This is a genomic window from Mycoplasma paraquilae, assembly GCF_048284415.1.
Taxonomy (GTDB): domain Bacteria; phylum Bacillota_I; class Bacilli_A; order Mycoplasmatales; family Metamycoplasmataceae; genus Mycoplasmopsis.
On the sequence record NZ_JBLVZU010000005.1, the window covers coordinates 1 to 57671 of the forward strand.

Here is a 57671-nt window from a genome sequence, read left to right on the forward strand (position 1 = left end):
TTCCTGGAGTTGTTCCTGGAGTTGTTCCTGGAGTTGTTCCTGGAGTTGTTCCTGGAGTTGTTCCTGGTTGTGGTAAAGGGGTAGAAGGCTTTTTATCATTATTAAGTAAATTTTTAATGTTATTATTTAGCGCATCTTTTTGAGCATTGTAAAATTCACCTAACAATGTCTTATATTTTTGATTAAAGATGATATATCCAGGATATGTTGAAATATTTTGGGTTGCAGAATATTGGCTAACTAAGGCATTTAACTTGTTTAACTTATTTAAAAAAGTTTCATCATTAATTGAATTAACTAGTGAGGTAAAGGCATGTAGATTTGTTTTAAGTTCATTTCATAGTTGAACAACTGTTGCATTTTCTTTTGCTAGTTGTGATGTTATATTAGATGTAACTGCATCAATAGCTTGTGGATCGCTAGTTATAAATAAATCATTGTTGACATCATAAACTTTTGCAAATTGTGCTTGCATGTTTTTCAAATACTCTTGGTTTGCTAAAAATAATTCACTGCTATTATATAAAGATTGGTAAGTTTCAAAATCTGTATATCCATTAATTTTTAGTTGGTTAGCAAAATTATATTGTTGAAGTTGTTGCAACATAAAATAATTATTATTTATTTGATTAGTATCAAAATTATTTATTGATTGATTTAATGAAGTTAATAGTTTTAATAATGTGCTAGCATTAGCATTATTGCTGATTGCTGCAGATTGTTTATCTATTTCTTGTAAAATGGTTGGTGCTAATTTAGTTTTTAAAGTATTGTAATTTGTTTTGATATTTGCAAGCAATAGATTTCCACTCAAATTATTTACAGCTGTAGTTAAATTATTTAACTGAGTTTGAACTGAATCAATGCTAATTGATAAAGCTAAGTCCTTTGCAATTGAATTTATATAGGTTTTAGCATATAAATTCATTTTGTCAAAGTTTGCTTGTTCTTTCACTGTTGAAAATTGATATGCTTTTTTAATGTTATCACTAAGCGCTCTTTGTTGTTCTGTTAGTGTTGTGGAGTTATCAGGATTATTAAAATCATTAATTTTAATTAAATTATCTATTTGGTTTAAATTATTTACAATCACGAGTTGTACATCACGGAGTTGCAACATCGTGTTATATCAATTATCGAAGAAATATAGTTGAAGTGTGCTAAGCGCATTTGAACTGAGATCTCTAATTGCATTTGAATTTTGTAGTGCAGCATTTAAGCCAGCAATTTCACTAAATATTGCATTAGCTATTGGGGTTTGAATGTTCATCGCAATATCAGTAATAATTTCTTGAGCATTACTTAACAAAATAGGAACATATGTATTTTCATTATAAATTTTTAGATAATTTTGAACTTGTTTTAATATTGCGTTACATTGGTTTTCTAAATTATATTTCTCGATATATCCATCTTGTTTAAGTTTGCTAATAAAGATTGGTGCTTGATACATAACATATAATGAAATATATTTTTCCATTAGTAGTGATGTTTTATTGTATGCACTTAAAGCAGTTTTAATATCTGTAATTTTGTTAATTTCTTCAAAAGTGCTTTTCGCTTCTTCTGCTGTGAAATATTTTTTTGAGATTTTTGAATTCATTGAGTTTAATAATGCGGTTTTAAGTTGAGAAGCTCAACTATTCATTTGCTCAGAAATATTATTTTTCATTTCTACTAATTGCTCATAAGTGTAATTGGCTGAACTTGGCGTTCCATAAGATAATAAATTAAAAAAGTTAGATATTTGTTGTTGTCCTTGAGTTAATTGCATTCAAGCATTTGAATTTATAACATTTTCATCAAATGGTAATCTTTGACTTTGACGAACAGTTTGTGTCATTGAATTTGAATCAGTGTATAGGCTGTATATTTCAAATATTACTTTATACATTTTAACTAGTTCAGGAATTGAATGTATTTTATTAACTGTGGAAATGCATATTTGAGCAAATAGTTGAAGAAAATATTGTTCATTAAATTCAACCAGTTGTTTATATTGCTTATCAACATAATCTTTAGCTTTCTTTTTTAATGTGTCATATTGTTGTGTTAGTGCTGTCATGTTATTATTCAAATCATCGGTTTTTGCACTTGTAATATTATCTAATAATGAATTAACTTGATTTTGAACATCTGTGATTTGATTTTTTAAGGTTGCATCATCATCTGGCAAAATATTGTCTATATAACTTGCACTTATCTCATTTATTTTGCTTTGTTTTTGTATTAAAGCAATAATTGTATTTTTTAATGCATTTATTTGTTCTTGTGTTCCATTTGGGATAGCATTAATTGCTTTATTAATATTTTCTTTTTGTGGATCAGTTAAATTAGAATATTTTGCGATTTCTTTTTTAATTTCTTCCCTAGCAGCTAGCACATTTTGATCGGGGCTATCATTTGTAGTTGTTGCTGATAACGATATTAGTGTTGATGGCACGACAATTGCACTGCTGATTGCAGTACTAAGTAAAATGTTTTTTAGTTTCATAGTATTTACCTCATTCCACTTTTATTCTACCACTTATCTTTTTTTCATATTTTCTTAATTTATAGAAAAAAATCAGGCCAAATAGGCCTGAAATTAAAACTCATTAGTTAATTTGCTTTTTCTAATTTTCTTTTTAAAATCATATCAAAACTTAAATAAAAACCCAAATATCACAAAAGCAAGATAAGAAACTAAAGAAACAGTGTTTTTAATTCCTCAATCTTCGCCCAAGATTCAAGGCAGATAAAATAGTAATAATAGAAAGATGATAAATAATAAGTCTAAAATATAAATTATTTTTTCTCATACTGGAATTTTAGGAATACGTTTTTTTCGTTCTAAAACAAAAGCAACATTAAAAGTAATTATATCCTCTATAAACAAGGCTGTTGAACAAGCTATTATTGTTCCGTCGAAAAACTCTTGCTTATGTTTTTCATCTGTCATAAGTGAGGGAACGATTCATAAAATAACCATTGATATTAAAACGACAATAGTTGAAAAAACAATTGCATTTTTAAATTCATAATTTTTATTTCTTTTGGCTAGAAAATTAGGTAAGTAACCATCTTCTGCCAGTGGGACGATTCTACGTGCTGTTGAAGCACTTTGGAATAATTTATAACTTAAATCATTACACAAGAATCCTATAATAAACAAGACTACACCCGCTGTTCCTAAACCATAGGTATAAATGTTGGCAATGTTTGGTCCAGATGAACCAGTTTTTAAGTTTTCTGGTAAGAATAAGTAAAGGGTGAAAAAGATTAAATAAAAGGCAAATATTACTACGAATGAGATTATTAATATTTTTCTAAAATTTTTAAATTTGACATCCTTTACCATAGCGGAAACATCTTCAATACCTGCAAAAGCATACATGAATAGTAATGTATAAGAAATAATTAAACGAGGTTGAACAGTATTATTTATTTTAGAATTAGGTGCAACATTGATTTGAGGCAATGTTGGCTCTTTAGCAACTGCAACCATCATAATTATTATGGCAAGTAGCAAAATGAATCATTTAAAACTTGAAGCTATATAAATGATTTTCTTATTAGTTTTTAATCCAATAGTTGATAAAGCAATAATTGCAATAAATAAAACTATTGATGCTACCCGAGTAATTCATATAACTAAATCATAATGTTGGAAGCTTTCTTTTGAAGGTAAAACGATTTCAATTGCATCAACTAAAAATAATGGAGCTATTGCTGAAAGCAATGGAGTTTGTATAAACTGATTTCACCCAACAAAAAACACCAAGTTATCTAAAAATTTATTTTTAGGTCTTGTAGCATTCTTTTTTGCTACCTCATCATCAATGTGACGTGCAAAAGAGTATGAACCACCATAATGGTCATTGTAAGTATTGGCTAGTCTAGAATAGGCTAGTGCTATCCCAAAAACACAAAATCCTGCTAACAATAGAACTAAATAACCTCAATATGCTATTTTTAAAACAGTAGAAATAGTTGTGATAAAGCCAAGGCCTACGACAAAGTTTATAGTAAAAAATGTAAAGCTTTTTTCTGTAAATTGTTTTTCCATAACTTATTTTTTGCTAAAAGCAATAATTTCGTTAGGTTCTTTTCCTTCAAAAATTACTTGATAGATTTCTTCATAATTTTTTACAGGAATGTATTCTAATTTTTCTTTAATTTCAAGTGGAACATCTTTTAAGTTTTTAACATTTCCAGCTGGAATAAAGATACGTTTTAATCCTTTAGATGATGCTGCAAATGATTTTTCTTTTAATCCACCAATTTCAAGCACTTTCCCACGTAAAGTGATTTCTCCTGTCATACCAATTTCATTAGAAACTGCTCTTCGTGAAAGCGCTGAAATGATTGCGGTTGTAAATGTGACACCAGCAGAAGGACCATCTTTTGGAACAGCACCTTCAGGCACGTGAATATGAATTGTGTTTGATTCAAAATCAAATTTATCAACTCCAAAATGTTTAGCATTTGCTCTTACATAAGTTAAAGCAATTTGAGCAGATTCTTGCATAACTTCTTTTAAAGAACCAGTAAGTTTGATTTCTGATTTACCTTCATAAGTGGTTACTTCAATTGGTAATGTTGAACCACCAAATGAGGTGTAAGCTAATCCAGTTACAACACCTGGAAGATTATCTTCTTCTTTTTCTTCATCTTTATATTTAATAACACCAAGTAATTCTTCTAAATCACTTATTTCGATGTTATATGAAGTAATAGCTGGGTCATTAAGTTTTTTAAGCACGATTTTTCGAGCAATTTTATCTAGAGTACGTTTTAGTCCACGAACCCCTGCTTCCATTGTGTAGTGCTTAATAATAAATTCTAATGTTTCATCTGAAATTTTAAACATTCTTTTACCTAAACCTGATTGTTCAAGCACTTTAGGTACTAAGTATTTTTTAGCAATATTAACTTTTTCGCTTAGTGTATAAGCTGAAAGTTCGATAATTTCAACCCTATCTACAAGGGCAGGTGGAATGTTATCAAAATAGTTAGCTGTAGCAATGAAAATACATTTTGAAAGATCATATTCATGTTCAAGATAGTGATCTTGGAATTTTGTATTTTGCTCTGGGTCAAGTACTTCTAACATAGCACTAGCTGGATCGCCTTTAAAGTCTGAAGCCATTTTATCAATTTCGTCAAGTAAAATAACTGGATTTGATACACCGACTTTTGTGATTCCTTTAATAATTTTTCCAGGCATTGCACCTACATAAGTTCTTCTGTGCCCTCTGATTTCTGATTCATCATGTACCCCTCCAAGAGAGATTTTAAGGAATTTTCTTCCTAATGCTTCAGCAATGGCTTTTGATAGAGAAGTCTTACCTGTTCCTGGGGGACCAACTAAAGTTAAAATAGGAACATTGTTATATTTGTCTTGTAAGTTTTTACCATTTTCTTTAAATAAATCATGGTCAATTAAGTATTCATTGTCAATTACTGTATATTCATTATTATTTTTGTTTTGTTTCTTAGTATTAATTAATACAGCAAGATATTCAAGAATTCTTTCTTTAATTTCCTCTAATCCATAGTGATATTGGTCTAGAGTTTCTTTAACATGTTTAATGTCTAATAATTCACGTTGAACTTTTCTTCAAGGTAACTTTTTAAGAGTATTTGTGTAATTTTTAGAAATTGCAGCTTCAGGTGATGCTGGCATCATTTCTGAAGAACGTTTTTCTTCTTCTGAAATTAATTTAATAACTGATTCTGGATAAATTGATCTTAATTTTTCATCTTTAATAGTTTTAGTAAAATCATCTTCAACTACATCAGAACCCATTTCTTCAAGATAATCTTGTAATTGTTTAATTTTTTCTCTAACAATAAATTCTTGTTGTTGTTTTCCTAATTTTTGAGTAAGTTTACTGTTAATATCACTATTTACTTGCATTTGAGTAGTGATTAATTCTGTAATTTGAGCAATAATGAATTCAATTGGTCCTTGACGATCTTGGGTATAAATATCAAGTAGGTCAAATTTAACTTTGAAACAAAGTGGATCTAAGAAGTTAATAATAGTTGACATTTCTTCATAAATATATTGATCTGATGATTTAGGTATTTTAGGATCAATATTAGCTAGAAAAATATTTTCGACTTCGGCCATTGTATATCTTTTATTATCATAGCAGTGAGGTTTAAAAGTAACGAATTCACGATCAATAAGGCTTAATGGGTCTTCTTCTGTCATACCATTTGGGAATGGGTGCCCCGGAGTACTTAAATCTTTAATTGTTTGAATAAAAGTTTTAATAGTTTTTACATCTTGAGGTGTATTTGCAAACTCTCTTCATGGTAATAATGGAGGTAAGTCACGAACACCTTGTGCACCGTAAAGTGGTACTTCGAAGGTTTCACCATCAATTGTCACTTTATCTAATTCGATAGTTTGTAAAAGTGAAAAGTTTGAAAGTGGTTTGAATGTAAATCTATAAACAAGTTGTTTATCATCATATTCCATTTTTATAGGTTTGACATAAACACATGGGCTCATTTTAAATTCGTATTCAGTAAGGCCAGTTTCTTCACCTAAACGAAGCATATCGAAACAAATTACAATAGTGTTTTCACGGTTCTCAATATCTAAATGTTGGAAGAATTGATACAATCTTTCAAATTGTTTGTCATTAAATTTAGCTTCAATAACGCCAAAACCATCAACTCCAGTAATTTCTTTTGCAGACACAACTAAAGCAAAAGAGTTAGATGAACGTTCTAATATATGTTCATCTATTTGTGACTCTTCTTTTAGCATGTGATCAAATTTAGAAAAATAATTAATTCCTTCTAAAGCATCAATAAATTCCTCAGTTGATAGGTATTTATATTTTTTAATATTAGATTTTTTTTGCATTTCTTTTCCTCTTTTCTATTTAATTACTAAATTAACAATTTTGCCTGGCACAAAGATTTCTTTAATAATTTCTTTTCCTTCTAACCATTTTGCAACAATTAATTTGGCTTGAGCTTGTACTTCTTCTTTGCTTGCACTTTTTGAAATATGAAGTTCGCCTCTGACTTTACCATTAATTGTAATTCCATAAGTAACTTCATCAAGTTCTAAAGCTTTAGTATCTATAGTGAAGTCTTTTAAGTTAACAAGGTTAAAGTACTTGTCAGAAATTTCTCAAGCAAAGTGTGGAATGAATGGCTCAAGAATGTTTAATAAGACATAAAACATTTCAGTTATTAAGTCAGCTCGAGTAATTTGATCATATTCATTTAAAGTTTCCATAGTTCATGAAACTAAAGTATTAAAAGCGTAATTATTATTTCGATCTTCGAATGTAGCGATTTGCTTTTGCATACCTAAGTATAACTTGTATCTAGCTTTCTTTTCTTTACTTGTTAAACTTGTAACATCAATGTTTTTATAATTTGAATTTGTGTCAATTTCTTTTGAACGTTCAAATAAACGATTGATAAATTTAAAGCATCCTACCACACCTGAATCACTCCATTCAAGTTCTTTTTGTGGTGGAGCAGCAAACAAGATAAATAATCTAGAAGTATCAGCACCATAAGTTGCAATCATTTCACCTGGTTCAACTACATTGCCTTTAGATTTAGACATTTTAGCGCCATCTTTTAGCACCATTCCTTGTGTAATTAGATTGTTAAATGGCTCTCTGAAGTTTACAAGACTAACGTCAGCTAATGCTTTAGTAAAGAATCTAGCATAAAGCAAGTGCAAGATAGCATGTTCAATACCACCGATATATTCATCTACTGAATTTCAGTATGCTAAATGTTGTGGTTCAATTGCATAGTCTTCTCTTAAATAAGTTGGGGTTGTATAACGCAAGAAATATCAACTTGATTCAAAGAAAGTATCTAAAGTATCTGTTTCTCTTTGGGCGTATTCACCACATTTTGGACATTTAACTAAACGCCATTCTTCATTTGTATTAAGTGGGTTACCTTGACCGGTAAAAGTAACTTTTTCTGGTAAAAGCACAGGAAGTGAACTTAATGAAACAGGGTTAGTTCCACATTTGCTACAGTTAACAAGTGGAATTGGTGTTCCTCAATATCTTTGCCGTGAAATACCTCAGTCCCTTAAGTTATATTTAACTTCTGTTTCTAGACTTGAAGAATCAATAATTTGCTTATGGTCTAATTCATAAGCCAAATTATTAAAGTCCATAAAAGCTTTTTGAGTTTCATTTGTTGCAGAAACTAATGTAACTTCTTTATTAGGATTATTTGAAGCAAAGTCTGAAATAATAACAGGTATTTCATGTTTTGAAAATGGGTTTAAAGCTACAAAAGGAGTTTTTAGCATAATTTTTTTAGAAAAATCTTTTTTAACAAAGTTAAGGTTGATTTCTTCTAATGATGCTAATTCATTTTGATCAAAGTAGTTAGCTTGTTTTAAGTCTTCTACCAATGGGTGTTTATTAGAAATAGCAACATAATCAATATTTGAAATTGTAGTTAAGTTATTTTCATATGCTATTAGTTTAGTAGCGGAGCTAAATTTATTGCCTGTTAAATCGAAAGTAAGCTTGTAATCTTCAGTTCTTCCGATTCAATTCTTTTGCATTGTCAAAACTTGTTGAGGCCAATGTCCCTCAAGTTGTTGTAAGTCAGCTAATAATTCATCAGCATAAGCAGTGATTTTTAAATAGTAAGTATCCATTTCTTTTTGGACAACTTCACCATCACATCTTCAACATTTGTTATCTATAACTTGTTCATTGGCTAAAACAGTATTGTCATTTTCACATCAGTTTAATTGTGATTTCTTTTTGTAAATTAAGCCTTTTTCTCAAAGCTTAATAAATATGTATTGTTCTCATTTAGTGTAATCATAATCTGCTGTAATGCATTCATAATTTCATGCAAATGAAATACCTAGTTTTTGAACTTCTTTATCCATTGAATCAATGTTTTCATATGTTCACTTTCTTGGGTGAATTCCATGTTTGATAGCTGCATTTTCTGCTGGAAGTCCAAAAGCATCTCAACCAAATGGGTGTAGCACATTGTATCCTCTACGACGATAGTATCTTGCAATAGCGTCACCAATTGAATAGTTTCTAACATGACCCATATGTAATTTACCACTTGGATATGGGAACATGCTTAAAATGTATTTCTTTGGAAGCGTAAAGTCTTCTTTTGGTTCAAAATAATTGGATTCTTGTCAATTATCTTGTCATTTTTTATCGATAAATTTAAAATCAAACTTATCCATTTTCACTCCTTTTGTTTAATAAGTATTTTTAGAGCTAATTTTATAAATAAAATTAGTTTTATATTCTCATGTAATAAATATATAAATTATAATGCAATTTATTAATATGTTTGCTAAATTAAAAATAAAATATACTGTAAATGAGCCCATGTAGTAGTTAGGAATGCCTAGAAAGAAGTATTTAAAACTATTATCATAACTATTTGCTAATTCATTTAAGCTAAAACTCTTAATTAATGACAGCATGTAAAAGTAAATCAAGTTGAATAAAAAAGTATTTAATATAGGCATAATAATACTTACCGCAAGGGCTGAAAGTATCATAACAAGCAGTACCTTAATTAGAGGAGAGCTAATTTTGGCTCAATTAACTACTCTATATAATAAATAAAAAAATCCAAAAAAGAACAATTGCGAAACAAAAACAATGAAATTCCCTAAATATTCTATTCCGATCCCAGCATTCATTGTGATTGCAGAGCTAATTAAAGGTACGATCAAAAAACGAGAAAAACTTACAACGAGTGCAAAATTTAATCCTATATATGTAAAAACAATAAAAATGGGCACTAGAGATAAATTAAAACTTAAAAAGGAAGTAAATTTTAAAAATGTGCTTACTATTGATAGAATAATTGCAAGTGCTAACATAATTCCACTAAATGCAATTTTATAACTAGGTCTTAAAGCTCTATTCCAGCTAAATTTTAAGAAATTTTTCTTTGTATTATCGATGTTTTGAATTTTATTATCTGTCATATTTATTCCTTATTTTAAATTGATTCTTATTATATCTTTTATTGTAGAAATATGATAAAAAAACTAAAAAGTATATTTTTAGCTAAAAAAAATACATTTTTATCACTTTTTTATTTTAGCTAATTCCGAAATATTTAAATTACTAAAAAGTAATATAAAAGTCCTAAAATTATGGTATAAATTATTTGCAAGTATAAATGTAAAATTTAGTAAAATTTTAGATATTTTCAATATTAAAATATTAGAGGTTAGTATGAGTAAAATTACAAGATATGAAAATAACAAGCCTGTTTATGATAAGCAAGCTGCTCTAGAATATCTAGATGTTATTAATAATTTCTTACAAGATTACCTAGCAAAGTCAAAAGCTGAAGGCTTTATTGTTGGTATATCTGGAGGAATTGACTCAGCATTAGTTTATGCAATTGCAAAAAACTTAATGCCACAACGTACTTATGGTATTGTGATGCCAGTTGGTCAAATGCTAGAAAGCGATCTAAATGACATCGCTAAATTAGAAGCAACTTTTTATGACAAATTTGAAGTAGTAGATCTATCAAAGACGTTTAATGCAATTTACGATGCTGTAGCAATAAGTAACCCACTTGCAATTGCTAACATTAAACCAAGACTAAGAATGACAACATTATATGCAAAAGCACAAGACAAAAATGCTTTGGTGCTTGGAACAGATAACCTAGATGAAACTTATATTGGCTACTTTACAAAATATGGAGATGGTGGAGTTGATTTACTTCCAATCTCAAGATTAACCAAAGGTGAAGTTCGCTTCTTAGCTCAATTGCTTAATGTTCCGCAAGAAATTATTCAAAAAGCTCCTTCAGCCGGGCTTTGAGAAAATCAAACAGATGAAAATGAACTTGGCTTTTCATATTCGCAACTTGACTTTTACTTAGACAACATTGAAAATAAAGAATTAATATCTAAAGTTTTATCACAAGATATTATTGATAAAATTGAACACAAACACGCAATCTCTCAACATAAAAGAGATGCGATTTATAAACCATCAGAAATTAAATAAATATAAAGGAGAAATTATGGCAGGACACTCACACGCAGCCAACATTATGCACCGTAAAGGTGCCCAAGATGCAGCAAGAGGAAAAGTATTCCAAAAATTATCAAAAGAAATTTATGTAGCTGCACAAAAAGGACCAGATCCAGAATCAAACCCAGCTTTAAAACTAGCTATTGCAAAAGCCAAAGCAAAGAACATGCCAAAAGACAACATCGAAAGAGCTATTAAAAAAGCTGCTGGAGATAAAAACTCAAGTGCATTCGTTGAAACAGTATTTAACGCAACAGTTAGTGGTGGTGCAACATTTATTGTTGTTACACTTTCAGACAATTTAAATAGAGTTAAATCAAATATTCAAGCTTACTTTAACAAACAAAATGCAACACTGGGGAAAACTGGACAAATCCCATTTGCCTTTGACAAAAAAGGAATTATTGAAATTTCTAAACAATATGTATCAGAAGATGACATCATGATGGTCGCTCTTGAAAATGGAGCTGACGATGTTGAGGTTGCTGAAGAATCATTTGTTATTACTACAGCCCCTGAAAACTTCTCAGATCTAAAATCAGCTATTGAATCTTCATTAGGTGTTACTGAATATTTACAATGTGAAGTAACTTACTTACCAAACATGTATGTTGAATATGATGCTGAAAAAGAACAAAAACTTCTTGATTTTGTTGAAAAATTAAAAGATGATGATGATGTTCAAGATGTTTATCACAATATTGATGTTAAAGAAGAGTAATGTCTCTACAAGATTTATATCTTAGATTAACTGATTCTGTAGGAGGTAATCAATATTTAGCAACATTTATAGTAGTATTGGTAACATTACTAATTTTGCTATCAATCCCAACCTTGCTTTCATTCATTTTACCTTTATTCCACAGACTCAAAGATCGTAAATTTAAAAGTTTTACATTTTACTTATATGCATTTTCAACAGGTTTCTTTATTGCTTTAGCTTTATTTGGATTTTTACGCGAAAGTATTGAAACTTCAAGCCATGGTGTGCTTGATAATTATCCAGCTGCAGCTGAAAATAAAAATATTGTTTATGGATTTAATATTGCAACAGTAGTAACAGGGTTAATAGTTGGATTACTCTTTTCATTCACATTAAAATTTGTTATTACCTATCGAATCAATAAAGCTTTGAAAAAAGACAAGAACATGAGCATTTTCGTTCATGAACACGGAAGTCATGGACATAACCATGGTACTGGTCATGCATTCGTAATGAAAAATGTTGAAAACTCAAAAAAAGCAAATAAAAATAGTTTAACTATTTTTAAAGATAAAACAGTATACACGGGTGATAAATATATTCACCATCATGATCATGAAAATCACCATCATGATCATTCTCACCCCGACTATATTTTTGGACAAGAAGAAAATTTAGCTCAAGCAGAAGAAGCAATCATTTATAAAACTTCACCAAAAATGAAAGTTATTGCTTTACTTTTATTACTTACACATAGAATTCCTGAAGGAATCTTACTTGGATATAACTTATCTTTAGCTACAGAAGGAAAATTAAATAACCTTTCAACAGCTTACTTTATTTCATTAGTCCTTCATCTTTTCCCTGAAGAATCCATTTTTTACTTCAGATTAAGAGAAGCAGGATTTAGTAAAGTTAAATCACTATTGCTTTCCTTTTTAGGATTATCACTCTTCTTGCCATTTATGCTGATTGGAGCCTATGCAGGTGCAAAAATCAATGATTTATGATGACTAAAAGCTGGTATGTTTGCAGCAATTGCTGGAATTTTCTTATTTACTTCAATTGTTGAATTTATTCCAGAGTTCTATCACAACCATATTGAAAAGAAAAAATGATTTTTTATTCTTTTTTCATTATTCGTGGGAATCATTGTAGCAGTGTTTATTCTTTCTTTCCACTCTCACTAATGGAGTGGAATTTTTCTTTAACTTTTTCTACTGCAAGAAATTTTTTTCATTCGCTTGTATAAAAATTAGATATTTTTTTAATATGATATTTCTTTTTTATGAATGTTGTATTTTTATATTTTTTCTTGAAACAAATAAAATTAATTTAGATTAATCTAACATTTATACATTTATTTCTATTTTATTGGGCTATACATATTTTTATTTTTTTAAGGAAGTGAAATAATTAAATAGAGAAATAAAATATTGTTCAAAGTTAAATAATTGAACAGCTATCAAAAGGATGTAAATATGAAACGCAATAAGTTATTTATTTTATTATCATTAACTTCAATCTCAAGTGTTGCAACATTGCCGTTAGTAGCTGGATCTTGCAACCACAATAAAGTTAATGAAACAACCCCTGAAGTAAAACCAACTCCACAACCAGGAACAGACCCCGGAAATAAGGGTGGTGATAAAGAAGCTCCAGCACCTAGCACTATAGTAACAGATGGTAATATTTCATTTGATACTAAAAAACATGTTTTAACAATCAAAGATGTTAAAAAAATAACACCAGATTATTTATGAAATCTTTATCAAGATCAAGAAAAAAAGAAAAAACTAAAATTAGAATATGAAGATGGTATCTTAATTGGAGGTATTAAATTAGTTTGCCCAGATGCAACTGAATTGGTAACAGTTTCAAAAGATGTACCTGGTTTACCAATTAAAAGCATTGAATTTCCTAAATTGGAAAATGTTATAACGACATTGCCTAATGAAACTTCTGATATTGGATTATTCAATTTAATAAAAGAACTAGAAGGAGACAAAATTGTTCAAAATGGTATTTTATTAAAATGAAACAATGCATATGGCGATATTAGTGATGATACCATTACAACAATTATTAGAAACGCATTTGACGCAACTACTTATATAAGCAAGATTAATTTGCCAAATTTAAAATTTGTTCAACCTTATGGTTTTGGAACAATTGACAAAGAACCATTCCCGATGATTGAAGGGAAATTAATTATTAATAATATAGTTGTAAAATGACCTGGAGCAAATGGAAACATAATTGATTCAGACATAACAGAAATTTATAATGATGCCTTCAAAGATAATAATAGTCTATATACGGTAAATTTTGATAATGTAACAACAGTGTGTGATGGTGCTTTTGAAGGATCACAATCACTTGGATATATTAAATTCCCTAAAGTTAAAACCATAGGAAGCAGAGCTTTTGCAAACTGCTGACATTTAAATGAAGCTGATTTACAAGAGGTAGTCACAATTGGCGAAAGTGCTTTTGAGGATGATACTGAATTAAGTCAAATAACATGTCCAAATGTTAAAGAAATAGGAAAAAATGCATTCAATAACACTCCAAAATTAGAAACAAAGCCAACTGTAAAAACTGAATAAAAGAATAATAACAGCGCATTATTTTGCTTCAAATTAGCAAAACTATGCGCTGTTTTCTTATACAAAATGTGACTGGAAGTTGTTTAAAATTGAAGAATAAATATCTAAATTAACTTAAAGGAAGTTATCAAAAAGATTAAAGTAATTTGCCCCTTTAACAAGAATTAATTTATAATTTAAATATTACTGAAAGGAAGCGATGCGAAAAAAACAAAAAGTTTGAATTTATTCTGGATTAATAACATTATTTATAATAATGTTTATCCTTTTGATTTGAGCATTAGTTAACCTACATACAGATAAATTGACTGGTATTTTAGTAATACTAGGAATGTTTGTGGTTTTAGGAATTGTAATTATGCTGCTATATTTTGCAGTTTATAACTTTGCTAAGTCAAGAGAACTGATTAATAAGTCATTTAATGGTTTCTTGGAAAAGATTATGTCAAATAATAATATTGGTCTAATTATTTATGACATTGATCAAAACATAGTTTGAACCAGCAACTTTATTAAAAATAAATTTCACAAAGATTTTATTAATGTCTCAGTTAATGAGTTTTTCCAAAAGATAGATAATAATTACAAAAAAGAAGTTGATATGAACCAAACTAAAATTGAGTTTGATAACAATAAAAATATTTATGAAGCTCAGTTTTGACCTTTATCAAACACAATTGTAATTCGAGATATTACCACTGAGCATTTATTCAAAGTAGAATCATGAGAACAAAAGCCAGTTGTGGGAGAAATTGAAATTGATAACTATCAAATGTATCAATCAATTCTTTCTGAAGAACAAATTTTCTTGATTAATAAAATTGTTATTGACACTATTAAAGAATATATGGAAAAATACAATTTGATTTATCGTCAATATACAAATGGGAAATTTGTTGTTATTACTAATGAAAAATCATTACAGGAAATGTCGAAGGATAATTTTAGTTTATTTACTAATATTTATCAAAATATTAAGGACCCTTCAATTAACAAATTATCGCTAAGTGTAGGATTTGCTAGAGGATGATCTTCATTGAAAGAAAAGCTTGAGCAAGCTAAAAAAGCCTTAGTGCAAGCTCAAAACAGAGGTGGGGATCAGATAGCTATTTTTTCAAACACTCAACCAGCTGTTTACTTTGGATCAAATAGTGAAATTATGTCAAACAACAATCGTACTAAGATTAAATCAGTTGCTTTAGAATTTGCAAAACGTTTAGAAGAGGAAAATATTGAGCAAGTAATTGTATATGGTCATCAATTAGCTGATTTAGATGCACTGGGTTCCGCTTATGCTGTAGTCGAAATTGCTCGCAGTTTTGGTAAGAAGGCTTATATCTGCAATATTACATTTGACCAAACTACTGAGAAATATTTAGAAGAATTAAAAGCTAATGGCTTTGATGAAAAAGTCTTTATTAAACCAGCGCATGCAACTAAGATTACAGATGGAAATACATTAGTTGTTTTAGTTGACAATAATGATGTATTACGTACAGATAACAAAGACGCAATTATCAATGCAGCCAGAAATAATATTTTTATCTTTGACCATCACCGTGTGGGGAAAAGCATTGATTATTGTCCGATTACAAACATTTACATTGATACAACAGCTTCCTCAGCATCAGAAATCGTGACTGAAATTATGACTTTTATGGAATATAAACTTAACATTAGCCAAATTTGTGCACAATTATTGCTCAGTGGTATTTTCTTAGATACCGCACAATTTTCAAAATCTGTAACAACTCGGACATTTGAGGCTAGTGCTTGACTTGAATCACATGGAGCTAATGTTATTAAGTCAGGTAATTTGCTAAAAATTGATGATGAAACTGAAGAGCAAATTCAGGAAATTTTAAATAATATACAAGAAGTTAAAAAAGGTTACTTCCTTGCCTATTGTGACTTAGAAGTTTCAAATGATGTTATTTCAATGGCAGCAAATGAAATTTTAAAAATTAAAGGAAGAGTAGCTAGCTTTGTAGTAGCTAGACTAAAAGGAACCAAATTATATAAACTAAGTGCCAGAGGTATTGGAACTAATGTGCAAATAATTTGTGAACAAGTTGGGGGTGGAGGACACTTCTCAACAGCTGCAGCTGTCTCAGATGAAGAACTTGAAACCTTCGTTGACAATATTAGACATGCAATTATTACAAGTGAAAGAGAGATTAAAGATGAAAGTAATATTAATTAAAGATTGTAAAGATGGAAAAGCTAATACTATAGTAGAAGTATCAAATGGATACGGATCAAACTACTTAATCAAAAATGGCTTTGGTGTTCCATATAATGATCAAACAGTGCACCAATTAAATAAAAGATTAAATAATTTAGTTGCAAATGAACATGAAAACAGAAGTAATGCTTTAGAACTAAAGGAAAAACTAGAAAAGTTAGTGCTTAAATATACACTTGAAGCCAATACTGATGCTAATGGAAATTTAAATGTACATGGCTCAGTTTCAACAAAAGATGTTGACAAAAAATTAGCAGCTTTAGGTTTTAAATTAGATAAACACGCTTTAAGTAAAGTCCGTTTAGTTTCAGAAGGCCCACATGATATAGAAGCAGTACTTTACAAAGATATCAAAGCTAATATCAGAGTAGAAATTACCATTAAACATGTCAAGAAATAGACGTTTTTTTGAAGATAAGCCATACCGTAATATTTCTGGTGATTTAATACCATTAAAAGACACTTTATTTCACAGTGAAAGTGTTGAAAGAGAAATATTAAGTAATGTATTAAATGATTTAGATAAGCAAGGATTAGCATTTGATTATTTGGATCCACAAGCCTTTTTTAACCAAGCATATTATCAACTTTTTAAACTAATTAAAACCACCCGTAGTGCTTCAAATAATAAAACTATCACATTTGATTATAATGATGTTAAAAAATTAATTGAAGCCCATAATACTGAATTTGAATATAGCGCACTTTCGCTTGCGATTCTCAATAAGGTAGCATCTTCATTTTATAATGATGATAATTTTATAACCAACATAGAAAAACTAATTGAACTGCAAAAAATGCGTAATTTAGAGTCGTTTTATGCAGAATACATTAAAGCATTTGGTCATAATAAAGAAATCAATTGGGATAGCAGTATTCAAGATTTACAAAACTTTATTGTAACCAATAACAATATGTCAATTCAAAACTCTGAATTTATTCCGCTAGATGAAGCAGCCTTTCAATTAGCAGAGCACATTAATTCAGTTTTACAGAATAAAGACCACCAAGATCAATTTTTATACACAGGCTTTTATTCAATTGATAAATATGTTAAAGGAATTAAACCTGGTCAATTTATTATTCTAGCTGCACGTCCTGGTGTTGGAAAAACAGCTTTAGCTTTAAATATAGCTAAAAACATCGTTGACGAAGCTAATAAGAATGGGGAAGTAAAAAATGTTGCTTTTATTTCTCTAGAAATGCCAACTAGCGAGCTTACTAGTCGTTATTTATCAACTTCAAGTGGAATTGAACTTTATAAAATTCAAAACCCTAAACTAATTAGCAATAGTGATGAAGCTTTAAAACTATTTCATACTATTGAAAATATGAAAAAAGAAAGCGTTGTTTGATTTGATGATGAGCCAAAAAGCAACATTACTGAAATTATCTTTAAAATACGCCACTTAGCTAAAAACCTTGATGGTAAACTTGATTTAGTGATAGTAGATTATTTACAACTACTTTCAGCTGGTGATGCTAGTGGTAATAGGCAAAATGAAGTTGCAACAATTTCACGTTCTTTAAAAACACTTGCTTTAGAACTAAAAGTGCCAATTCTTGCTCTTTCACAACTATCTCGTAGTGTTGAAAATCGGGAAGATAAGCGTCCTCAACTAAATGACTTGCGTGAATCGGGGCAAATTGAGCAAGATGCTGATGCTGTTATTTTCCTAAATAGAAAGCCTTTAAAAAAGGGAATATCAGAAGAAGAAAGCAATAAAAATGAACATATTCCAGTCGTTGTTACAGTTGCTAAGAATAGAAATGGACAACCGGGTAGTGATACTTTAATATACACTGGTAAATATGTTAAATTTACAGATGAAAATGAAGGGAACAAATATTAAATCATGGACAGTTATTCCAGTCTTATAACTAATTTAGAAACCTCAACAAATATAGCTTCTAGCAGCGTTGACAAGCCACTGATTACAGGTATTGTTGCAGCTGTATTAATCTTATTATTTTTATTAAGTAGCATATTTTCAGGTTCAGAAACTGCTTATAGCACTATTTCCCCTGCTAAGTTGCATGATATGCAGGATAAAAAGAAAAAGTTTGCTGTTTTAATCAACAAACAAGTTAAAAAGTATAATCAATTATTAAGCACAATATTAATAGGAAATAATTTAGTTAATGTTGCTTCTTCAGCATTAACTTCTTATGTGCTATCACTTTATTTTGCTGAAGGTGATCCGATGACTGTAATAATTTCAACAGTTATTGTTACACCTATTTTAGTGTTATTTGGAGAAATAACTCCAAAATTAATTGCTAAAAGTAATCCGGAAAGATATTTAACAATCTTTTGTATCTTTAATGAAGTGATGTTTTGACTCTTTTTTCCACTTACTTATCCAATTAGTAAAATGTCAAAAAATGTTTACGTAACTAATTCTGAGGAAGACATTAAGTCGATGCTTTCATTAGCTCAAGAAGAAGGTGTGTTGCAAACTGGAGAAAGTATTTTAGCGCAAAATGCCTTGGATCTTGACTCAACAAAAGTTTCTCAGCATTATATTAGAATGAAAGAAGTCACAACAATTTCTTCAAAAAGTAATATAGCAGACGCACTTGAAATTTTTAAACAAACTAATTATTCTAGAATACCAGTAGAAAAAGATGGACAATTAATTGGTATTGTGCTATTGAAAGATATTTTTAACTTGAAAAAAGGTCGTGTCATTGACTATATGAAACATGTGCCTTTGGTTTCAGCTAACTCGATTTTATCTTCTGCTCTTGAAAAAATGAGAGCTGCACGTGCTCAAATGGCTTTTGTGGTAGAAAATAACAACAGTACAGACGTTTTAGGCATCATTACAATTGAAGATATTATTGAAGAAATAGTAGGTGAGATTTATGACGAGTTTGATGATGATGAAGAAATCTATGAAGTTTCACTTGAAAAAGCTCGGGTACAATCGAATGTTAAAATGAATGATTTATTCAAACAACTCGAAATTGATGACGAGTTAATTTCACCAGACGAAGAAGACATGGACTTGCGGAGCTTTTTACTCAAACGCACTGGAGCTAAACGTCTTTATAAGAATGCTAGATATACATTAGCGGATGAAGTAACTTTTAAAGTGGTTGAAATTGTTAAAAATAAGAAGTTTTCAGCCTTTATTGAAGTAAACAAGATTTAATTTCCCTAAAATTATAACAAAATGCACTTGTGCTTAATGCAAGCGCATTTTTAATGTCACGCAGTGATTAAAACCCATTATCTTATCTAATGGCATGGAGATAAATTGATCTAAATATAAAAAAGCTGGCAATTTCTTGCCAACTTTACAAATGAAATTTATTATGTATTTAGCTTATTAAATAACTATTTTATTAATCTTCGTAATATTTGAAAGTAATGTGATTTTGTTCACCTTTGAAATAATAGTTCTTGTAATTTCCGAGTTTTTTTGGCATCGTCACTTCTGTTAAACTTGTACATCCCTTGAATACGGATTCACCAACTAAACCAGCATCAATATTCTTAGGTAGTATAATACTTTTTAGGTTTTTACATCCATTAAATGCGGATATACCAATCTTTGTAACAGATTCTGGTATAGTTACTTTTTCTAAAGAAGTACAATCTTGAAATGCTTGGTCTTCTATTTCGGTTACTTTATCTGGTATAACAATTTCCTTAAGAGAAAATGCATTTCTAAACATTTGATTACTAATTTTTGTAATATTTGAAGACAATTTAATAGATTCTAATGCAGTATCATTATAAAATGCCCCATCACCAATTTTTGTTACGCTATCTGGTATTGATATAGTTGTTAAATTACGCATATTTGCTAATGCAGATGGTTTAATTTCTACTACGCTATCAGGCAATGATACTTCACGTAAAGAATGTTGTAAATCATTACGAGTAAAGACGTCTTTTCCTATTACTTTGACTCTGTTATCAAGATTTGCAGGTTTATTGATTGGACCTTCTCATTTTACCAAAATACCATTGCTTGGATCTCCTTCAAAAACTTCAAAGTCTTTTCCGTTTAAAGCATTATATTTTTGTTTAAGTGTTTCAATTTGTTCATCAGTTTCATTAAGATTTTTATTTTCACCATAAGTTTTATTTAAAAGCTTTTTGCTTGCTTCTAATTCTTTGTCAAATTCCTTGTGATCAGTAGAGTCGTTAATGTATTTTATATCTGTTTTTATAGCGTCAGCTTTTGCAATTAATTCACTAAGCTCATGCATTTTATCGTTTAATGCTTTAGCATCAGCATCAACTTTTTCAAATTTATAAGTTTTTAGCTGTTCTTTCATTGAATTTAATTGAGCATTATTTAAATTATTGTATTCAGTTCATTTTTTAGCTTTTTCTAATTTAGCGTCACCATTTAGGTTTTTCTTTTGAGCGTCGATATTTTTAGTAATTTTTGCTATATCTTGGGTATTTGTATATGTTTCATAGTTTGCTTCAGAAACTTGAATGGCTTTAGTGTAGTTGTTTTTTAATTCTTCATCAGAGTATATATAGTTATCAGTTTTCAATACATTTTCTTTTTCATCTATTGCTGTTTTTAGAGCCAGCATATTAGTATCTAAATTAGTTATTTGTTCCTTAATAAGATTGCATTGCTTATCTAATTCTGCTTCTGAATTATATTTTGTCTCCTTAATTCCTTCAATTGCTTGTTTAAAATTATTTCTTTGAACTGGATTTAAATTTTTAGCTTTTGAAAGCACATCATTTAATGCTGTGATCTTTAGTTCTTTATTAGTATCACCATTTAAACTATTAAATGCATCTAAAAGTGTTCCGTAAGCTTTTGTTACACCTTTTAGAAGTACATTGTGACTAAATTCATTTGATTTTGTAATCATCGAAACATTGTTATATGCATTATCAAATTCAGTTCTGAATTCTTGAGATGAAAGTACATAGTTTTCATGATTAGTATCATTTTCTGATTTTATATCCTTAACTTGATTATATAAATCATTAAGCTTTTTCATTTCGTTATTTAAATCTTTTAAGTCTTCTTTAAATTTTTCGATTGATGGCACTTGAATCTTACTATTTTTATTAATTAACTTAATAGTTTTATCATTTGGACTTAAATAAGTTAATGCAATTCCTTTTTGCTCTTTATTAAGTTCTGGATAAGTTTCATCAAAACTTTCTAATACTTTATTTTTTTCATTCCGAAGTTTAACATCACCATTTAAATCGCCTTTTGCAGTTGTTATTTTAATGACATATCCTTTGACTTCTTTGAGGTCAGCAGATAATATTCCTTTGTCAATATTATTGAATGAATTTACATAATTATTTTGATAATTGCTATCTGCATTTCAATAGTTAGGACTTTGTTCGACATCTGCTTTTTCATTTTTTAATGTCTTTAAAGTCTTTATATTTGAAACTAAATCATCAATTTCTTTTTTCATTACATCTTTAAATCTTGTGTTAAAGTCAGTTAGAGAAGCATATTTGACGCTTGTGTTTTCTTTTATTTTGTTAACTTTTGTAATTAATGCATTTTGTTGCTCTTCACTTAATTCTGCAGAATGAATATAGTCAGTTAGCTCAGTAATTGCCTTATCGATATTAGAGTTACCATTTAGCTTTCCAAATGCAGTTTCTTGTTCTTTTACTAGTTTATTTAATTCATCAAGAGCTTTGTTTTCACCCTTTTCTTTATCAATAACATCTTGTAATGGTTTAGCTGCAGCTTTAAAGGCTTCTTTTAATGTATCATCAGCTACGTCATAATTATTTTGTACTTCATTTCCTAAAGTTTTATCAAGTTTATCAGTAACTAATGTTTTAACTTCTGCCATCTTTGCATCTAATTGTGAAGCTTTAGCTTTTAATGCTGTAATGTCTTCTTCGGTTTTAGCGACTTTGGCTTGTTCTTTAAAGGCTTGAATTTGCTTGTTGTTTAGGTTTTTGTATTCATCAAAGCTACTTACAAGTTTGTCACCAGCCTTACCATCAAGCATGTTAATAGCAGCTTCTAGTTTGCCTGAAATATCTGTAATTTTGTCATAGTTCAAGGTATCTTGTGTAGTGCCTGAAACAAGATCGCTGGCAGATTGTATTGCGCTATCAACTTGTTTGTGTTGTTCTTGACCTAAACTTGTGTATGCATCATGATATTTATGTCCATTTTTGTTAATACCTTTTAATAAATTGTATGAGTCTGTAAGCTTTTTCATTGCGTCATTATCTTTTGAAAATTCAGCTTTCATTTCTTCTAATGAAGCATCTTTTTCATTTCCATATTTAGCAATAAATTTAACTTTTTGATCATTTAATTTATTAGTTGCTTCTGTTCTTTGGCCTTCTGTTAAGTTTGGATAGTTTTTGCTTAAATTATCAATAATTTCTTTTTTAGCACTTGCAAATTTAGCATCACCATTTAATTTACCTTTAGCTTCAGTTATTTTTGTAATAGCTTGGGTAATTAAACTATTATCTTCAGTTAGTTTGTCTAGTTGTACTTTATCAACTTCACTTGTGTATCCATCTTGTAGAGTTTTATCAGCATTTATGAAGTTTGGTGTTACAATAACTTGTGCTTTTTCAGTTGTCAATGTACCTAAAGTACTCATATTTTGACTTAAAGTGTTAATTTTAGCACTCAATGAAGTTTGGAATTTATCTTTAAAGTCTTTTAAGGAGCTATATTTGTTCTTGTTTTTGCTTAAATTATTTATTTCAACAGTTAAAACACCTTTTTGAATAGTATTTAAGTTTTTATCTTTAGTTAATGCATCATTCAATTCTTTAATTGCTTTGTTAATATTTGCTTCACCATTTAATTTTTCAAAAGCAGCTTGTTGCCCTTCTACTAGTTTATTTAATTCATCAAGAGATTTATTTTCACCCTTTTCTTTATTAATAACATCTTGCAATGGTTTAGCAGCACTTTTGAAGGCTTCTTTCAATGTATCATCAGCCACATCATAATTATTTTGCACTTCATTTCCTAAAGTTTTGTTAATGGTTTGACTTACTAAGGCAGAAATATCTTTCATCTTAACATCTAAGTTTTTAGCATCATTTAAAACATTTAATATTTGATCTTCATTTTTTATTAATGCTTCTGATAATTCGGATTTTAAGAAATTCTTTTGATTATTATTGATGTTTTTCAACTTATCAATTTCATTAATAGCATTATTAATTTTTTGCCCTAAACCTGAATCAAAACCTTGAGAAAGTTTATCAAAGGCACCTTGTAGTGTTTTTAGAACTTGTTGAACTGTCTTTTGATCTTTGTTTTCATTTAGTCCTTTATCTTTTGCGATATTTTTAGCATTATTTCAAGCATCATCAAAAAGCTTCTTAGCTTTTGAATCAGCATCTTTGTATTTTTTGTTATTTACATCATTGACATCATAAATATGTTCATATTTTGTAAAAATTGTATTTAATTCCTTCATTGAAGCATTTAAATCACGAAAGATTTCAACTAATTTTTTAATATTAGGTTCAGTTGTTAATGTTGAATTATTAATTTTAGTTTCGAAATCCTTTAATTGATTTGAGTTTAAGTCAGAAAAGTTTTCTGCTGCTTGTTTTAATGCTTCATTTTTTTCATTTTGCAATTGAGCATCGCAAATTTCTTTGGTGTTATTTCTGATAATGTCTGCATTTCTCGTAATATCTTCATCATTATTAAGATCTGTATTTTTCAAAATGTCTTGAATTAACTTATCTATTTTTTCTTTAGATTTTGAATCTGTTAATAATTCTGATATTTTCTTGACATTATTAATTTCATCCTCAAGGGCACTAATTTTGTCAATTTTATCTAAAGCATCTTTCAGATTTCTGGTTTTATCTTTCAAGCTATCATTAGGCTCACCATTTGGATTTGCAATTTTATTATCTTTAATAACTTTTTGCAAATATGGCTTAGCAAGAAAATTTTGATCAGTTAGTGTGTTAAGTTTATTAGTTGCATCAGTCATAACCTTTTGATAGTCACTAATATATTTCGGATCTTTCACATTCTTCTTAAACCCATCAGTGCATCCCGCTGTAGTAGCAAGAACTATACCTGAACCAATAATGAGTCCAGCTATACCTGCTGTGATGTTTTTGATTTTTTCGTTCTTTTTAGTTTTCATATGTTCTCCTTACTTTATTTTTATATTTTTATTATATTCTTTTTGCAAAATTAAAATTAGTTATAGAAGATTAAATGTGGAATAATGTTTTATTTCCACATTTTCATATTTAAAGTAAATAATCCTAAATTTAAGCTATATTTGTTTTTTTAATCAAGTGGATATTTAAATATGTTTTAAAATTTTTTCAAAAAAAGTCAAAGATAAAAATATCTATATAATAATTACAAGGAGAAAAATATAATAAATTTATTTAATAATAAAGTATTCCAAAATACATGTAGAAAAAACATTTAAAGTTATTGACAAATTATACTTTTAATTTTATTAGGCAACATGATGCATACATTACTAAAATTGACTGCCAACTAATCTTGTTTTTGCATTTTTAAATTGCCAAAAATACCAAAATTTAAACTTATCACTGATAAAAAAGCTTATTTCAATAGAGAATATATATGCAAAAAAGAAATTACCCTGGTATAAAAAATATATAATTTAAAAGTTAATGATTTTATATGCTAATTATGATATCTATTTTAAATATTACTTTGCAAGATGCATTCATTATTGTTTTTTTCACGCATCTATAAAGCAAAGGAAAATATAAATAAAGGGAAAGAAGGATTATAAAATATGAAAAGAGTAGCTGATTTTTTAAACTATTCAGACTTTGAAGCAACTGCAAAAAGTAAAATTTCACCAATAATTCAAGAACTATTTGAAATCAGTTTTCAGACTGAAGCATATACAAAATACAAAAAGGCGATAAAAATTTTTAAAATCATCGGAATTATAACGCTTGCTTGAATTATTTTGACTTTAGGATTATTAATTCCTACTGCAATACAAAAAAACCTTGCTGGAATTATTGTGGGAGGGTTATTTGTTGCCATTGTTTTAGTACTGATTATTATTTCACTTGTATTTTTATCAAACGCACTAGATTATACAAAAGACATTAGAAAAGATCTGAAGGAAAAATTATCTAAGTCAAATGAATTATATAAAGCTTGCATTCATGCTGCACAACCAAGTTGAGAATATTATGGAACAGAATATAAAAGTGATAATACTAAATATACATTTTCAAGTGATGATCATGTTTTTACATATTCTGAATATGCAAACTATAAGCCTTTATCAATTGCAAATGATGCTAGACTTGCAAAAGCTGACAAATGTCAAACAATTGTTATTGATGGTAAATATCCAACACACATTTCGAATGCTCGATGAGTTTCAAATTTTGCTGGCACTTCTCAAAATATTGATCAATACTGCACTGTGATAAAAATAGATGCACGAAATTTAGATCAAAAATATTGAACCAAATTCTCATTTTTTGAATCTTTTGAAGGTCGAATGAAGAAAGCAAATCTTGAAAATAGTACTTTTAATAAAATTTTCAAATTAAGAACAGATGATGAGCTCAAGGCGCGTTTACTATTTACTCCTTTGGCAATGGAAAATTTAACAAATATGTGACTCCGTAATAAAAAACATATTTCAGCTCAATACATGAGGCTGATTGCTGATAATGATTTAATTTATATTTCATTTAATTCACCTATGGACTTTGCAAAAGTTGACTTACCACTTTATTGCACTAGCCTAAAAAAGGTTATAAAATATGCTTACAAAGATATAATATCTGACATATATTCACTTTACTTTATGTTGCAATTAGTCTATATTCCAAACTATTTATATTAAAAATATTATTCTATGATAAAAAAATGTACTTGATACAACACAAGTACATTTTTAATTTGGCTTTGCAATTAAAAAATTAATATTTTTACCCTTAGCAGACCACTTTTCTTCATATCCTGTAGGTACATTTGTAGCATTGTAGCTAGAAGCATGTAAGTCACGAGTATAATCAATTACTGTTCAATTACTTAATGATAAAGATTCTAATGAATAGTCAAATAATTTATCATTATCAGTTTTAAAATATAGAAATCCTTGTGGTGATAATAATGATTTATATTGCTCTAAAAATGTTTTATATGTTAATCTTCTTTTTTCATGAGCATTCTTAGGTCATGGATCTGAAAAAGTTAACCAAATTGTATTAATTACTCCAGTAAATAATTCATTTAAATTTGCTGCATCTTTTGTAACTATAAATAAATTTTTCAATCCCATCTCATTGATTTTTTTAAGTATTTTGTTTGCTACGGTTGGGTATTTCTCAAAAGCAATATATCTAGTATTTGGGTTTAATTGAGCCAGTTTAGTAATCATTTCTCCTTTACCAGCACCAATTTCTAAAACATCATTAGCATTAAGTTTTACAGGAAATTCTTTAATTAAGTATTCTGAAGCATTTAAATTGCTTTCTGCATTTTTATCAAATCTTAGTCTCATAAAAATAATTATAAAAGATAATTTAATATTGCAATCTTAAAACTTAAACATAATTTTAAAGTTAAGCTACTTTATTTTTCAATATTTTATGTAAATTTCGACAAATTCATTTTAACTTTTAAAAATTAATTAAATTATGTTGGCATATAAAGCACATTAACATAATTCTTATGAATTTATTTAAAGTCATAGAATGTGTCAATAAGTTATTAGTAAACAATTTTATATATATTTTTTTGTCTTATATCAAGATGTAAATATTTTTTTACTTGTTAAAAAAATACTAAAGTGCAAATTAAAAAAATATATAATTAAATTAAAGGAGAAATTATGTCAAATTTATTTAATAACTCAGAATTAAAAAACCCAGAAGGACTAGAACCGGTTGCAGACAATACAGAAGTTGCTGCTAAAGCATCAACACCTGCAAAAGTTGTTGTTTATGCATCATTTATTTTCATTATTCCTGTTATCTGATACATCGTTCGCAGAAATAAATTTTTAAGAATGCAAAACGAAATCAACGAAGCAGCTTCAGGAATTGATACACAATTGCAAAAACGTTCAGATACATTAAACAAAATTGTGTTACAAGTAAAATCTTACAAAATCCATGAAGAAAAAGTATTTGAAGATGTTGCAAAATTACGTTCATTAACTTTAGCTGGAAACACTGCTGCTAACAGCGAAGAAATTGAAAGCTTAAACAATTCAATCTTTGGTCGTTTAATGGCCGTTGGAGAAAACTATCCAGAACTTAAAGCAGATGGTTTATACAAAGAATTAATGGAAGAAACAGTTTATCTTGAAAGAGAAATTGCTGCTGCCAGAAGATTATATAACTCTAAAGCTAATGCATTTAACATGCAAATTATGACATGACCAGACAATGTTGTCTCATCAAATATGAAATTATCAACAGTTCCTCTATTCCAAGCTTCAGCTAAGGCTAGAAAAGACGTTGATATGAATGAATTAGGATTATAGTACAATGAAACGCGTAGCTGACTATTTAAACTATGCAGATTTTAAAAGTGAAGCTGACCAAAAAGTCTTGCCTGTTATTAAAAAAATAGTTAATGACTGTTTTCAATCACCTTTATATACCAAATATAAAAACAGTTTAAAATTATTTTTTATTATAGGATCAGTTGCATTAGCATTACTAGTCATCACATTAAGTGTTTTTATCCCATGTGCTATTAGTGGTAAAGAACCCGGGATGATTGTAGGTGGGGTATTTGGAGTAATTACTTTTCCAATTATTATTGTTGCAGCAGTTTACTTATGACAAGCATTGTCTGCAGCTAAAAGTATTTCATCGATGATTCGCAATAAGATTTCAAAAGATGATGTTTATAAAATGACAATTGATATCTTACAACCAAATTGAAACTTTAAAGGTAAGAACTATGAAGATCAAAGTGCTGGAGTTAAATACTCATTTGCACCAGATACTCATGTTTTTACAATGGCTGAATATAAAAATTGCATGCCTGCAAATATCCCTAGTGGTGCTAGATTAGTGCAGGCTAAGCCATGTCAAACTTTAATTATTGACGATAAGTATCCTGCTCATTTTTCTAATACCCATTGAATATATGAAACTACTTATAAGGATTCAAAAGGTAATGTGCACCATAGTGAAACACATTATTACGCTACTTTACTAAAAATTGATGCAAGATCGCTAGATCCAAAACATTGAACATCATTTTCATACTTTGAAGCGTTTGCAGGAAACAAGAAAAAGATTACACTTGAAAACCCTGAATTTAACAAGATTTTCAAACTTAAAGCTGATGATGAACTTAAAGCTCGTGCAATGTTTACACCATTAGCTATGGAAAATCTAACTAATATGTGAAAAAGAAACCTTAAGTTTACTAATACTAACAATATTAAATTACATGCAGAAAATGATTTAATTTATATGGCTTTTATTTCACCTCAAGGATTTGGGATAATTGATGTTCCTCAATATTCGACAAAACCAGAAAAAGTAACTAGAGCAATTTATAATGATATTTTAAAAGATATTTTTTCACTTTACTTTTTACTTGAATTAGTTTACATTCCTAATTATTTATACTAGAAATATAGCGCTAAAAAGCTATATTTTTTTAATTTATTTTACTTAAAATAAAATATAATTTCAAAAGATAACATAGAGGAGATATCGATGAAAAAAACAATTGATGACCTTAATTTAAAAGGTAAAAAAGTATTAGTTAGAGTTGATTTTAACGTACCAGTAAAAAATGGTGTTATTACATCAACGAAAAGAATCGTTTCTGCTTTACCAACAATTAATAAAATTATTGCTGAAGGTGGAAAAGTTATTTTATTCTCACACTTAGGAAGAATTAAATCTGCTGAAGATTTAGCTTCAAAAACACTTAGACCAGTAGCTGTTGAACTAGCGAATGAATTACAACGTCCAGTTACATTTGTCCCTGAAACAAGAGGTGAACTATTAGAAAAAACAGTTGCAAACATGCAACCTGGTGATGTTGTTTTGGTTGAAAACACACGTTTTGAAGACTTAAATGACAAAGCTGAATCAAAAAATAATCCAGAACTTGGTGCTTACTGAGCTTCATTAGGTGATGCGTTTATTAATGACGCATTCGGAACAGCTCACAGAGCTCATGCTTCAAATGTTGGAATTTCTTCAAACATTAAAGAATCTGCACTTGGATACTTAATGCAAAAAGAAGTTGAATCACTTAACAAAGTAATTACAAACCCAGAACACCCATATGTAGCAATTATTGGTGGTGCTAAAGTTTCGGATAAAATTCAAGTTTTAGAAAACTTAGCTAAAATTGCTGACAAAATGATTATTGGTGGAGCTATGGCTTACACATTTATGGCAGCAAGAGGTGAAACAACAGGAACTTCATTAGTTGAAAATGACTATGTTGAACTTGCGAAAGAATTCTTAGCAAAATATGGTGACAAAGTTATTTTACCAGTTGATCACGCTTGTGCAAAAGAATTCAAGGATGTAGAACCTGAAATGCAAGAAGGGTCAATTAAAGATGGCTACATGGGACTTGACCTTGGACCTAAATCAATTGAAAACATTAAAAATGCATTAAAAGATGCTAAAACAGTTGTTTGAAATGGACCTATGGGAGTGGCTGAATTTGCCAACTATGAAAAAGGAACACTTGCTGTTTGTGAATCAATTGCACAACTAAAAGGTGCTTACTCAGTAGTTGGTGGTGGTGATTCAGTTGCTGCTGTTGAAAAATTAGGTATGGAAGATAAGTTTACACATGTCTCAACAGGTGGTGGAGCTTCACTTGAATTACTTCAAGGACTTAAACTACCTGGTGTAGAAGCTGTACAAGATAAATAATTTTAGTAAGAAGCTAATGCTTCTTATTTTTTTAATATTGCAAGTTTTTATTTAAATATTTAAAAGAAAACACTATAATTTTTTTAATTAATTTAATAAGGAGAAAAAATGAAAAAAACTGTACTTATTGTTATCGACGGATTAGGACTTAGAGCAGAAAAACAAGGGAATGCCTTTGCTTTAGCTAACACTCCTACATTTGATAACTTACTTACAAATTATCCAAACTCAGTGCTTCAAGCTTCTGGAGAATATGTGGGTCTTCCAAAAGGACAAATGGGAAACTCAGAAGTTGGACACTTAAATATTGGAGCTGGAACTGTGGTATACACAGGACTATCTTTAATTCAAAAAGCTTTAGATGATGGGGCATTTGGTGAAAATAAAGCTTTTATTGAAGCTTTTGAAGCTGTTAAGAAAAATAATAAAACATTACATGTGATGGGATTACTTTCTCCTGGGGGAGTTCACTCACTTGAAAATCACTTATTCGAACTATTAAAATCAGCACATGCATATGGCGTTAAAAAAGTTGCAATTCACGCTTTCGGGGATGGACGTGATGTTGCTCCTAGAAGTATTAAACCTTCATTTGAAAAATTAGATGCTTTATGTAAACAATATGGATATAATGTAGCTTCAATTTCAGGAAGATTTTATGCCATGGATAGAGACTCAATGTTTGATAGAGTTGAAAAAGCTTATGAAGCTATTTTGGGTAATTCATATCACACATTTAATTCACCATTAGAATACGTTGATGCTCAATATAGCCAAGACATTAGTGATGAATTCTTTGTGCCAGCAATTAATGCTAACTTAACTAAAGAAGACTTTGTACAAGATGGAGATTCAATTATCTTCTTTAACTTTAGACCTGATAGAGCAAGACAATTAACACACTTATTTATTGGATCACCATTATATGATGTAAAACCAACACACCCAAGAAACATTGATAAATTTGTTTCAATGATGAAATATGAGGGAATCAATACAATTATTGCTTTTGATGAAATGCAAATTACAATGCCAATTGGTAGAGTTCTTGAGCAAGCAGGATTAAAACAATTAAGAATCGCTGAAACTCAAAAATATGCTCACGTAACTTATTTCATGGATGGTGGAAACGATATTGAGTTTAAAAACTCAAAACGTATTATGGTAGATTCACTTAAAGTTGAATCATATGCTGATGCCCCTCAAATGTCAGCTCAAGGAATTACAGATGAATTGCTTGCTAATGCACTTGATTTTGATGTAACCATTATGAACTATGCGAACCCTGATATGGTAGGGCACACAGGTAATCTACAAGCTGCAATTAAAGCTGTTGAATTCTTAGACAGCCAAATTGCTAGAGTTATAAAATGAGCTCAAGAAAACGATGTAACAATCTTTATTACAGCTGACCACGGAAATGCTGAAATTACTGAAGATGCTAATGGTAAGCCAGCTACAAAACATACTTCAAGTCCTGTAATGTTTGTATGCAGTGATAAAAGTGTTAAATTAGCAGATGGTAAACTTGCTAATGTAGCTCCAACTGTATTAGACTACATTCATGTAGCACAACCAAAAGAAATGGATGAACCATCTTTATTAGTTAAATAATATAAACAAGGATATAAGGGAATAATTTTAATTTACAAGGAAACTATACTAACAGTATTTTTTACTCTCACAAACAGTTTTACATTCAAGCGCAATAACATCTGAATGCAAAAGAATTATTGTAGTAATATAAAAAATCTGAAAAAATATTAGGTTTACCAACAGAAAAGCTGCTAGAAATACATATCCCATATTAAATAAAATGATAAAAAGAATCAATCCTAATAAGGCAATAAGCAATTTTAAAGACAATTTATTTATATTAAAAAGTCTTACTGAATCAATTATTTTTAGTCTATTTTTGACTATAGCTTTTATTGATTTATCTAATTATTGAATACTTTTTGCCTGAATAAATCCATTTATATATTGAAATTTGTATAAACTGATTTGATTATATAAAAATAAAAAAGGTGACTTTTTACCTTTGTATATCCCTAAATATAAGTGAAATAAGGAATCAAATGTAAAAAATACTTGGATATATAGATATGCAATAGGATGTAATAAACAATATCGTATGGTTAATTTCTTTTGAAACAGAAAGAAAATTCACATAAATACAAAATATGAAATTATTGATGAAAAAAATGTGAATAATAATATATTTAAATTTAGAAATGATTTTTATTTACTAAGACGAAATAAACTTCTCGTTTTAATCAAAAGAAAATTAATATGCTGAATGATACTTAATGGCTTTTTATCTGCAACTTTAACATCATTATTTTTTATAATTACTACATTAACTATATTAGTTAAGGAAAAAGTTTATATGAGTCAATATTCATCCATAATATGTTATATATCTATGGCAGCATTCTTTATATATATTTCGCCTATAAGGTACATTTTCTATAAACGCTTTTTTGTGAATCTGTGCAAGGATTTAGATGAATATTTAAGTCTAGATGTAGATATCCCAAATAATATTGAATGAATATCTTTTGTAGGTAAAAATCGTAAGCATTATATTGCAAAAATTTATATACCAACTATAAAAAAATTAACGAAGCTACGCGCTAGGTAGTTTCGTTTTTCTTTCCTTTATTAAAATTGTAATTAATGATCTAAATCATTTATTGTTTGATCGTATCGTTTAAAAATTTTATTATGAGAGCGCCAATTCTCTTATTTATTTTACTTGGTTCTAAGTTTAAAGTATTTAAACTCCAAAATCTGAAAAAAAGGGAAAAAATGTGGAAATTTCCACATGAAATCAAATTTTATAATGTACTTAATAAAATAAGCCTATAATGATTATATATACAATTAATTCTTGTATATAAATTAAAGAGGTGAAATGAAAAAACATAAATCATTATTATTACTTTTGGGTTCAATATCCTTTTTACCATTTTGCTCACTTGTATCATGCCATCAAACAGAAAAAAGTGAATTGAATGATAATTTGAACAAAATTAATGGTATTAAAGAATTAATTTGAGTAAATCCAAACAAAAACTTTGATCTTGATGGGCTAAATAAAGCAGTATTAAAATTTATTCCAGCACAGGATCATGAAATTTACTATCCTTCAGAAACCTATTTAGAGTCGCTTAATTTAATTATTCAAACCATAAATAGAAATCCAAAGATATACAACAACGATGGAACAATAAATAAAACAGCTTGAGTAAATATTAATTTAGTGAATAATTACTTAAACTATATGAATAGTTCTGATTGCTATTTTATAAAAAAAGAAGAGAAAAAAAGTAAACCAGGAGATATGGTACCAGCTGTTTATATAGCGTATAAGAATATTGCTATACCTTTATATAAACAAATGGATTTATCAAATAAAGATATTGGATTTTTTGCTCCTACAGGAGAAGGCAAAAACATAAATTTTTTACAAAATATTTTACAAAGTAAAAATAAAATTAATTTAGTTCAATATGGCAATGAACACAAAAAACTTGTGCAGGATAATAGAAAATATGGACTAGATTTGGTCACTTCTCTTAGTCTTGCTCAATTAGAAGGTAATCAAAAAGCAGAAATGATACCTGCTTGAAATGTTGAAGAACAGATTTTTAATAAGCTTTACCCAAATTATGAATTTAATATTTCAAATTTTTTAGCACAAGCTTGAAATAACAAGCTAGAATTTAGTGCTAAAAGTAAGGACCCAGAGTTTAATGCCCCTTTATCATACTTAAATAAAGATAAACTTGTGCAAGCTATAAATGGTTATACAATACAAGAATTGTCATACACAAATAATAAACTATCTAGATTATTGGAAGATAAGAAACTATCAAGCAGCATGCATGAATCATTAGTTGCTTTAAAAAACAGTTTTTTATCTAAGTATGATTTAGCGTACTTAGATAAGGATAAACTATATATCGACTATAAGCCAGAATTTGAAAAGAATAAATTAGAAGAATTAAATCCTCATGTACACTTTTATAAAATTTCTATTCCTGTAAATGTTCAACATAGCAAATTTAAGCCGGAATTATATATGGTTTATGGTATAACAAATAAGGTTTTTATTAACTATCAGCCAATAAAACATGTACCAGCTAGTCATGCATATACACATAGCTCTTTTGAAAGTTTTAAATTATATTATCAAAAAGTCTTTAGTGATCAATTTGATAGATATCAAACAAAACCAAGTAACGAGCAAGCTTACATTGATCAATTATATGATTCAATAAAAGGTGACCAACTAAGCTTGGATATACAAAATACTATAGCGAATGAAACAGTTGAAACATTTGACTTCATTGTTCCACTAATCTTACAAGATAATGAGCCTGAATTTGTTATAAATAAGGTTCCAAATAATTTTATTACAAGTCTAGTATATAGAACTTTTGATTACTTTAAACTTGATTCTCGTTTAAAATGACAGCCACATATGGCTATGGCTGTAGATGACTTTGATAAACGCATTAGTAAAACTTATTTGAATGAAAATCCTTATGACTTAGCTACATTGCATAATTTATCAATGCCTGAAATTGCTGCTTTATTAAGCAAAAAATAATTGCAAAATGCTCTACTTTACAGTAGGGTATTTTTTTAATTAAAATATTATAAAACCAAGGAATAATAAAACAGCCTAGGTATTAGCTAGGCTGTTAACAAGGAAAATGTTAAGTATTTCAAGTCTTCGCAACATCGACTATTTTGAAATAAATCAACTAGTTTCTTCTTGTTCATCTGTTAATGAAGTATCATCAATATCAAAATATGAGTTTAATTCTTTAGTTTGAGCATATTTAACTTCCTCGGTAGCATGTAACAAGGCATTTGAATCTGCTTCTAAAGTATTTTTGATCATTTCATTTTCTTCTTCTTGTTCAAGCATTACTTCTTCGGTATTTTCAATTTCAGGTTGCAAGTCTGTAATTGCATCAATCTTAGAAGTTGCCTTTTCTTCTTGCACATCAGCTGTAGTTGCATCTACACCTGAGGCAATAATAGAAACTTTGAAAATTTGTTTGTTATCTTCGGTTTCAACGATTTCTTGACCAATTTTGCAATCATTGATAAAGCCATCTTGACCTGAAAGAATTTCGTGTATAGTAGAAACAGCATTTCTAATTTCTTTGTTTGTGACCAATTTGTCGTGTTGGATGTTGATTAAAAGCTTAGATGCATGCTTAATATCATATTCGTATAGATTTGTTTCGAAAGCTTTTTTAACAGCTTTTTCAGCACGATTTTCACCAACAGCTTGTCCAATACCAACAATAGTTAGACCAGAATCTTTTAGTGTGTGCTTAATGTCAGCAAAATCAATGTTAATTGTACCGACACGATTTAAAACATCATGAATTGCCATAATAATATTTTTTAAGGTTATGTTTGATAATTTAAGAGAATCAGCAAATGGTACATCTGGATTTTCATCAGATAATTTTTCATTCGAAAGCACAATGTAAGAGTCAACAGCTTGTTTAAGTTGTTCAATACCATTTTGTGCTACTAGCATACGATTTTTTCCTTCGTAAACAAATGGTGTAGTAACTAGACCAATAGTTAGTGCACCACTTTCTTTTGCAATTTGAGCAATTTTGGGGCTGGCACCTGTACCGGTTCCGCCACCAAATCCAGCAGTAATAATTACAACATCAGCATCTTTTAAGGCTTCTTTGACTTCTGTAGTTGATTCATCAACTGCTTTTGCTCCAAGCTTAGGATCTGATCCAGCCCCAAAACCACGATTTTCTTTTCCTAAAGCAACTTTATGTGTACATTTACTTTTTTCAAGTGATTGAAGATCTGTGTTTGCAACAATAAAGTCTACATTTGGTAAATTTTCATCATACATCATGTTGACTGCATTATTTCCAGCACCACCAACCCCTATGACCTTTAGGGAAATGGCTGTTTTATATGATGCTGCATTATTGTCGAATTCATTATTCATGGTAATCTCCTATCTTAAGTGAAATCTACTAAATAGTTTGCTTAATATGTTATTTTTGGCTTTAGGGTGAGTGTAATCAATTTTGCTTAGCACTGTGTTATTTTGTATTGATTCAACTTTATGTTCGTTAGTAATTAGAACAACTTGCTCTAAAATCGAATCTTCTAGAGTAAATAATCTAAAGTTGTTATCATTGTTAAGGCTTTGAATTGTCATGTTATGTACATTAAAACGAGCAAAAAATGTTTCTTCAATATTCTTAACCATTCATGCAAGTTGACCAGTAAATGCAATATGGCTTAATTGATTTATAAGAGGATTTTTGAAACTTGTCATAGTGTATTTTAATAATTCATTAAGTAAGGAGTTTTTGAATGCACTATATCTTTGAGAAATTCCTTCTAACATAGGAATTAATGATTCTTCTGTCGCTTCAATGTTATCATTTGTGTTTCTATTTTTAATTTCATACTTAATAATTTCTAAGTTATCAAGTATATTGTAACCAAGTGGCAATTTTTTATAGGTTAAAATTGCTCCATTTTTAACTACAAAGAAAGCTATATAGTCGGCTTGCAAATCCACTACTAGGCTTGAAGTAGGGATACTTTTCATGCTTGCTGCTAATACTTGACTTTGTAAAAAGTAATTTGTTTGGCAATTTGGAATGTTAGCTGAAAATAACGCTTTAAAATCATTAATTGAATTTGGAATTAAATTTGTTTTGAAAACTGATAAATATTGAGTGATAGTTTCAGCTATACGGTTTTTAGGAATATCTTTATATTCCTTAATGATTTCATTTTTTTGCATGGTGTAATTAATTGGAAAACTTGTTAAGAAATCCTCAATTACGTTAGCTTTAGTTAATTTGACATTTTTTTGAGTAAATAGTTCAGCAAGAATTCTTGAGTCATAACTTGCACTTTGACAATTTAGTTTATTAACCATAATTTTTTGTTCTAAATTAGGAAATAAATTATCATCAAAAACATAGTTTAATGTCACAAAATCTTTTTTGACAATATCTTTAACTTGAGCAATAATTGCATCATGTCAAGAAACTAAGTCACTAGAATGTGAATAAGAAATAATATTTTTAGCATTTAATTTAACATTTAAGTAGTTATCATTTGTGTTATTTACGAAAGCAAAAGAACATTCATTGGTACGAATGTGAAAGTTTATAAAATACTTCTTCATAACTACTCCTTATTAAATTTTTAATTTATAGTGTTAAATTAATTTCTTTATTACACGTAATTTTGCGCTTCGAGAGCGATTATTTTCTTCTATTTCTTGTTTTGAAGGTTTTACCTGTTTTATTAGGAATTTTTTTTCTTCCATAACAGGCATCTTACTTGGAAGATCACTTTTGGTTAAATCTTTAATAAAATCTTTAACCATCTTATCTTCTAGGGAGTGAAATGTAATGATACTTAATGTTCCATCCTTATTTAATAATTCTGTTGCATCAAGTAACAATTGGTGAAGTGAATCAAGTTCATTGTTAACTTCAATTCTAATTGCTTGAAAGATTGCTTTAGCAGGATTTTTTTGTCTTAATAAAGCTGCTGGATAAGCAGATTTAACAACATCAACTAACTGCATGGTGGTTGAAATTGGTCTAGCATTTACGATGGCTTTCGCAACTTTTTTATTAAGTTTTACATCAGCGTATTTTCATAAAATGTCAGCTAATTTCTCTTCAGGGTATGAATTTACTACATCATAAGCACTTAGCTCTTGTTGTTGATTCATTCGCATATCTAATTTAGCATCTTTGTTATAACTAAATCCCCGCTCAGCTTGATCTATTTGAGGTGATGAAATTCCTAAATCAGCAATAATACCATCTACTTTATATATACCTAGCTCATGAAGTTTAGCTTTAATATCTTTAAAGTCACTTTTAACTAGTATAAAATTGGAAGCAATTTGACTTAATCTAATTTGTGATTGAACCAAAGCATAATCATCTTTATCAAAAGCAATTAGCTTTCCATTTGGTATTTTGGCTAGAATAGCGGAAGAGTGTCCGCCCATTCCAACAGTTAAGTCCACATAAATACCATTAGGTTTTATATTTAAAGACTCAATAGTTTCGTCTAGCATAACTGAGTAATGTAATTTATTTTGAGACATCTTGAGACAAGAATTGTGCTAATTCTGCCATATCCTCCACTGTATATTGATTTTGAATTTCATCATATTTTTCTTTAGCTCAGAGTTCAACAATTGAACCCACACCGATAAAGATTACTTCTTTTTGGATAGTTAATTTTTCAATTATTGGTTTAGGTAGGGGAATTCTGTTTTGGTTATCAAGCACCACTTCGAAAGTGTTTCCAAAAATATATCTAGCTAATGTTCTGGTTTTGACATCAAATCTAGATTTGTTTTCAATCATCGCAATGTATGATTGAAAACCTTCTTGAGAACGTACTTCTGCATTACCATCAAATCCGATGGTAATGTAAAGTTTGCTTCCGAGCTCATCTCTAAAAACAGGAGGTAAAACTACTCTGTTTTTATCGTCGATATTTCGTGTTTGTGATCCGTACATATTTACCACTTCCTCCCACTATCCACCATAATTCTACCATTTAATAATTCCCTAATGCAAAAAAAATTAAAAATTTTCTTGGTTTTTGCTTCCTTTTGTAGTAGAAAAAACTATATATAGTTGCGTTTTTTAAAGTAAAAAAAGCAAAAGTTTATAAAAAAGAATATTTATTTCTCTTTTTTAAGCTTTTTTATTTTATGGGCGTTTTTTAGCTATTGTACTCAAAATGTGGAAATAAATTAATTTTGTTCCACATTTTGAGTTGGGGAAGTGTGGGAAAAAACAAAGTAGCTTAAAAATAAATGCAAGAAAGTTATAAGCAATTTTGGATTTTATGTTTTCCATATATAATATAAAGAAACTTATTACGAAAGGGAGTAATGAATTTAGAACAAAAGTACTGATATCTCAAACATTCATTTTTATCTTGGACAGGTACTGATAATAACTTTGTTAGTAATCTATCAATTACTTTAATTTTGATGAAAATAGGTCTTATAGCAACTGTTCTTTTTGTGATTTTATGATGAATGTTTAAAAGACAAATCCAAGCTTCTTGACAAAGAAATAAACCTTCTGCCAAAGTTCAAGAAATTATAATAAGAGCAACTGGAATTTTATTATTAATCGGAATGTTTTTACGTTCTTTGAATATGGGGCTTAGTCACTATCCAAGAATATGAGAATCTATTCCGCTACATTTTTGTCGCTTGGTCGGATTATGTATAGGAATTACGCTGGCACTTAATAAGCCAAAAGCTTTACGTTTTTTTGCATCAGCAGCATATTTAGGAGCTTTTATTGCTTTAGCAATTCCAGATGTTAAAATTGTTTATACTCCAAGAGAAACTTTTACAGTTTATGGGCAAAGTTTCCAAGCTGGGGTAGATGTAACTTATTATGTAGCTTGAAATAATGTTTATTTTTATGACCTTATGGGACTGCATGTCTTCATTATTGTGTCAGTTTCTGTGTTTGCAGTTTTATATCCATATAAAATGACAGTAAGTGATGTAATCACTCAATGTAAAATATTTTTAGCTTTCTTATTAACAGTCTTTACTATAAATGCTTTTACAGATGCTTTAGCACCTATTGAATGAAAAAGTAATTACTTTTACACTGGAATGGATCAATATAATGGTTTTTCTAATTTGCTTGGTCCGCTACTTCATTGACCAATCAATTTGGTTACTTTGTCAATTCTTGGTTCATTGTACTTTTTTGCTAGTGCTTTCTTATTTGAGCTACAAGATAAAATCGCCTTCTCTTTTAATAAAGAAAAGAAATTTATTTCACTCACCAATAGTGAAAAAGGCTTTGTTGAATCATTACGAAAAGCTTACAAAAAAATCCGTACATAACGGATTTTTTATTTTTTATATTTTTTTCTAAGTTTTATAAAGAGCGGAATACCAATTATTGGGATACTTAATAAAGCTAACCAACCTAATGCTGCATGAGAATTAGCCGATTGATTATGAACTTCAGGTACAGGATTTAATGGTGTATCTGGGTTATTTTCTGTAACTGTAGGTTTAGGTTTAGGTTCATCTGAAGGATTTGGCATTGGAGCAGGCTTGGTATTATCAACATCTTTCTTTAATGAATTTTTAACTTGATTATAATAGTTTTCTAGCTCTGAATAAATGTTTTCTAAGCTATCAAAAGTTAAATTATTTGAATTTGCTTTAGTAGTTTCTTGAGCTATGAAGTTTGTAATTTTTTCACTATCATTAGATAATTGAGTTTCATTATCTTTTAATAATTGTTTGAATGCATTAGCTAATTTATTAATTTGTATTTGACTATTTTGATATTTTTTAATCAGTAAACTAGCTTCTGTTTTTAATGTTTCAAATGCGACTTTAGCTTTAGAAAGAATTATGTTTAATTCATTATTATCGAAATTGTATTGGATTTGGTTCTCAAGATCATGGATCTGATTTTTATAATTATCTTTAATTTCTTTCTCGATAGGAAGTGTAAATTCGCTTGATTTATTCAAGAATTCTTCTAAATTTATTCTAGCTGCATTATAAGCTTTGTCATATACTAATTGACTTGCAACACTTTCTTTTAATGTTTGAATTTCATTCTTAATAGTGTTTGCGTAGCTTAAAGTATTTAAGCCATTTATTTGATTTTGTATTTTGTCAAAGTTAACTTTATTATGGTCAACTATAGCAGTAATACCATTTTGCATTGCGAAGAGAGATTTTAATTCTTGAGACAATTGCACTTGTTTTGCTTCTAGGGCTTTCTTTTCTTCTAAAGCTGAACCATAGGCTTGTTTAATCTGATTAATTGTATCTAAGATGGCTGCCTTTGTAACTTGACTTAATTTTCTTGGATTAAATATCGCTAAAGTACTGATATTTTTCAACTTATTTAAATATGAAGAACCAATAATTTTTAGATTTTCTGGCTTATTAAATTCAGTTGCTTTAGCTTGATACTGCTGCATAGTACTCAATAAAGTTTTATATTCTGGTTGAATATTATTTACTTGTTGAATTGTTGCTTGTAATTGCTCAATTTGACCTTCTAGTGGTGCTTTTTGTTCTAAAGTAAAGTTTAAAGGATTAAGATTTGCGCTAATAACATGGCTTTGTTGTAGTAAGTCTTCTTTAAGCATTTTTAATTGCGGTAATTCGATTTGATTAATTTGTTTTGTAACATTAGATAATTGTTCTTTTAAGCCATCTAAAATTTGCTTAATTATTTCCTTATTTTGATTTTGGAATGAAACTAGTGCATCTTGAATCTGACTAGTTAGTTGTTTGATTTGAGAAGTATCAAATATTTCATCTAGGTGATGTTGAGCAATGAACTGTTTGATCTTTGCTACTAAGTTATCAAACAATGGATTTGTTAGTGTATTAGCGTAATCACTCAGTGTTTTGAGGGCCTGATTATAACTTTGTTTAGCTAAATTATATTGTTCAAGAGCCTTTTCTCTCTCACTGACTGCATCGGTTTGAAATTTAGTAAATTCTGCTTGAACTTGATTTAAACTATTGAGGTTAAAATTGAAATTTAATTGTTGTGATATTTTATCCAGACTTGCTTGATAAGCATCCAACATGCCACTATAAGCTGGTGAATTATATTCATTCTCAGCACTGTTTTTAGCTTGCTTTAGTTTGTTTTCTAAAGTATTATATGAATTAACATATGAATTATCGCTAGTAATATTGCTTGATAATGCATTAATTGCTTGTTTGATTTCATTGGCATTTTGAATATTTTTAAGCTGATTGATTTTTTGATGAATTTGATTTATTTCAGTCGTGAGGTGATTTAAAATTTGTTGCTTTGCATTAGGCAAAATAGCTTCAAGAGCACTACTTAGCTCGTTTGTGAGTTCTTGCTTTTTATTATTTAAATCTATTTCCGCACATTGTTGAAGTCCTTGTTGAAAGGCTTGAGTAATTTTAGTTAGTAAGGGCAGCAATGAATTTGTTTGGAGTTTTTCCAGATCACTAGCTTGATAAATATCAGAATTCTTAATTTCTGAAACAACTTTATTAAATTCTTTTAAGACTACAGCATAAGCAATTTGTTTAAATTGATTTTGACCTTTAGCAATTAAAACATTAATCTGATCATAAGTGTTCTTTCAGCTAGGGGCTACTTGCAACAAGTGATCAATCTTACTGATTAAAGCTATAATGCTTACTTTATCATTAAATGTTTTAGAACTATCTTGCAATAATTCTAAATATTTATGTGCCTGTTGTAGATAATTTGCTTTATATGAATTAAATTCTGGCACATTAAATTTTTCTATCTGTTGTATTGCAGTTTTTAACTGATTGATAAGTTCATTGGTATTTGTTTTAGCTGCTAAGTAATCTCGTTTTAAATTATTTAAACTATCAACTAGTTCATCATATTTCGTTTGAATCTTATCACTTTCTAAGCTAGAATCAGCAAGGGAATTAAATTCTGTTGCCAATGAGTTGACTTGTTCTTGTTGTTCTTGAGTAGCATGAATATAGTAATCTTCTTGTTGATAATTTAATTTTTGAAATGAAGCTTTAATTAGTTCTAAGAAATTATTAAATTCGTTTGCTTTTTGCATCGCAATATTAAAGCTATCAAGACTTTGCTCTTTATTTAAAAATACCAATTGAGATTGCTTTTGAGTAGATGATAAAGCAGTTAAAGAAGCTAATTTTTGTTCAGGCAAGTTATCTTGTTCAAACTGTGTGAATTCTTTAAACGCTTGAACATAATTGTTAATGTTAGAGATTGTGAGTGCTGAATTATCAATTTGTGTGTTCAATAAGTTTTTTTGATATGTAAAAAGCTTATTTGAAGATGTTATTTTGGCTGATAGCTTGTTTATTGCTTCCTTATAGTTGGTTGTAACTAATGCATTAATTTGGTTAATGCTATCTAAGGCTTCAGTATATTTTTCTAAAGTAGCTGAATTTGTAAGTGTACTATTAGCATTTTGCAATGTTTTAAATAGTTCTTGACTATTTTCAGTTGTAAGAATGTTGCTATTAGCAAGGGCAGATGATAAATTATTAAGTAAGTTTTTAGATTGCTTTAATTCTATTGTTGCTTTTCTTAACTCTAAAATATTGTTAAATTTAGCAAGAAATGTATCAGGATCTAAGTCTATAGTTTGATCAAAGTTTAATAATTTACGTACTTCAGAATTTAATGGAGCTAAGAATTCTTCTTGAATGACTTGTAATGGGTTTAATTCATTAATTTGTTTAATTTTACCTAAAAGAAGTTCTAATTTTGTTTGAACATCTGAGCCATTTAAGTTAGCTATCATTTTGATATAACCTAGTTTTTGCCATTTGAATAAATTAGGCAAGTCATATATAAGTTTCTCGTTTTGATAAAGATTTATAATTTTTTGCTTTAGCGGTTCAATTTGATTAATTTGACTTTGTAATCTATCAAGCGTAATAGGTTTAGTAGCTTGAGCGCTTAATTCTGAGGCCAATTGCCCAACGTTTGTTAAGTAAAGCTCTCTTATTGTGGTCATGAATTCATTAAATTTATAATCAATTTTAAATTGGTCATTTTGGCTAACTAAGTTTTGCGCTTTATCTAAAAGATTTCTATATTCTTTAAAATTACCATCTATTTCTTGAATATTTGTTAAGTTTTCAATACCAGCTTTAATTTGAGTGCTAAAAAGTAAAACTTCAGGTTCTGTTAATTTATATTGAGTAATAAGATCGTTAAGATGAGAAATAAATTCCGAAAGTTGGTCAAGTTCATTTGAATAAGAAGAAAGCTGAATTTTTAAATCAGCGAATTTTTTAACTCCTGTAGCAATGTTATAACTTTGATTAAAATTACTATTTAATTCACTTAAGTTTGTCTTGTAACTAGTTAATTGATTTTGCCAAGTTTCGATTCCTAAATTTTGATAAGGGAAATGTGATTTGATTTGGCCCATTAATCTATCACTTGCAGCATATAAATCAGCATCTAATGCTAAATAATTATTCATATTTAAATAGTTTTGAATATATTGTTTAACATTATTAAAATTAATTGTACTGTTTGAAATATTTGAATTAAGTTGCTCTTTAAAAGTTGTTTGTAAATTATCTTTTAAATCCTGAATAGTGCTTGGATTAAGGACTAAAGATAAAGTGGCATTATGTTTATCTAATAAAGAAGTGTTAGTGCTAAATGATTCTTCTAATTCTTTAATTAAATTATCCATATTATTGCTATCTTGAATGAATTTATTCTTTAAGTCAGTTAATTTAGTTTCATTATCATGATTAGGTCTTAAAATATTTTTTAAAACATCAAAATAAACAGTATTTAAATATGCTTGTAAGTTGGATGGGGCATAAGCTTGTGTTATTTTATCTTTTCATTCATTTAGCTGAGTTTTTAATGCCTCAATATTTTGATTATGAGGAGTATTTATCACATTAACGTTGTAACTAAATTGATTATATTGCCTTGATTGATAAAATGCATTGCCTGGAGTTAGTCTATATGCATTAATGGTGTAATTGGCGTTTAATGGAAAATATAAATTTGAACTTAATTCAGCAGTATATTGATTAGTTGTTCCTTCTGGCACCGTGAAGCTTGCGATTATTTTATCTCCTTGTTTAATTTCAATTGTATAGCCAGCTAAATTTTGCCCTTGAATTGTGAGATGATTATCATTTACTAAAGGGTTTGAAGCAGTGAATTTAGTATTTCAAGTGCTGATGTAATTGTGTTTTAGTTGTTCATCAGTTATAAAATAATTTCTTTTAAAAACATTTTCAATAATTGCAGGCCCTGGATAGTCCATGTATACAATACCTAATTTAGTATATTGCTCATTTTTTGATAAGACTTCATTAAATTTAGGGTTTAAGTTTGAAGCAGAATTATATGGGTATCCATTAGCAACAGAGAAAAAATTTAAGTATAGCATTCTCGAGTCATAACTATTGCCATTAGCTAAAGGCATAAATTTAACAGCATCAGAATATTTCTGTGAATCACTTACATCATAGTTATCTTGCATTGTACTTCTTTGAATAGCTTGTCAATAGTTAAAACCACCAGATCATGTATTGGCTTTGTAATTATTTTGCACATCAAACATTTTGCTTTGAACCTTGTTGTGTCAAAAGTTAGCAATAATAATTTTTCCTCTTAAGTTTTTAAGTTTAAAATCATCCGTTGAAAGATTGCTATAATCCAATCCTGTTGGGTTAAAAAGTTTTTCATATATTTTAGGTTGACTTAAAGCTGCTAAATAGTTTTGTGCTGCTTTTTGCGCTTCTCAACCATTGTTTACATTCATTGATTCATCTTTAACTCTTAAAAAAATAAATTCACTTGGGTTTTTATCTAAGAAACTTACAATATCATTTAAAACTCTAGAAAAATTAGAGTCTAAATAGGTTGCTCCATGTCTAATATTTAAATCTGAGTCAGCTCTAACATCAAAAGCTCTAATACCTGCGTTCATTTGCTGAGTATAGTTCATAGATTGAGTACGACCTCAACGCCATCCCAAATTTCAGGCAAGACCATTCCCTTGTCAAGCACCTGAATCATGTGTACCAGGAAGCGACATTTGAAATAAGGTTTTATTTTCATTCACGTCTTTCATTCATTGATTAGCTTGATATTTACCATAATATTTTGGGTACTCTGTGCCTGCTCATTGTGTCCCAAAATAAACATAAGCTGAATTATTATCTTTTCAAATTTCAGTATTTGAAACAGATACTGACCCAGTTGGGCTAGCAGCTAATATGCTTAAAGATAAAAATGGTAATGGTAGAATAGGCATGGCCTTTAAAATTAATTTTGTTTTTTTCTTCATATTTTCCCCTATTTCAATTTTTTATACTATTATAATATATTAATCTTTTATATAAAAATTTATTTTTATATAAAAAAAGTAAGAAAAAATGCCTTTTTAGGCATTTGAAAGGTTATTAATATCCACCTTTAGATTCTTTTCCTTCAATAATTGCTACTGAACGACTTGTTCCAAATCTTGTAGCTCCAGCTTCGTACATAGCAATTAAATCGTCCATGTTTGAAATTCCACCTGCAGCTTTGATTAATAATGTGTCTCCACATACGCTTTTCATGATTTTGATGTCATTTAAGTTAGCACCTCTAAAGCTAAATCCTGTAGATGTTTTAATAAATTCAGCTCCTGATTTCATAACGATTTCTGTAGCTTTTCTAATTTCATCTTCTGTTAATAAAGCTGTTTCGATAATAACTTTTAATACGTGTGATCCGCATGCTTCTTTAACTTTTTTAATGTCATTTAATACGTATTCGTAATCACCTTGTTTAAATCTACCAATGTTAATTACCATATCGATTTCATCTGCACCATGTTCGATAGCTAATTTAGCTTCATGAGCTTTAGCTTGAGTAATCATTGCGCCTAGAGGGAAACCAACTACTGATGTAATTCCTACACCTGTTCCTTGTAATTTTTCAGCAACATATTTAACTCATGATGAGTTTACACAAACTGTTTTAAAGTCATATTTAATAGCTTCGTCTACTAATTTATCAATATCTTTTTTAGTAGCTTCTGGTTTTAAGTATGTGTGGTCGATCATTTTATTGTAATTCATAATCTTTGTCCTTTTTCTTTCTCTTATTTTAATTTGTCTAAAATAATTTTATTTTCCACTTTAGCTTGGTTGAATTTGTATCCATTCTTAAGCTCATCAACTAATTCAAGATCAATTGGGTTTGATGAGTAAAGTGTGAATAATACATCACCTTTTTTAACTTCTTCATTTGTTTTCTTGTTAAGTGTAATTCCAGCTTCAAAGTCAATTGAATCTTCTTTAGTTTTTCTACCTGCTCCAAGTTTCATTGAAACAATTCCGAATGTTAATGCATCAAAAATTTCTAAATATCCTTCTTGATCTGCAATAACTTCTAATTTATATTTAGGGTTTCAGAATGTTGGAGATTTTAAAGCTTCTACATCACCATGTTGAACAGTAACAAATTCATAGAATTTGTCTAATGCTCTACCTGATTCAATAGCTTCTTTAACCATTGCAAGGGCTTCTTCGTGGTTTGAAGCAATTTTAGCTTGTTCTAATATTGTTGCACATGAAGAGTAAACTAATTCATTAAAATCTTGTGGTCCTTTACCTTGTAAAGTTCACATAGCTTCTAATACTTCGTTTTTATTTCCAATTTCTCTACCGATTGGTCTAGACATGTTTGTGATTTCAGCTCTAACATCAACATTTAGTTCTTTACCGATATTGATCATTGTACGAGCTAATTGACGAGCAGATTCAAGATTTTTCATGAATGCACCGTTACCACATTTCACGTCTAATAAAATAGCATTTGATCCAGTAGCAAGTTTTTTAGACATGATAGATGATGCAATAAGAGGGATAGATTCAACTGTTGATGTAACGTCTCTTAAAGCATATAATTTTTTGTCAGCAGGAACAAGTTGTGCACTTTGTCCAATAACTGCAATACCATGTGTTTTAACTTGTTCAATAAAGTCTTTTTCACTAACTTCAACTGTAAAGCCAGGGATTGATTCAAGTTTGTCGATTGTTCCACCTGTGTGTCCTAATCCACGCCCACTCATTTTAGCAACTGGAGCTCCACATGCTGCAACAATTGGTGCTACAGCTAATGTAGTTTTATCTCCAATTCCACCTGTTGAGTGTTTATCGACTTTAATTCCTGGAATAGCTGATAGGTCAATAACATCACCAGAGTGCATCATGTATTTTGTCATTGTAGCAATTTCTCTTGATGACATTCCATTAAACATAACTGCCATTAAGAAAGCACTCATTTGGTAATCTGGTGTTTCGTTTTTAACGTATGAAGTAATTAAGAACTTAATTTCTTCATTAGTTAATTCTTTGTTTAAACGTTTTTTTTCGATTATATCTACTACACGCATAATTATTTTGCTAATTTAAGAGCAATCTCCATCATTTTTGTGAATGCGAATTGACGTTCTTCAGCTGATGTTACTTCGTGTGTAATAATGTTGTCGCTAATTGTTAATAAACAAGCAGCTTCTTTTCCAGTTGCTTCAGCATTTGTGAATAATGCATATGATTCCATTTCAACACAAATTGTTTGTGTGTCTTCGATTCTCTTTTCAACTGGTACTACTGAGTAAAATACGTCAGATGAGTGAACTCTACCAACTGTAAGTGGTGTTCCGTTTTCTTTAGCAATAGCTTTAATTTCTTCATTTAATTTTGTTGAAGGATAAGCAACATTTCCTTCTTTACCTAAAGCGATTCTTCTGAATGCATCAGCATCAGCAACAGCTTCTGAAGCAAGAACAACTTCATATAATCCTAAATCAGCTTTGTATGATCCAGCTGATCCAATTCTAATAATTCTATCAACATCGTAGAATTTGAATAGTTCATATGAGTAAATACCAATTGAAGGACATCCCATACCACTAGCAGCAACTGTGATTGGTTTTCCTTTGTATGTACCTGTGAACATAAACATGTTTCTAACTGTGTTAACTAGTCTGTATCCAGGGTCTAAGTAAGTTTCAGCAATAAATTTTGCTCTTAATGGATCTCCTGGCATAATAACTGTTTTAGCAATATCTTCTTTTTTTGCATTAATGTGTGGTGTCATAATTAATAACCTCCTAATAATTAAATTAAAATGTATGACATTTGGACTTTTAAATAGTCAATATAATTTTAACACTTCAACCGCAAACGTAAATAAATAACTTTATTTTTATTACAGAATTTTAAATTAATATTTTGACTAAATTATTTCTATTTATGTCATTTTTAAAATAACAAAAATTAAGTTCACTTTTAACCAAAAGTATTTTATTTTAGCAAGTTTTGTAATTATAAAATAACACTTAAAAAACTTATAAACAAGGTACATAAAATAAAAATGTGGAAATAATGAACCATTTCCACAAATAATTGCTAAATTGCACTCTTTTTGAAGAAGGATTTTATAATAAAAGTGAAAGAGGCTAAATGAAACTAAAAACCAAATTATTATTTTGTACACTACCCCCACTTAGTGTATTATCTTTTGCAACAGTTGCTTGTTATAATGGAACTAAAACAAGTAAAAACCCAACAAAAGTGGAAACAAAATTAGTATTTTCTCCACAGTTTAAAGCAAAGATTGCTAAACATTATCCATCATTAATTTCTAAAGATTTACTTAATGACAATATTACAATAGAAAATTTTGATACACAGCAATATAGAAGTTACAATATCCAAGATATTAGTTATGATGATTTAAATGGAAAAATTATTGTTACAGTACATTATAAAGAACAATATCAAGGTGATTATGCAGTTGTTACATACCAAATGGACGGATTTAGAAAATTATCAAAATGAGAGCAAGATGCAAATAATCGAATTGAAGACTTAACACCTATTACTAGTGAAGAGGTCGATAATTTCTTTGAATATGCAACAGAAAAAGAATATCAGAATAAAAATTATCACATTAGTGATGACATTAGCTATGATGCTAAAAGTAAAATGCTATATGCATCATATAAAGGTAATAAAATTGCTTTATTAAATGAAATCAATTTATCTAAAGATGAAAACCTTGTTGGGATAGATGTAAATATTAATGATAGAAGTATTGTAAATCCAGAAAAATTATTAATTAAAGTGTACCCTAACACCCGCTGCTTAGATATTTCTTATCGGGTAAGTAAAAAAGAAAACAACATCGAATTAATAACTAAGGTAAAAACACAACATATTCATTTTGAACAAGCTAAAAAAGCAGAAATTCACAATCAAAATTCCCTTGACTTGGTTTTGGAAGCAGATAAAGGTTTTGATAACGAAATTACAGAAAACTTATTTACTGTTAGTGAACAGTATGCACCGAATAAAGAAGCAATACTTGCTTATTTAAAAGCGGGAAAAGAACTAAAAGTAGTCCGTAATGTGAAAGGAAATGAATTACAGGATCTTGCTATTTGTGCCTTAATCCAAGGCAAAGAAGTAGCAATTTTAAATGCAAATGAAGATTTAATTAATAATGAATTTTATTTAGTAAATCAAGAAAAACCAGCTTTTGAAAATAATGATCCAAATCAAAAGATTAGCTATCAATATAATGAAACAAATAAAACATTAATATTAAAATATAAACTTGCTTTTGGTGCAGATGAAGACTTAACATACTTTAGCAACAATCATAATGTAACTTATAAATTAAACTAATTTTTGGCTGCACAATAAGAGTGCAGCTTTATTATAAATGTGGAACAAAATATGGAAATTTTTTCCATTTTCAGTCTTTTTTATATGTTATTCAAAAATAGTAATAGAATAAAGTTAGAACTAGATTTTTGAGGAGAAACATATGAATAAATTAAAAACTATATTACTTGCTATGGCAGGAACTACAATAACTTTACTCCCGGTGGCTGCAACTGTGGCATGTAAATATGAAAATGAAGAAAAGAAACCAGCAGACAATAATAATGGTGGAACAACGACACCAACTCCTGTAGTCAAACCAGAAACAGGATCAAAACCAGAGACTGGAACTAATCCAGAAACAGGAGCAAAACCAGAAACAGGAAGCCAAACTGGTGATTCTACAGCTCCAAGCACTGGTAGTGCTTCTGGTGAAGCAAAAACTTCTGCAATTGCAGAAGCAGCAAAATCTTTAGCTTTAAAAGTTGATGACAAATACTTAAATAACGATAATTACAGAAGTTATTTAAATGCTTCAGCATACTCTTCATTATATGATAAAGTTGGCGTAACTGGAATGGATACAGCCAAATATGATGTTAAAATTAAAGACTTTGCAATTGATAATGCAAATGGAAAAGTTACATTTAATGTAGAGGCAACTGATAAAACTGATAAAAGTCAAACTGTAACAAAAGCTTTAGAATTAACTGGATTTAGACCAACGACAGCTGAAGAATTAGCAAAAGTAAATAACAAAGAAGTTCAAATAACTCCAGTTACAAATCAAGAAGACATTAACACATTTTTTAACTCAAAACCAAAATACATTGGATATTATTTCAGTACATCTAAACTAAATGCTAAGAAATCTGAATATTATGATTTATCAGAACAAATTTTTGCAGATAAAGGCAGTTTCCAATTATGTGAGGCTGATAATGTCTTATTTGAAAATAATAAAAAGAAAACAAACCCAAGTTCTAGACTTATGATTAAAGCAATTGATCCAGCCCAAAAGACAATTACTTTTACATATAGAATTGTTAATGTTATTAAAGTTCCTAAAGCACACTATCAATATGTAATTTCAGATCCTAAAGAAATGACTTTAAGCTTTGCGGCCAAAGAAACATCTGAAAACGCAGTTGCCTAGGCTTTACTTCAAGCTCACCATGAGCTTGATTTTTTTTACTTTATTTTGTGGAAAAATAACTTTTATTCCACAAAATATGAAAAATTTCCACATATTAGTGTAAAAGCATTTTAACCTTAAAATAAGGTGCTAATATTAAATGTATAGGTTAATTAAATGAAGGAGAAAAAATGAATAAATTAAAAACATTATTATTAACATTTGCGGGAGCTAGTTTAATTGCAACTCCATTAGTAGCTGCTCAATGTAATGATAAAAAAGTAAATGATGAAGATGATATTAAAAGCATAGATACAAATAAGACAAACAAAAGTCAAGATCAACCTTCTGACAAAGACAAAAGCAAAACACCAGATACAAAAAAATTAAATGATGAAAATAAAACTCTGGTTGATAACAATGATAACAAAGAAAATAAAGATAAAGAAGTTGAAGATAAAAGGGATAAAAAAGCTGAAACTAAGACTCAAGATCCTGAATTGGCTGCAATTAATTTGGTTGATGGCAATTCATTATTTGAACTAAAGCCTAATTTTGATAAAGCAGCAGTATTGAGCCATATTAAAATTAGTAGCAATTATGTCCAATTTAATCACGAATCTAGAGAAATTACTACAAACAAAAAGAATGGTGTTAGTTTTTTACAATTCAAGCCAGAATATAGTTCAATTACTGTACAACCTGTTAATGTAAGTAATACTACATTTACATATAAAAATAGAACTTTACCAAATGGAAATTTAGATTTTGTCTATGATGAAGCAAGTGGATTGTTACTAATTAAATACAAATTAGCTTTAAAACAAGCTGATGGTACATTTAAATATACAAATAAAGCTTATACCTCAACAGTTAAGATTGGAAACGAAACTACAAACACTAATAATGGCAAACCAACTAGTGATTTAAACATTCATCCAGGAGAAAGTAATAATAATGCAACACCAATTAATGTAGCAGCAAAAAAATATAACTACATATATGATGCTAATAATAACTATTATGCCAGTGCTAATGGAAAAAAGGGAAAAGATTTAATTGAAGAATTATTAAGAATTCAGAAATCACACTTAAAAGGAATTCATGGTTATGGTTCTTTACCAGGCTTTTACAATAAATCTAAAGCCTTTAGAGATCTCTTCTACGAAAACGACAATACTATGTTAGATGTATATTCAGAAAACCCATCTGGTAAAGATCCATATACATATGCTAACTATAACGGAGGAAGAGGAGGTTTTGAAGGTTCTGGAATGAATCGTGAACACATGATTCCGCAGTCATGATTTGGAAAAGCTAGCCCAATGGTTAGTGATGCTAACCACATTTTTCCTACAGATATAAAAGTAAATGGTGTTAGAAGCAACTTTGCTCATGATTATGTCACTTCACCAAAAGTAGTTTTTAAACAAGGAAGCAAAATGGGAAAAAACAATATTGGATTAGATGCAATGGAACCATTGGATGAATTTAAAGGTGATGTAGCTAGAGCATATCTATACTTTACGGCCACATATAATGATAGAGGCTTAAATAACATGTCTACATCAATCTTTACTAGAACATTTCCTTATATCAAAGAGCACTACTTAGCTACTTATCTAGAATGAAATAAAAATGACCAGGTTGGACCATGAGATGTTTTAAGAAATAATGAAACAGCAGCATTCCAAGAAATTAGAAATCCATTTATTGATTATCCTGATTTAGCTAATAATATTTTTGGTTCAGATCCTAAACCATTTGTTAATAAAGGTATTTTATTAAAAGCTGAACCTATTAATGAATAATTAATCCCGAAAGGGATTTTTTATTAAAAAAAGCAGCTAATAGCTACTTATTACGAATGATTACTTCTCCGGTATCTAAATTATATATATCACTAGGCTTACCGCTAGGGGTACAGAAATCATAAATATTTGTCACTTGAGGAAATACGTTTGATACTTCCTGCAAGGTTAAAACAGCTTCTCCTGAAATATTGGCACTACTCATATAAATTGGACCATTAGCAATTAAATATGCTTGAAGTAAGGGGCAATTTGGCATTCTAAAACCTTGATTATTAATTACGACACTAACTCCACCTGGTCATTTTTCTTTAGCTAAATCAGTGGCTTTTTGATTTCATTGTGGAAAGGATTGAGCTTGTTCTAAAGAGCCTACTAAAATCATAATCTTTTTATTTTTAGGTCTATGTTTAAGTTCATAAAGTAATTCAAGTGTTTCATTATTAACTGGCCCACCGATTCCACAAACTGTATCAGTTGAGCAAATTATTATATCTTTGTATTTATCATTATTCATGTTTACCTACTTTAATAATTGATATTTTACTTCTTAATTATAAAAGGCAAAAATATTTATTATACTAGCCAAAAAGTACATTTATTTATAAATAAATTTATAAATAAATAATATAATAAATGCATATGAAAAAGGATAAATTTTTAATAGTATTTTTAACAATCATAACATTTGGTCTAATTTGAATTAAATGAAACAAACAAACTAAAAAGGAAAAGAATACAATTTATCAAAATGATAAGTTACCTTTTAAATTTGATGAGTTCTTAACTCTATTAGGACAAGCTAATATTAAGGAAGTAGAAACTAGACTTAATCGAATTAATATTTCAGTTAAAGATATTAAATTAGTTAAATTACAAGAATTAAATAAATTGAAAGGAATTAGTGGGATTGTTGCTCGTAGCAATGGTGTATCTTTAGTTTTAGGTGAATATACAACTGTTGTCTATAATAAACTAAAAAAATTAATTAAGTAAGGAGGTCATATGCAAGAACAATTAAAATATAAAATCGTACTTGATAATTTACTGGATATTACACAAAGTGATCCATCAATCTTTACCAGAATTAATGATAAAGATTACATGGACTTGTATCAACTTGTTGGAGATAAGAATATCGCAACTATTTTTGATAATGAAACTTTTGAAGTGTCAGCGCTTGATGACAGCATTGTTGAACACATTAAACGAATTATGAATATTTCAAATTCAGAAAATTTAGTTCAATATATGGAAGCACACAGCGCTGATTTTGAACGTATTAACATTAAGTTCAACTCAGAAAATATTTATGAAAATTATGAGCACAACAAAGAAAAGATTTTAAATCAATTAGAGCTTAAAGTCCAAAAATCAATTTTAAAATGAAAAATTTTAAATGATAAAGTAACTAATATTTTGGATGAAACAAACATTTGACCATTGCACATTGGTTTCTTATTTTTATCTCTTAAAAAAGATGATCGGGTAATATATGCTCCGTTATTTTTAAAAGAAGCAAACATTGTATTTAAAAATGGAAAGCCAATCATTAAAAGTGATGGAGATATCAAAGTTAATGAAAAACTATTATTTTTCTTAAATAATAACGAATTTAATTTAACCATTGATACAGACTTTAAAAATTACAAAATAGCTTCATTAATCCAAAAATTACGTGCTGATTGAGAAGGGTTATACAAACTGCCTGATAATATAGCAGCACCTTTTATCAGATTTACTTATGACGATGTAAGTAATGAAAACATGAGATTTTACCCAGGAGCTGTACTTGGTATTTACAAACCTTGAGGTGGATACTCACGTAATCGAATGAAAGACATTATTATTAATAATGAAATGGATGACATTATTAAGGTAGAATTTAATAAAAATGTTTATAAAGAAGTAATTAACAAATTAATTTTTAATCCAAATCTAACATTACTTAGAATAACTGAATCAAACTTATCTCAAGATAAAGCGATCATTTCAGCTTTAAATCAAAATACTGTAATTTGAGGCCCACCTGGAACTGGTAAATCACAAACTATTGTAAATTTAATTGCTAATATTTTATTCTATGGGAAAACAGCAATAGTAGCAAGCCAAAAGAAGGCTGCTCTTGATGTCATTAAAAATAGAATGAATTCACTAGCTCCATTTTGTCTTTTTATCTTAAAATCTAAAGATATGGATCGTAAAGCTTTCTATAAGCCTATCAAAGATTATTTAGATATGTTAGAAAACTTTAATGATTCACGTAAGATTGAATCAATTGGAACTATTACTAGACGTGAACTCGAATTTATTTCACAAGCTTCTGAATATCTCAATGATGCTTTAGCTCAAAATGTACTTAAAGCATATTATTACATTTCAGAGCATAAAGATAATTTTGACTTTAATAAGGACATAGAATTTATTTTATCTTTACCAAGAGATATTAAATATCCAAAAATACCAACACGTTGTCAAACAGCTAAAGAATTACTCAAAATTTCTCGTTTAACATTTTTCCCATTTGTTAAAAAGTATTATGAATTAAAACGTATTGGTAACGAAATAGACAGTAAAATGCCAAACTTTGATGGTTCTTGAGCTGACTTAATGAGCTTTATTATTAGTATTGGATTTAATAACATTGATTCAGAATACTCTCCATTCAGAAGATTAAATGAGTTAATTAAACTAAATGCAGACATTGCTCATAAACCTTTAATTTCAAATGAAGAAGCTTTAAAACAAATTATTACTGAAAAAATCTTTAATAGAATTAATCATTTCAATGAAGATCAAAAACGTTTATATCGTGAATTTGCTCAATCTGTTCGGATTAATAATTTAGAGCCTTATAGATTTGTTAAAAAATATTCAGAAATGATTAAATTAATTTATCCAATTATTATTGCTACACCAAATACAGACTTATCTGGCTGAGGCAAAGAAGAATTCGACTATGCAATTTTAGATGAATCAAGTCAAATTTTTATTGAAAATGCTTTACCAATTTTATATCTAGCTAAAGTTAATATTTTAGCCGGAGATACTGAACAAATGAAGCCAAGTAACTGATTTGGAATTCGCTATACTGATGATTCAATCTTTGGACAAGTTGAATCGGTTCTAGATTATGCTTTATCTTTAGGTGTACATTCAATTATGTTAAATAAAAACTATAGATCAAATCATGCTGCTTTAATGACATTTTCATCTCGTAATTTTTATGAAGGAAAACTTGATGTTTTAGATGCAGCTAGTGTTTGAAATAACGATCCGATCGAAGTGCATGAAGTTAATGGTGAATGAGATAACAATAGAAACATACTTGAAGCACATTTAGCTATCCAAAAGGTTAAAGATAATCTTGATAAATACAATAAGATCATTTTGCTAGCCTTTAATGCTAAACAAAGCGAGTATTTAACTAATGAAATTTATAAAGAACACCATGAACTAGAAGATGCAATATCAACTAAGCGCTTATTAATTAGAAATATTGAAAATATTCAAGGGGATGAAGCTGACTTAGTTGTAGCTACTGTGGCTTATGATAAAAATACTAAATTAAATTCAACTTATGTATGTAGACCTGGTGGAAAAAATGCGCTGAATGTTGCTATTTCACGTGCTAAAGATAAAATGATTGTTATTAAAACAATCAAAGGAAGTGATATCATATCTCAATATGAAATGAGCGACGACATGCGCATATTCAAGAAGTGACTAGAATTCCTTGAGCGTACACCTGAGCAACGCCTAAAGATGCTTAAGAGTTCATTTGATTCTAAACACGATTCTATTTCTAATACATTTAATAAAGATCAATGATTTAAAGATATAGTATTTGATAGAATCACTCAAACTATTGCAAATAATCCAAGATTTGAAATTTTTAAGGATTACACAGTTGGCTCAATTGATATTGATATAGTAGTTACATACAACAAAATACCATTTAAATGTATTTGTTTTGATACATTTAACTATTCAAAC

At 28.9% G+C, this 57671-nt stretch carries 36 protein-coding genes (1 of these 36 running past the window's edge); 20 read left to right on the forward strand and 16 right to left on the reverse strand.

The genetic code is table 4. The features are described 5' to 3' along the window. From ACNQ12_RS02770 to ACNQ12_RS02790, 5 genes are all read right to left on the reverse strand, one after another. The coding region (locus tag ACNQ12_RS02770) for a hypothetical protein (RefSeq protein WP_418042142.1) at positions 1-2494 on the reverse strand (2494 nt) is incomplete at its 3' end. 93 nt (positions 2495-2587) lie between these two features. Beyond that, positions 2588-4048 carry an APC family permease gene (locus ACNQ12_RS02775; protein ID WP_418019095.1) on the reverse strand — a complete coding sequence of 487 codons (1461 nt, stop codon included), beginning with the start codon at positions 4046-4048 and terminating at the stop codon, positions 2588-2590. Between the two features lie 3 nt (positions 4049-4051). Further along, positions 4052-6865: an endopeptidase La gene (gene lon / locus ACNQ12_RS02780; protein ID WP_418037153.1), complete on the reverse strand. Its 2814-nt coding sequence runs from the start codon at positions 6863-6865 to the stop codon at positions 4052-4054. 15 nt (positions 6866-6880) lie between these two features. Continuing rightward, on the reverse strand, positions 6881-9211 hold the full coding sequence (locus tag ACNQ12_RS02785; protein ID WP_418037155.1) for a class I tRNA ligase family protein: 2331 nt from the start codon (positions 9209-9211) through the stop codon (positions 6881-6883). A gap of 15 nt (positions 9212-9226) precedes the next feature. Further along, a complete protein-coding gene (locus ACNQ12_RS02790) occupies positions 9227-9970 on the reverse strand; it encodes an MPN527 family putative ECF transporter permease subunit (RefSeq protein ID WP_418027432.1) in 744 nt (247 codons plus the stop codon). 253 nt (positions 9971-10223) lie between these two features. Here ACNQ12_RS02790 and nadE point away from each other — a divergent pair, with 253 nt between their 5' ends. From nadE to ACNQ12_RS02830, 8 genes are all read left to right on the forward strand, one after another. Next, positions 10224-11015: an NAD(+) synthase gene (nadE, locus tag ACNQ12_RS02795; protein WP_416754189.1), complete on the forward strand. Its 792-nt coding sequence runs from the start codon at positions 10224-10226 to the stop codon at positions 11013-11015. 16 nt (positions 11016-11031) lie between these two features. Then, positions 11032-11763 (forward strand): YebC/PmpR family DNA-binding transcriptional regulator, encoded by a 732-nt coding sequence (locus ACNQ12_RS02800; protein ID WP_416754187.1) that lies wholly within the window; start codon positions 11032-11034, stop codon positions 11761-11763. Further along, a complete protein-coding gene (locus ACNQ12_RS02805) occupies positions 11763-12935 on the forward strand; it encodes a ZIP family metal transporter (RefSeq protein WP_418027436.1) in 1173 nt (390 codons plus the stop codon). Before ACNQ12_RS02800 ends, ACNQ12_RS02805 begins: the two co-directional genes overlap by 1 nt. 291 nt (positions 12936-13226) lie before the next feature. After that, positions 13227-14354 carry a leucine-rich repeat protein gene (locus tag ACNQ12_RS02810; protein ID WP_418037157.1) on the forward strand — a complete coding sequence of 376 codons (1128 nt, stop codon included), beginning with the start codon at positions 13227-13229 and terminating at the stop codon, positions 14352-14354. Between the two features lie 199 nt (positions 14355-14553). Next, complete coding sequence (locus ACNQ12_RS02815; RefSeq protein ID WP_416754183.1) at positions 14554-16557, forward strand: GGDEF domain-containing protein; 2004 nt, start codon at positions 14554-14556, stop codon at positions 16555-16557. Continuing rightward, positions 16538-16999, forward strand: a complete 462-nt coding sequence (rplI, locus tag ACNQ12_RS02820) for a 50S ribosomal protein L9 (protein ID WP_416754182.1) — start codon at positions 16538-16540, stop codon at positions 16997-16999. The genes ACNQ12_RS02815 and rplI overlap by 20 nt, the downstream gene beginning before the upstream one ends. Continuing rightward, complete coding sequence (locus ACNQ12_RS02825) at positions 16986-18452, forward strand: DnaB-like helicase C-terminal domain-containing protein (RefSeq protein ID WP_416754181.1); 1467 nt, start codon at positions 16986-16988, stop codon at positions 18450-18452. The genes rplI and ACNQ12_RS02825 overlap by 14 nt, the downstream gene beginning before the upstream one ends. A gap of 3 nt (positions 18453-18455) precedes the next feature. Next, a complete protein-coding gene (locus ACNQ12_RS02830; RefSeq protein WP_416754180.1) occupies positions 18456-19757 on the forward strand; it encodes a CNNM domain-containing protein in 1302 nt (433 codons plus the stop codon). 193 nt (positions 19758-19950) lie between these two features. On the opposite strand, the gene ACNQ12_RS02835 is transcribed toward ACNQ12_RS02830, so the two are convergent. After that, positions 19951-24711, reverse strand: coding sequence for a leucine-rich repeat protein (locus tag ACNQ12_RS02835; RefSeq protein ID WP_418037162.1), 4761 nt, complete (start codon positions 24709-24711; stop codon positions 19951-19953). A gap of 636 nt (positions 24712-25347) precedes the next feature. Between ACNQ12_RS02835 and ACNQ12_RS02840 the strand changes: the two genes are divergently transcribed. Further along, the gene (locus ACNQ12_RS02840) at positions 25348-26427 is read left to right on the forward strand and encodes a DUF3137 domain-containing protein (protein ID WP_418037164.1); all 1080 of its coding nucleotides are present in this window, start codon (positions 25348-25350) and stop codon (positions 26425-26427) included. 51 nt (positions 26428-26478) lie between these two features. Here the strand turns inward: ACNQ12_RS02840 and trmB are convergent, their stop codons facing one another. Continuing rightward, positions 26479-27087 carry a tRNA (guanosine(46)-N7)-methyltransferase TrmB gene (trmB, locus tag ACNQ12_RS02845; RefSeq protein ID WP_418019487.1) on the reverse strand — a complete coding sequence of 203 codons (609 nt, stop codon included), beginning with the start codon at positions 27085-27087 and terminating at the stop codon, positions 26479-26481. A 330-nt stretch (positions 27088-27417) separates the two neighbouring features. Between trmB and ACNQ12_RS02850 the strand changes: the two genes are divergently transcribed. The 5 genes from ACNQ12_RS02850 to ACNQ12_RS02870 all read left to right on the forward strand — a co-directional run bounded on the left by ACNQ12_RS02850 (position 27418) and on the right by ACNQ12_RS02870 (position 35072). Then, positions 27418-28074, forward strand: a complete 657-nt coding sequence (locus ACNQ12_RS02850; RefSeq protein ID WP_416754174.1) for a LemA family protein — start codon at positions 27418-27420, stop codon at positions 28072-28074. A 4-nt stretch (positions 28075-28078) separates the two neighbouring features. Beyond that, positions 28079-29182: a DUF3137 domain-containing protein gene (locus ACNQ12_RS02855; protein WP_416754172.1), complete on the forward strand. Its 1104-nt coding sequence runs from the start codon at positions 28079-28081 to the stop codon at positions 29180-29182. 87 nt (positions 29183-29269) lie between these two features. Beyond that, the gene (locus ACNQ12_RS02860; protein WP_418027444.1) at positions 29270-30454 is read left to right on the forward strand and encodes a phosphoglycerate kinase; all 1185 of its coding nucleotides are present in this window, start codon (positions 29270-29272) and stop codon (positions 30452-30454) included. A gap of 108 nt (positions 30455-30562) precedes the next feature. Next, positions 30563-32068, forward strand: coding sequence for a 2,3-bisphosphoglycerate-independent phosphoglycerate mutase (gpmI, locus tag ACNQ12_RS02865; RefSeq protein WP_418037167.1), 1506 nt, complete (start codon positions 30563-30565; stop codon positions 32066-32068). A 1303-nt stretch (positions 32069-33371) separates the two neighbouring features. Next, positions 33372-35072: a hypothetical protein gene (locus ACNQ12_RS02870; RefSeq protein ID WP_418037169.1), complete on the forward strand. Its 1701-nt coding sequence runs from the start codon at positions 33372-33374 to the stop codon at positions 35070-35072. A 138-nt stretch (positions 35073-35210) separates the two neighbouring features. On the opposite strand, the gene ACNQ12_RS02875 is transcribed toward ACNQ12_RS02870, so the two are convergent. Genes ACNQ12_RS02875 through ACNQ12_RS02890 form a run of 4 tightly spaced genes read right to left on the reverse strand, consistent with a single transcriptional unit; the run spans position 35211 to position 39027 of the window. Then, on the reverse strand, positions 35211-36461 hold the full coding sequence (locus tag ACNQ12_RS02875; RefSeq protein WP_418019107.1) for a cell division protein FtsZ: 1251 nt from the start codon (positions 36459-36461) through the stop codon (positions 35211-35213). 9 nt (positions 36462-36470) lie between these two features. After that, positions 36471-37664, reverse strand: a complete 1194-nt coding sequence (locus tag ACNQ12_RS02880; protein WP_416754165.1) for an MAG3720 family protein — start codon at positions 37662-37664, stop codon at positions 36471-36473. A 33-nt stretch (positions 37665-37697) separates the two neighbouring features. After that, entirely contained in the window at positions 37698-38606 is a 909-nt protein-coding gene (rsmH, locus tag ACNQ12_RS02885; protein WP_418019482.1) for a 16S rRNA (cytosine(1402)-N(4))-methyltransferase RsmH, read from the reverse strand. Further along, on the reverse strand, positions 38593-39027 hold the full coding sequence (locus tag ACNQ12_RS02890) for a division/cell wall cluster transcriptional repressor MraZ (protein WP_418019109.1): 435 nt from the start codon (positions 39025-39027) through the stop codon (positions 38593-38595). Before ACNQ12_RS02890 ends, rsmH begins: the two co-directional genes overlap by 14 nt. Before the next feature lie 380 nt (positions 39028-39407). Between ACNQ12_RS02890 and ACNQ12_RS02895 the strand changes: the two genes are divergently transcribed. Beyond that, entirely contained in the window at positions 39408-40391 is a 984-nt protein-coding gene (locus ACNQ12_RS02895; protein ID WP_418037171.1) for a TMEM164 family acyltransferase, read from the forward strand. A gap of 8 nt (positions 40392-40399) precedes the next feature. On the opposite strand, the gene ACNQ12_RS02900 is transcribed toward ACNQ12_RS02895, so the two are convergent. From ACNQ12_RS02900 to deoD, 4 genes are all read right to left on the reverse strand, one after another. Beyond that, positions 40400-46354 carry a hypothetical protein gene (locus ACNQ12_RS02900; RefSeq protein ID WP_418037173.1) on the reverse strand — a complete coding sequence of 1985 codons (5955 nt, stop codon included), beginning with the start codon at positions 46352-46354 and terminating at the stop codon, positions 40400-40402. 115 nt (positions 46355-46469) lie between these two features. Beyond that, positions 46470-47132, reverse strand: coding sequence for a deoxyribose-phosphate aldolase (gene deoC / locus ACNQ12_RS02905; RefSeq protein ID WP_416754157.1), 663 nt, complete (start codon positions 47130-47132; stop codon positions 46470-46472). Positions 47133-47155: 23 nt separating this feature from the next. Beyond that, on the reverse strand, positions 47156-48451 hold the full coding sequence (locus ACNQ12_RS02910; RefSeq protein WP_416754155.1) for a pyrimidine-nucleoside phosphorylase: 1296 nt from the start codon (positions 48449-48451) through the stop codon (positions 47156-47158). A 2-nt stretch (positions 48452-48453) separates the two neighbouring features. Next, a complete protein-coding gene (gene deoD / locus ACNQ12_RS02915; protein WP_416754153.1) occupies positions 48454-49158 on the reverse strand; it encodes a purine-nucleoside phosphorylase in 705 nt (234 codons plus the stop codon). Between the two features lie 365 nt (positions 49159-49523). Here deoD and ACNQ12_RS02920 point away from each other — a divergent pair, with 365 nt between their 5' ends. The 3 genes from ACNQ12_RS02920 (at position 49524) to ACNQ12_RS02930 (ending at position 53675) form a co-directional block, all read left to right on the forward strand. After that, positions 49524-50750 (forward strand): lipoprotein 17-related variable surface protein, encoded by a 1227-nt coding sequence (locus ACNQ12_RS02920; protein ID WP_418019112.1) that lies wholly within the window; start codon positions 49524-49526, stop codon positions 50748-50750. Positions 50751-50892: 142 nt separating this feature from the next. Continuing rightward, on the forward strand, positions 50893-51885 hold the full coding sequence (locus tag ACNQ12_RS02925) for a hypothetical protein (protein ID WP_416754149.1): 993 nt from the start codon (positions 50893-50895) through the stop codon (positions 51883-51885). Positions 51886-52055: 170 nt separating this feature from the next. Further along, positions 52056-53675, forward strand: coding sequence for an endonuclease (locus ACNQ12_RS02930; protein WP_418037176.1), 1620 nt, complete (start codon positions 52056-52058; stop codon positions 53673-53675). A gap of 43 nt (positions 53676-53718) precedes the next feature. On the opposite strand, the gene ACNQ12_RS02935 is transcribed toward ACNQ12_RS02930, so the two are convergent. Continuing rightward, positions 53719-54192, reverse strand: a complete 474-nt coding sequence (locus ACNQ12_RS02935) for a Sua5/YciO/YrdC/YwlC family protein (protein ID WP_416754145.1) — start codon at positions 54190-54192, stop codon at positions 53719-53721. A 125-nt stretch (positions 54193-54317) separates the two neighbouring features. On the opposite strand from ACNQ12_RS02935, the gene ACNQ12_RS02940 reads away from it, so the two are divergent. Together ACNQ12_RS02940 and ACNQ12_RS02945 are read left to right on the forward strand one after the other, a co-directional pair. Next, on the forward strand, positions 54318-54671 hold the full coding sequence (locus ACNQ12_RS02940) for a PTS sugar transporter subunit IIB (RefSeq protein WP_418037178.1): 354 nt from the start codon (positions 54318-54320) through the stop codon (positions 54669-54671). 9 nt (positions 54672-54680) lie between these two features. After that, positions 54681-57671, forward strand: the 5' portion of a protein-coding gene (locus tag ACNQ12_RS02945; RefSeq protein WP_418037180.1) for an AAA domain-containing protein. 1206 nt of this gene lie beyond the right edge of the window; the window shows 2991 of its 4197 coding nt (coding positions 1-2991); its start codon is at positions 54681-54683; the stop codon falls past the right edge of the window.